The organism is Azospirillum sp. UENF 312511 (assembly GCF_058780635.1).
Window position 1 is genome coordinate 1 of the sequence record NZ_JBSNCG010000001.1, and the last position, 45000, is coordinate 45000.

Here is a 45000-nt window from a genome sequence, read left to right on the forward strand (position 1 = left end):
GGCGCTGAGCAACAGCGCGACGCCGACCCTGACCGGCACGGCGGAAGCGGACAGCACGGTGACCGTCACGGTGGGTGGGGCGACCTACACCACGACGGCGACCAACGGCACCTGGAGCCTCAACCTCGCCACGGCGACGCCGACCTCCGGATCGCTGAACCTCAACGCCAACGGCACGAACGCCGTCTCGGCCACCGCCACCGACGCGGCGGGCAACGTCTCCTCGGCCGGCACCCAGACGCTGACCATCGACACCACCGCGCCCAACGCGCCGGCGGTCACCAGCGCCGCGCTGACCAAGAACGCCACGCCAATCCTCACCGGCACCGCCGAGGCCGACAGCACGGTGACCGTCACGGTGGGCGGCGCCACCTACACCACCACCGCCACCAACGGCACGTGGAGCCTCAACCTCGCCACGGCCACGCCAGCCTCCGGCACGTTGAGCCTCAACGCCAACGGCAGCAACGCCGTCTCGGCCACCGCCACCGACGCGGCGGGCAACGTCTCCACGGCTGGCACCCAGACGCTGACCATCGACACCACCGCGCCCAACGCGCCGGCGGTGACCAGCGCCGCACTGAGCAACAGTGCCACCCCGACCATTGGCGGTACGGCCGAGACCGGCAGCACGGTGACCGTCACCATCGGCGGGGCGACCTACACCACAACGGCGACCAACGGCACCTGGAGCCTCAACCTCGCCACGGCCACGCCGGCCTCCGGCTCGTTGAGCCTGAACGCCAACGGCACCAACGCCGTCTCGGCGACGGCAACGGATGCGGCCGGCAACACGTCTACGGCTGGCACCCAGACGCTGACCATCGACACCACTGCGCCCAACGCGCCCACCGTTACGACGGCGCTGAGCAACAGCACGACGCCCACCCTCACCGGCGCGGCCGAGACCGGCAGCACGGTGACTGTCACCATCGGCGGGGCGGCCTACACCACGACGGCGACCAACGGCACCTGGAGCCTCAACCTCGCCACGGCCACCCCGACCTCCGGCTCGCTGAGCCTCAACGCCAACGGCACCAACGCCGTCTCTGCCACCGCCACTGACGCGGCGGGCAACGTCTCCACGGCCGGCACCCAGACGCTGACCATCGACACCACCCTGCCCGATGCTCCAACGGTGACCAGCGCGGCGCTGACCAAAAACGCCACGCCAATCCTTACCGGAACGGCGGAGGCCGACAGCACCGTCATCGTCACGGTGGGTGGGGCGACCTACACCACCACCGCCACCAACGGCAGCTGGAGCGTCAACCTCGCCACGGCGACGCCGACCTCCGGCTCGTTGAGCCTGAACGCCAACGGCACCAACGCCGTCTCGGCGACGGCAACGGATGCGGCCGGCAACACGTCTACGGCTGGCACCCAGACGCTGACCATCGACACCACTGCGCCCAACGCGCCCACCGTTACGACGGCGCTGAGCAACAGCACGACGCCCACCCTCACCGGCGCGGCCGAGACCGGCAGCACGGTGACTGTCACCATCGGCGGCGCCACCTACACCACCACCGCCACCAACGGCAGCTGGAGCCTCAACCTCGCCACGGCGACGCCGACCGCCGGCACGCTGAGCCTCAACCCCAACGGCACCAACGCCGTCTCGGCCACCGCCACCGACGCGGCGGGCAACACCTCCTCGGCCGGCACCCAGACGCTGACCATCGACACCACCCTCCCCGACGCGCCAACGGTGACCAGCGCCGCGCTGAGCAACAGCACGACGCCCACCCTCACCGGCACCGCCGAGGCGAATGCCACGGTGACCGTCACGGTGGGCGGCGCCACCTACACCACCACCGCCTCGGGGACCGGCGCCTGGAGCGTCAACCTCGCCACCGCCACTCCGACCGCCGGCTCGCTGAGCCTGAACCCCAACGGCACGAACGCCGTCTCGGCCACCGCCACCGACGCCTCGGGCAACGTCTCCGCGCCGGGTACCCAGACGCTGACCGTTGACACCACGGCCCCGACCGCCCCGACCGTCTCAACGGCGCTGAGCAACAGCACGACTCCGACCCTCACCGGCGCAGCCGAGACCGGCAGCACGGTGACCGTCACGGTGGGCGGAGCGACCTACACCACGACGGCGACCAACGGGACCTGGAGCGTCAACCTCGCCACGGCGACGCCGACCTCCGGTTCGCTGAGCCTCAACCCCAACGGCAGCAACGCCGTCTCGGCCACCGCCACCGACGCGGCGGGCAACGTCTCCACGGCCGGCACGCAAACGCTGACCATCGACACCACGGCACCCAACGCCCCGGCGGTGACCTCGGCGACGCTGACCAACAGCGCAACGCCCACCCTCACCGGCACGGCGGAAGCGGGCAGCACGGTGACCGTCACGGTGGGCGGCGCCACCTACACCACGACGGCGACCAACGGCAGCTGGTCGATCAACCTCGCCACGGCGACGCCGACCGCTGGATCGTTGAGCCTCAACGCCAACGGCACCAACGCCGTCTCGGCCACCGCCACCGACGCGGCGGGCAACACCTCCTCGGCCGGCACCCAGACGCTGACCATCGACACCACCCTGCCCGACGCCCCGACGGTGACCAGCGCCGCGCTGAGCAACAGCACCACACCCACCCTCACCGGCACCGCCGAGACCGGCAGCACGGTCACCGTCACGGTGGGCGGCGCCACCTACACCACCACCGCCACCAACGGGAGCTGGAGCGTCAACCTCGCCACCGCTACCCCGACCTCCGGGTCGCTGAGCCTGAACCCCAACGGCGCCAACACCGTCGCGGCCACCGCCACCGACGCCTCGGGCAACGTCTCCGCGCCGGGCACCCAGACGCTGACCATCGACACCACCCTGCCCGACGCCCCCACCGTCACCACCGCGCTCACCAACAGCACCACCCCCACCCTCACCGGCACCGCCGAGGCCAACGCCACGGTCACCGTCACGGTGGGCGGCGCCACCTACATCACCACCGCCTCGGGGAGCGGCACCTGGAGCCTCGACCTCGCCACCGCCACCCCGACCGCCGGCTCGCTCAGCCTCGACCCCAACGGCGCCAACCCCGTCGCGGCCACCGCCACCGACGCCGCCGGCAACGTGTCGAGCCCCGCCACCCACACGCTGACCGTCGACACCACCCCGCCGACGGCCAGCGTGCTGTTCGACGACGACAGCATCGACGCCATCGAGCAGTCCAGCACCGCCTTCACCATCAGCGGCGGCGAGGCCGGCGCCGCCTTCACCTGGACGATCACCTCCGCCGGCGGCGGCCAGGTCTCCGGCAGCGGCGTGATGAGCGGCCCGACCGCGCAGGTCGGCGGGCTCGACCTCTCCGGCCTGGGCGACGGCACGCTGACCCTGACGCTCGCCCTGACCGACCCGGCGGGCAACGCCTCGCTGCCCTTCACCGCGACGACGCAGAAGCTCACCGCCACCGTCGACAAGCCCGCCCCCGTCGCCCCGCCGCCGGTCGCCACCGTCGACGGCGCCACCGTCACCGGCGCGGTCACCACCAACGGCGACGGCAGCCGCACCACCACCGTGACCATCGAGGCCAGCACCGGCACCCGCGTCGAGGACACCAGCACCGCCAACCCCGACCTCGCCGACGTCCCGGTGGTGCGCGAGCAGGTGGTCGACGCGCAGACCGGCCAGGTCTCCACCCGGACCACGCTGACGGTCAGCGTCTCCACCGGCGTCGCCGTCACCGCCACCGGCGCCGCCGAGCGGCAGACCGCCGCCCAGGCGCTGACCGGGCTGACCGGGCTGATCGCCGCCATCGAGGCGCGCACCGACGAGGGCACCGCCGCGCGCGGCACCCTGACCGGCGGCGGTTCGGGCTTCCTCTCGGTGCTGTCGGCGCAGGCCCAGCTTCTGGTCCGCGCCATCGACTTCACCGCCCCCGGCGTGGCCGCCGGCCAGGCGGTGCAGACCAAGGTGACCGGCACCACGCTGGGCGGCACCGGCCCGACCAGCACGGCACCGACCGCGGTGGTGCTCAACACCACGGGCCTGGCCGGGCCGGTGACCATCCAGCTCGACAACGTCGAGTTCGCGGCGGTGGTCGGCAACGCCACGCTGATCGGTGGCGACGGCGAGCAGATCGTCTACGGCGACGACCACGAGCAGTACATGCATCTGGGCGAAGGCGACGACCTCCTGCACGGCGGCGGCGGCAACGACACGATCACCAGCGCCGGCGGCAACGACACGCTGTACGGCGACGAGGGCGACGACCTGGTGCACGGCGGCGAGGGCGACGACTGGCTGTTCGGCGGGTCGGGCAACGACCTGATCGGCGGCGGCACGGGCGACGACCGCGGCTTCGGCGGCGAGGGCGACGACGTGCTGTTCGGCGAGGAGGGCGACGACACGCTGACCGGCAATGAGGGCAACGACACGCTGAGCGGCGGGGCGGGCAACGACCTGCTGTTCGGCGAGGAGGGCGACGACCTTCTGTACGGCGACGAGGGCGACGACACGCTGAGCGGCGGGGACGGCAACGACACGGCGCTGGGCGGGTCGGGCAACGACCTGATCGCTCTGGGGTCGGGCAACGACCTGGGGCTGGGCGGCGAGGGCAACGACACGCTGTTTGGCGAGGAGGGCGACGACACGCTGTTCGGCGGGGCGGGCGACGACGTGCTGCACGGCGGGGCCGGCAACGACGTGCTGTTCGCCGACGGCGGGGCGGACACGCTGTGGGGCGGCGAGGGCGCGGACGTCTTCGCCTTCGGGCGCAACTCCGGCGGGTCGGTGGTGATGGACTTCGAGGTGGGGGTGGACCGCCTGGCCTTCTATGAGGCCGGCGTCGACCTCGGCGCGGTGATCCGCTCGGCGCGGGTGGAGGGCGGCAACACCACGCTCGACGTCGGCGGGGGCAACCGCATCACCATCCTCGGCCAGACCGGCAACGTCGCCGCCTGGTTCGGCTGAGCGGCGGCGCCGCAGCGCGCTCCGCAAACGAAAGGCGGGTGCCGGGGCCTTCGGGCTCCGGCACCCGCCTTTTTCTTTGCGGGCGGCCGGCGTGCGCGACCGGGAATGGCGCCATACCATCAAGCGGCGAGCGCGACCGTCCGCCCGCTTACCTTCGCAGGCATGAGCCTGCGGGGCCGCCGTCGCGGCTCCGTTCAGAATGAACCGCGCCGGGTTTCCCGGAGGCCGACTAGCACTACTTTGGCATTTTCTGGGTAACGGAGCGAAGCTGCGCCTGTTCTCGGGCTGAACCGCAAAGTTCGGCTGGAGGCGTTCATGTTGGAGGTGCGAAGCTGGGAAGCCGAGCTTTCGGACTGGCTGGAGCCTTTTCTGGAGGTGTTGGGGCACGCGGCGCGGCGGCGCTGGGCACCGATCTACCTCCGGGGACTGTTCGGGCGGACGGAGCGCAAGAGCATCCAGCCAATGGCGGCCGACCTGACGCCGGACGACTACGACCAGCTCCACAACTTCATCGCCAGCCGCGCCTGGGACAGCGCCGCGCTGGAGACGGTTCTGGCCGCCAAGGCCGATGCCCCGGTCGGCGGCCCGGACGCCGTGCTGATCATCGACGATGTCGCGCTGCCCAAGAAGGGCGAGCGCTCGGTCGGCGTTACCCACCAGTATTGTGGGGCTCTGGGCAAGCAGGCCACCTGCCAAGCGCTGGTTTCCCTGACCCTGGCGCGCGCCGAGGTGCCCGTCCCCGTCGCCTTGCGCCTGTTCCTGCCGGACGACTGGGCGGGCGACGCCCTGCGGTGCCGGCGCGCCGGCGTCCCGGAGGAGTGGGCGTGTACGCGGACCAAGCCGGCCATCGCTTTGACGGAACTGGACCGCCTGGGCGGCTTGGGCGTGCGTTTCGGCACCGTGCTCGCTGATGCCGGCTATGGCAATGGCGCGGCGTTCCGCAAAGGGCGGAGCGACCGTCACATGACCTGGGTCGTCGGCGTGCAAAGCAACCAATCGGTCTACGGCATGGCCGTTCGGGAAACATGGCCGGTGGCGACGCGCGGACGACCGCGCAAGCGCGGCATCGCCAGCGAGAAGCCGGTCGCCGCCCGCAGCTTTCTGAAGACGGCGTCCTGGCAGCGCCTCACGTGGCGCATCGGCACCAAGGGGCCGCTCGCGGCGGAGTTCGCCGCGGTGCGGGTCCGCGTCGCCGACGGGCCGCCGCAGGGCAACCGGACGCCGCTGCCCGGCGACGAGGTGTGGCTGATCGGGGAGCGCCGCGACAACGGGGATGCCAAGTACTACCTGAGCAATTTGCCGCCCGACACGACGCTGCCGGTTCTGGCCGCCCGGATCAAGGCGCGCTGGGTCTGCGAACAAGGGTACCAGCAAATGAAGGAGGAACTCGGGCTCGATCACTTCGAGGGACGGGGCTGGCATAGCCTGCACCACCATGCCGTGCTGGTGACGATCGCCTTGGCCTTCCTTCAGCACCAGCGCCTCGCCTTAGAGCCTGTTTGAGAACTAGCGCAGAACACAACATATAGTAGGTGGTCTGAGGTTATTTCCCTATATGCTGCGGATTTTCCGCATTCTCAAACGGGCTCTTAGCGCTGGAGGGGGGAAAAAGCGAGCCGCGCAGACCGCGGGCCGCCTCCGCAACCGACGCTCCCCGCCGTCCGTCAGGCCATTCTCGCGCAAATCCAGGCCACCGCACCCGTTCGATGTCCGTGCTGTCGGTCTTGGCTCATCCCGCACAGGCGCGAGTAGAACTGCCAAAGTAGTACTAGTACTACAGCCGGGATTATTGTGGGCGGCAGCTGGTGAGTAGTTTGGCATCCTGGAGGCGGGGGCCGACCATGACGACGGTTGCCGAAGCGATGGGTTGGAGCGGTGATCTTGACGCGCTGATGGAGCGCCTTTGTCCGCGGTTCAGCCGGGTGGAAGCGCGCCGACGGGCTCGCTCCTACGTGGCGGGGTTGCTGGCGCCGCTGGAGCGCAAGAACGGATGGCAACTGGCCGAGGCGGCGGGGGACGCCAGTCCGGACAGCGTGCAGGACTTTCTGGCGTGGATGCGCTGGGATGCCGACGCGGTGCGCGACGACCTCCGCACCTACGTGATCGAACACTTGGGGATCCGCAGGCCGTGCTGGTCCTCGACATAGCGCTGTTGGAGCGCGCGCTCGACGCCGGCGTGCCATGCGCGTGGGTCGTCGCCGACAGTGTCTATGGAGCTGACAGCGTTTTGCGCCAAGCCTTGGTCCGGCGCCGGGTCGGGTACGTGCTGGCGGTGACGAGCGGGCAGCGGCTGTTTCCGGGCACTGTGTGCGACTGGGTGGAAGAGGTGCCAGCCGACGGCTGGCACCGGCTCAGCGCCGGGACGGGCAGCAAAGGGCCACGGCTGTACGACCGGGCTCACCTGCCGTTTCGCGGCGCGCCAGAGGGCTGGCAGAAAGGGCTGCTGATCCGACGCCGCTTGGGGGATGGCGACCTGACCTTTTACTTCACCTTCGCCACGGGTGGGACCACGCTGGAGGAGCTGGTCCGGGTGGCCGGCACCCGCTGGATCATCGAGAGCGCCTTTGAGTTGGCCGAGGGCGAGGTCGGGCTCGACCAGTACGAGGTGCGCTCCTGGACCGGCTGGCACCGGCACATTACCCTGGCGATGCCCGCCCTGGCTTTCCTCACCGTCGTGCGCAAGACGGCCATCGCGGGGAGAGGACCCGGCCGGCTGGGGGGCGGATGGCCGCCCGCCGGACGCATCAACCTCGGCACCCATCAACCCGTCGCTCCGAAGAACCGTCGCCTTTCGCCCCTTCCTGACCGGCAAGCATGCGACGCACGACGAAGGCGACGGCAATCAGCATCAGAGCGGCCGTGCCGACGACACCGGTGAAGGCTTGGTCGAAGGCCGCCCGGGCCACGCCGATCACCTGCCCGGCCTGGGATGGTACCAGTCCTTCCGATAGAGCAAGGGCCTCATCAATGCTGTCGCGCACCTCGGGAGCAATCGCAATCCCGGGCGGCACGAGCATGGCCCGTGTGTAAAGCAGCGACATCAGGCTGCCCAGCAGCGCGATGCCGAGCGTTCCTCCCAACTCGTAGGAAACCTCCTCGACCGACGCCGCCATTCCGGCCCGGTCCTCGGGGGCCGAGAGCATGATGGCCGAGGACGCGGCCGTCATCGCGGCACCGCTCCCAAGCCCCATCACCGTGAGGGCCGCGATCCACAGCCCGGCCGAAACCGCCTCCATTCATGTACAAGATTTTGTCGAGCAAGCGAAACCATCAATTGTCCCCGGGCAACGTACCCGGACCAAGTGCCATCCGGTCGTGGAGGGACGATCCATCGATTGTGAAGATTGTGCAGAGACGGGGTTCCCCGGGGTCAAATGGGCGAACCGACCCGGCCTTGATGGAAGCTCCACGAAATCTGCACACAGCGATGGAAGGTTGACCGCCAAGCCGCTGCCTGCGTGGTGCGACGCAGCGGCCTTCCCTCAAGGACTCGATACAGATGACCACTGTTCTTTTGACCGGCGCCACGGGCTTCATCGGCGGCGCCACTCTCACTCACGGCCTCTCCCATGATTCGGATGGGCGTTGGATCTGTCTTGTGCGGGGTTGGCCGACCGTGACGCCGAGGGCGCGCAACGCCGCATATTCCTTCAGCGAGGCGATCACCGCGCCACGCAGGGTCTGGCCCGTCACGCCGACACCGACCAGAAGCGCCAGCAGCATGGAAAAGCCAAAGGAGGTGCCTGCGCCGGATTCTTCGAGCCAGAACAGGGCGGACGTCCTGGTCAAATCTTCCGGCGTCGCCACGCCGTAGGTCTGCATCCCACCGGCGGCCTCAAGCTCGCGCCGCACTTGTTCGACAGCGAAGCGGGGATCGAGCTTCAACAGAAAATACGGGGGCCCGCTGCTCGTCCAGTCCGCGTTGATCCGCCGGAGGGATTCGGGCATGAGATTGCTGCGGAATCCGCGAACGAATCCACCGACCGTTACGCGCTTTCCGGCAATCTCCGCGGTTCCGCCTATCGTTGCCCCCAGCTTGGCCGCGTCGGCCTGGTCCACCAACACCGTCTCGGGATTCGACAGGACCGCCAGCGTGTCTTCCGCAATGCCCTCAAGCCCGCGGAGCGCACCCGGTTGGATGGTGACGCCGACGATCATGACGTTCTGCCTCGCGCCATCCCCGGTCCGCCAGTCGGTGTATCCGAGGCTCATCTCGCGAATCTCCCGAACGGCGGGATGCGACCAGAACAGACCTTCGACACGGGCCGGAACGACGGTCGACTGGTCCCAACTCTGAATGTTCGGGGCGGTGATCCACAAATCCGCCTTGGACCGCGTGAGCGGGAGGGTGAAGGCGTCAAGCTGGCCCAGCAGCAATCCAACCTGGACCAGAATCAGCAGACCGGAGAAGGCCAGCGTCAGGATCGCCACGGCGACCCTCGTAGCTGGCGAGGAAGGCCAGCAGGGCCAAGCCGGTCACCAGGAGTGCGCCCCAAAGCACACGCGCGGATCCGAGCCGCGACAGCGCCGCCCCGGTCAAGCGACCGCTCCTCCGCGTCCGTAAAGGTGAGGCGGATCAGGAAACAGGGCGCTGGAAACGGTGGCCAGGATCAGCCATCGCGTGCCGGGGAACATGGGAAGCGTCCTTGGTGGTTATGGGGAACGAGGTGCTGCGTTGCGTCCGCCGGAGCATCGGATTCCTGGACCACGGGCGGAGGGTTGCGGCCGCAGATCATCGCGGTTCCGCCATAGAGGAAGCGGTGCAGATGCGGCATACGCCGCGCCCGCGCGGCCAGGGCCCTGGTGCCCTCGACATTGACGAGTTGGCAATGCTCCTGCGCACGGAAGGAGGTGTCGGCGGCGAGATGCAGGAGGTGGGTCACGGCGTCCAGACGGCGGTCTTCGAGGCTTGCCGGATCGGTGATGTCGCCGACGACGATCTCGACCCGCTGAATGGCCGCGCGGGCGGCATCGGCGCCCATGAAACGGGTCAGGTTTTCGACAAGCCGGGTGCGGGCTTGCGGTTCCCCCTTACTCCGCGCCATCGTTCTCGAGCAATCCCTCTGGGTCGCCCTCGTCGGCAACCTTTTGATGTTCCTCATCGCCGCCCTTCTCGGCGGGCTCGCCTGGTTCATGGGGATCCCGCTGGTGCTCACCTGGTGGCTCGGCGGCATCACGACCCTGTTCGTCACCGCCATCGCCTGCCTTTCGGGGCTGGTCGCCCTGTCGGTGCTGTACCGAAGCGAACCGGCCGATCTGCTGCGTTAGGAGAAACGCACCACCTGGGACAGTCTGGCCACCGCCTTCGAACGGTGCGACCCTCAAGGCGGCGCCCGTTGCTACAGCCGGTTCGACGACGGAGACTGGAAGACACTGCGGGCGCGTTTCCAAGCGGTCTTCGGCCTCAATCGGCCGATCGAGGTCGCCATGCTGCGGGCGATGCGCGCTTATTACCAGTTCAGCACACTCGGCGTCGTCTTTGCCAACGAGCGGCTGACCGCCGAGGGCTTTGCCTTGCCGCCGACGCTTTCGGACTATCTGGCCGCCTGCCTGTCCGCCCCGGCCAACCTCTCGATCGTCGACCAGTTCGCCGACGATCTCGGCATGTTCGACGAAGCCCCCGCGGTTCAGGAGGATTCGGTTCGGACGAATCCGGTGGCCGCATGACCGCGGCCGGCGCCTATGGGCTTCTTGCCGTCGCGATCCTGGCGGAGATCACCGCCACGATCGCGTTGAAAGCCGCGGATGGGATGACCCGGATCGGCCCGATGGTGATCGTCGCCATCGGCTATGCCCTGTCCTTCTGGCTGTTGTCGATGTCCCTTCAACGTTTCCCCATCTCGCTCGTCTATTCGGTCTGGGCAGGGTTCGGCATGGCCGGTGCCGCCATCGGCGGCTGGTGGCTGTTCGGCGAAGCCCTGGCCCCATCGGCGCTGTTCGGCATCGCCGTCATCGTTCTGGGTGTCTTCATCCTGGCAGGCGCTATGGAACCGCCCGCGGCTTGACCCAAACCCTCTGGTCCCGTGCTCCCCAGCGCCCCAGCTTCCGGCCGTCTTTCGCTACGCTGTCGGGCGCCAACTCCGGTGGACCAAGGACGGCCGGGTCAGCATCCGCTCGACCGTTGCGGTCTTGGTTGATAATGCCGGCGTACAATCATGCCCGCTCTATGGTGCGTCCCCTGACCAAAGAGGACGATATCCTGTTGCAAATCGGAAGGAACACGGGAGCGGCCTTCGGCGTGATGGAAGACGATGTGACCGGCATCGATGCGGACGGCGATGCCAGGCCTTAAGGGCACCGTCGGCTGACAAGTTACCAACAAATTTTCTCTCAAATAAATTCTTTCGAAACCCGGTCGCAAGACAGCCTAGACGATGGAACTTTTCCTTCTATTCGCCGGTTCTTGAATTGGGGAATTCCATTTGGAGGTTTCGTATCTTGAGACGATCGCCTCCTTGCCTCACCTTTCTATGGCTTTTGGCGTTTGAAGCGGCCGTCCCCGCTTTTCCGGCGCTGGGTCAGGAATCACAAACCCTGGCCAAGGCCATTCCCGCTCCGGCGGCCTCGCCGCCCGACGATGGCAATTGGGTGATGGCTGCCAAGAACTACGCCAGCACCCGCTACAGCGAACTGGACGAAATCGACACGAACACCGTTCGCGACCTCCAGGTCTTCTTCACCTTCTCCACCGGTGTCGTGCGCGGGCATGAGGCGGCACCGCTGGTGGTGAACGACACCATGTATGTGGTGACCCCCTATCCCAACAAACTCTACGCTCTCGACCTCACCAAGCCCGGCGCGCCCACCAAATGGACGTTCGAGCCGAAACCGGCCGCCTCCGCGCAGGGAGTCGCCTGCTGCGATTACGTGAACCGTGGGCCTGCCTTCGCCGACGGCCGGATCTTCATCAACACGCTGGACGCCCAGACCGTCGCCGTGGACGCGGAGACGGGTAGTGAAGTGTGGCGCACCAAGCTCGGCGACATCAACAAGGGCGAGACCATGACCATGGCGCCCCTGGTGGTGAAAGGGAAGGTGCTGGTCGGCAACGCGGGTGGGGAGTTCGGGGTGCGCGGCTGGATCACCGCGCTCGATGCCGGGACGGGCAAGATTGTCTGGCGTGCCTACAACACCGGCCCCGATAAGGACGTGTTGATCGGGGACGATTACAAACCCTTCTACGACAAGGAAAAGGGCAAGGACCTCGGCGTCGGCACATGGCCGCCCAACGCCTGGGAGATCGGCGGCGGCACGGTCTGGGGCTGGATCAGCTACGACCCCGAGCTTGACCTGATCTATCACGGCACTGGCAATCCCGGCCCCTGGAATCCGGAGCAGAGGCCCGGCGACAACAAATGGACCGGAGGCATCTTCGCCCGCAACCCCGACACCGGACAGGCCCGCTGGTTCTATCAGGCGGTGCCCCACGATCTGTACGACTACGACGGCATCAACGAGCTGATTTTGCTCGATATGCCCTGGCAGGGACAACCCCGCAAGGTGCTGATCCGGCCGGAGCGCAACGGCTATCTCTACGTCATCGACCGCAGCAGCGGTGAGGTGCTGGCCGCCGACCCCTATTTCCCGGCCAACAGCACCAAGGGCGTGGACCTGAAGACCGGCCTGATCGAATACAACGAGGAGAAGCATCCGCGCGTCGGCAAGGTGGTGCGGGACATCTGCCCGACCGCGCCGGGCGCAAAGGACTGGAACCCGTCCGCCTTCTCGCCGAAAACCGGGATCGTCTACATTCCGCACAACAATCTGTGCATGGATTGGGAAAGCGTCGAGGCGAACTACATTGCCGGCACGCCCTACGTCGGCGCCAACGTCAAGATGTACGCCGGCCCCGGCGGCCACCGCGGCACCTTCACCGCCTGGGACCCCGCCCAACGAAAAAAGGTGTGGGAACTCAAGGAGGACCTGCCGCTGTGGTCCGGTGCGCTGGCGACGGCCGGCGGCCTCGTCTTCTACGGAACCATGGACGGGTGGTTCAAGGCGGTGAACGCCGGCAGCGGGGAGCTGCTGTGGCAGTTCAAAACCGGGTCCGGGATCATCGGGCAGCCGATCAGCTATCGCGGGCCGGACGGGCGGCAATACATCGCGATCCTGTCGGGCGTGGGCGGCTGGGCCGGCGCCATCGTGGCCGGCGATCTCGACCCCCATGACGCCAGCGCCGCCAAGGGTTTCGTCAACGCCGTCTCCGACCTGCCGCAGCGGACCACCAAGGGAGGCATGCTCTATGTCTTCGCTCTCCCGCAACGCCGTTAGCCTCGCCCTGCTCGGCGTCCTGCTGCTCGCCGCCTGCGAGCGGGAGGAGCGCAGCTACCGTGGGGAGCCGGTGGGCGAGATCAAGCCCGGTGCCATCGTGCAGGGCACGCTCTACGCCGGCGCTCCCAGCCCACCTCCCCCGCAGAGGCGGGAATATGAGGACAACGCCTACCACGTCTCGGAAGGCAAGCGCCTGTTCGAATGGTTCAACTGCTCGGGCTGCCACGCGCACGGCGGCGGCGACATCGGACCGCCGCTGATGGACGAGGTGTGGATATACGGCGGGGAGTTGGAGAACATCGCCGCGACCATCGTCGAGGGGCGGCCCAACGGCATGCCGTCCTTCCGCAACAAGATCCCCGACCAGCAATTGTGGCAGATCGCCGCCTATGTCCGCTCCATGCAGCGCGAGGTCCGCAAGGACGTCGCGCCCGGCCGCGACGATCACATGGCCGTCACGCCGGGCGAGCAGAACCAGCCCGTGTCCCCACCGAAGCCGGGCGGCGTGGCCTCTCCGTCGTCGGAAGGACGCGGGCCATGAGAGGGGCGCCCGTTTCCTTGTTGAGACCGGGGAGGGTTGTTCCCTTCCTCGTCCTGACCGCCTGCTCCGGCCCGCAATCCATGCTGGACCCGGCGGGCGGGCAGGCCGCGCGGATCGGCGTGATGGGGTGGATTCTCCTCGCCGGCTGCGCCTTCGTCTACGCCGTCGTCCTGCTCTGGCTGCTGTGGGCGCTGACGCGGCGGCACCGCTGGGTGGAGCCGGGCGGAACCCTGCCGCGTCAGGCCGGGGGCGAGCGGCGGCTGACCAATGGGCTGGTCGCCTGGGTCGCCGGCACGGTGCTGATCCTGTTCGTCTTCGTCACGGCGAGCTACGCCGTGGACAAGAGCCTCACCCACCTCGCCAACCGGGAGGAGGTCGTCGTCGAGGTGGAGGGGAAGCAGTGGTGGTGGACCGTCCGCTATCCCGACGACGACCCCAGCCGCAGCATCACCACGGCCAACGAGATCCACCTGCCGGTCGGCGTGCCGGTGCGGGTCAAGCTGAAGGCGGCGGACGTCATCCACAGCCTGTGGATTCCGAACCTGCACGGCAAGATGGACCTGATCCCCGGCCGCGACAACGAACTGTTCCTGACCGCCGACCGCGAAGGGACCTTCCGCGGCCAGTGCGCGGAGTTCTGCGGGCTTCAGCACGCGCACATGGCGCTGGACGTAATCGTCCACTCCCGCACGGCGTTCGACGCCTGGAAGGAGGCGCAGCTGGCGCCCGCTCCTGCCCCCGCGGACGAGGCGCAGGCGCGTGGGCAGGCCCTGCTCCTCACCTCCGCCTGCACGATGTGCCATGGCATCCGCGGCACGCCGGCCTCGGCCTCCGTGGCGCCGGACCTGACGCATCTGGCAAGCCGGCGGAGCATCGCCGCGGGCGCCCTGCCGTACAACCGGGGCAACCTCGCCGGCTGGATCGCCGACCCGCAGCGCATCAAGCCCGGCAACCACATGCCGCTGGTGGGCGTGCCGCCATCGGACCTGCAGGCGCTCGTCGCCTACCTCGACAGCCTGAAGTGAAGGAGGGGCGTCATGGGTCCCAGGGATGGCGTCTCCTCCTCCGAACTCCGCGACGGCCCCTCCCTCGGTGAGGAGGACACCATGCGCCGGCTGGAGCGGACCTGGGGCACGCCGCCGGGGCTGTGGGGGTGGCTGACCACGGTGGACCACAAGCGGATCGGGCGGCGCTACATCACCACCGGCTTCGTCTTCTTCCTGGTGGGCGGTGTCCTCGCCCTGCTGATGCGGCTGCAACTGGCGCAGCCGGAGAACACGCTGGTCGGGCCGGACCGCTACAACCAGCTCTTCTCCATGCACGGCACGACGATGATGTTCCTGTTCGCCGTGCCGATCATGGAGGCGATGGCGGTCTATCTCGTGCCGCTGATGGTGGGAACGCGCAACATCGCCTTTCCGCGGCTGAACGCCTTTAGCTACTGGGTGTACCTGTTCGGCGGGGTGATGATCGTCGTCGCCTTCCTGATGAACACGGGACCGGAGACCGGCTGGTTCAGCTACGTGCCGCTGGCCGGTCCGGAATATTCGCCCGGCAAGCGCACCGACTTCTGGGCGCAGATGATCACCTTCACCGAAGTGGCGGCCCTGGCCGTCGCCGTGGAGATCATCGTCACCGTCTTCAAGATGCGCGCGCCGGGCATGGGCCTGAACCGCATCCCGCTGTTCGTCTGGTCGATGCTGGTGACCTCCTTCATGGTCATCTTCGCCATGCCCGCGGTGATGCTGGCCAGCAGCTTCCTGATCATGGACCGGCTGGTCAGCACGCAATTCTTCAACCCGGCGGAAGGCGGCGACCCGCTGCTGTGGCAGCACCTGTTCTGGTTCTTCGGCCATCCGGAGGTCTACATCATCTTCCTGCCGGCGCTCGGCATGGTGTCGAGCATCGTCGCCGCCATGGCGCGGCGGCCGGTGTTCGGGCATGTGCCCATGGTGCTGGCGCTGGTCGCCACCGCCTTTCTCGGCTTCGGGCTGTGGGTCCACCACATGTTCGCGACCGGCCTGCCGCACCTCGCCAGCGGCTATTTCACGGCGGCGAGCATGATGATCGCCATCCCCAGCGGCATCCAGATCTTCTGCTGGATCGCCACCCTGTGGGACGGCCGGCCGCAATGGACGGTGCCGCTGCTCTTCATCGTGGGCTTCATCGTCATCTTCGTGCTGGGCGGGCTGACCGGCGTCATGCAGGCCTCCGTCCCCTTCGACCTCCAGGTGCACGACAGCTATTTCGTCGTGGCGCATTTCCATTACGTGCTGATCGGCGGGGCGGTCTTCCCGCTGTTCGGCGCCTTCTATTTCTGGTTTCCCAAGATCACCGGCCGGATGCTGGGAGAGCGGTTGGGGCGGTGGAATTTCTGGCTGTTCTTCGTCGGCTTCAACGTCACCTTCTTCCCCATGCATCTGCTGGGCATGATGGGCATGCCGCGCCGCGTCTACACCTACCCGGCGGAGCTGGGCTGGACGGGCCTGAACCTGACGGCCACGCTCGGCGCACTGCTGATCGCGGCCAGCGTGGCGCTGTTCCTCGTCAACGTGCTGGTCAGCCTGCGCGCCGGCCGCATCGCGGGCCCGAACCCGTGGAACGCCGGCACGCTGGAATGGGCGACCGCCTCGCCGCCGCCCAGCTACAACTTCGCCCATATACCCGTCGTGGAGGGGCTGGAGCCGCTGTGGGACAGGGCCGGACCGCTCGGCATGGTCCACGGCCTGCGGGTGGAGGAGCGCGAGGTGCTGCTGACCACCGTCCTGGACGCGCATCCCGACCTGCGCGAACCCTCGCCGCGTCCGACCATCTGGCCGCTGCTGTCCGCCCTGGCGGTGACGGTGCTGTTCATCGGCTCGATCTTCACGCCATGGGCGCTGGTCTGGGGGGCGGTGCCGCTGGCGGTCGGGCTGGTCGGCTGGTTCTGGCCGAAGCGGCGCCACGCCCCTCCGGAACCGGTGGTGGAATCATGAGCGAGAGGCACTTCGTCCGGGACGTGTCCGACCTGCCCACCCACGGCCATGGGCCGAGCACCCTGACCTGGTGGGGCACGATGGGCTTCATGCTGATCGAGGGCTTCGCCTTCGTGCTGGCCGGCTTCACCTATCTCTACATCATGATGCAGTTCCGGCATTGGCCGCCGGGCATGCCCCCGCCCGATTTGACCTGGGGCACGCTGATGACCGCCGCCCTCCTGCTGAGCCTGATCCCCAACGTCTGGGCCAAGCGGGTGGCTGAGGCGTCGGACCTGCGCGGCACGCGCCGCGCCGTGCTGGCGATGCTGGCGGTCGGTCTCGTCACCCTGGGCATCCGCTGGTTCGAGTTCACGGTGCTGAACGCGCTGTGGGACAGCAACGCCTACGGCTCCATCCTCTGGACGATCCTCGGCCTGCACACCGTTCACCTGCTGACCGACGTGGGCGACACGGCGGTGCTGGCCGTCCTGATGTTCACCAGGCACGGCAAGGACCCCCGGCGCATGGGCGACGTCACCGACAACGCCCTGTATTGGAACTTCGTGGTCGGCGCCTGGGTTCCCATCTACGCACTGCTCTACCTCGTCCCACGGTTCGCGTGAGGAGATGCCATGCCGTCCGCCGAGCACAGCACACGGCGTTTCGGCATCTGGGCCGGGCTTGCCACCGGCCCGGTGGCCGCCTTCCTGCAACAGCAGGGGGGCAGCGCCCTCGTGCCCTGGACCTGCGCGCAGAGCAGCGGCTGGCCGGCGGTGGCGCTGGGACTGCTGCTGGCTGCGGCCACGGCGGTCGCCGGATTCGTCTCCTGGCGCGCCCGCCCGCCTGGGAAAGGGCGGGCTTGGGACTCCGATCCCGGCAACCGCCGTTTCGTCGCGGGGCTCAGCGCCGGAACCGCCGCCTTCTTCATCCTGGTGATTCTGGCGCAGGCGCTCGCGGCCGTGTTCCTGACGGGATGCGAGCGATGATCGCGACCCTCTCCTTGCGTTCCGTCACTGTGGTGTCCGCGCTGCTGGCGCTGAGCGCCGCCGGGATCGCCGCCTATGCCTGGGAGGACCAGCGGTGGGAGCTGGAACGGCGGGCCGCGGACCTCACCGGCGGCTCCCCGTCCGCGGGGCGGGAGGCGGTGCTGCGCTACGGCTGCGGGTCCTGCCACAGCATTCCGGGCGTGCATCGGGCCAACGGCCTCGTCGGTCCGCCGCTCGGCGGCATCGCCAACCGGGTCTATGTGGCGGGGGTGCTTCAGAACACCCCGGACAATCTGGTCCTGTGGCTCCGCGATCCGCAGGGCGTTGACCCGAAAACCGCCATGCCGTCCCTGGACGTGAGCGAGGACGACGCGCGGCACATCGCGGCCTTTCTCTACACCTTGAAATGAGGGGGCTGGGGATGTTCCGGACGGCCCTTGCGCTGTGCCTGCTGCTCACGGGACCCGCCGGCGCGGGCCCCATTGAGGAACTGCGCGTCTGCGCCGATCCGAACAACCTTCCCTTCTCCAACGAGCGCCGCGAGGGGTTCGAGAACAGGATCGTGGAGCTTCTGGCCGCCGACCTCGGCGTTCCGGTCGCCTACACATGGTGGCCGCAGCGGCGCGGCTTCATCCGCAACACGCTGAAGGAAGGGCTGTGCGACCTCATCCCCGGCGTGCCGAGCGGCCTGGAGATGGTGTCCACCACAGCCCCCTATTACCGCTCCGGCTATGTGTTCGTCGCGAGGGCGCAAGGCGGGCCGGTCATAACCTCGTTCGACGATCCGCGCCTGCGGAGCCTGCGCATCGGCGTGCAGATGATCGGCGACGACTTCGCCAACACGCCGCCGGCGCACGCGCTGACGCGGCGGGGCATCATCGACAACGTGCGCGGCTACATGGTTTACGGCGACTACAGCCGTGACGACGGGGCGGCGGGCATCGTGGAGGCGGTGGCCAGCGGGGCCGTAGACGTCGCCATCGTCTGGGGACCGGTCGCCGGTTACCACGCCGGCCGTCAGCCGGTTCCACTGGCCCTCACCCCGGTCGCACCGCCCGCCGAAGGCCCGCTGTTTCCCATGGCCTTCGACATCTCCATGGGGCTGCGGCGCGGTGACCGGGCGTTCCATGACCTTGTCAGCGGTGCGCTGGAGCGGAACCGCGCGGCCATCGACGCCATTCTCGCCGATTTTGGCGTTCCCCGTTTGGAGCCGCCTCGGACCGAGCATTGAGCCGACGCGCGGCTCTGGTGCACGGAGGCGTGAGGGAGGAGCGCTGGCTTGGTTCCTTGATCGTCAGGCGGCGCGGACGGATTCCGGGCGTCCGAGGGCGAGCATGCGGTCGAGGGCGTGGACAGCAATCTGAGTTTCGCCCCGCGGCACCGGGCGGTTCAACGCAGCCGCATGGCAAGCCGTCGTCTGGGCGATCTCACCCAAGCCGTTTTCCGCACGGCGCGCGCCACGCTGCGGCCGCTGAAAGCCCGTCTGTAAAATCTGGGTACCCAGAGCCGCCGCGTGCACCCGCCTGATGGTGTTCAGTGACGGTGAGTGGCGCCGGGTGACGCAGGGAGGCCAAACCTATCGCTCGTGGCACAAGTTGCACCCGATCATGGCTCCCGCCACCGGCGTGCCGACCAGCACGTCCCACTCGCGTTCGGGGTGTGCGGCTTCCACGCCGTCACCTCACGGATCAGGCCGTCGTCGTGCGAAAGCGCTTCCGGTAATCAGCCGGATTGATGCCGAGATTGCGGACAAACGCCCGCCTCATGGAGTTGGCGTCACCAAACCCACAAATATATGCCACCCGCTGGAGCGGCGTGGAGGAATCGACCAGCATCCGGCGTGCCGCGTCGAGCCGCGCCGCTTCCACGAAATCGGCCGGAGGGCGGCCGACATCGCGCTTGAACACCCTGGCAAAATTCCGCGAACTCATGCCGGCCTGGGATGCCAAGGCCTCCACGGACAGATCGGCGGAAAGGTTGTCCAGCACATACTCCTGAATCCTCTGGATTCCGGTACGGCTCGACACCTGGGCGGCGAGATGGGCGCTGAATTGCGACTGCCCGCCCGGCCGCTTCAGAAACATCACCATATAGCGCGCGACCAGCAGCGTCAGCTCCCGCCCGTGATCCTCCTCCAGCAGGGAGAGCGCCAAGTCAATGCCGGAGGTGACGCCGGCGGCGGTGGAGATGTTGCCGTCGCGAATGAAGATCTGGTCCGCATCGACCGTCAGGGTCGGGAACTCCGCGCGAAGCTTGTCGGCGCATTCCCAATGGGTGGTAACACGGCGACCATCGAGCAGCCCGGTGGCCGCCAGCAGGAACACACCCGTGCAGATCGACCCGTAGCGGCGGACTTCGGGCGCGCGGCGCCTGAGCCAGTCGATCACCGCCGGATCGATGGCGCTGAACGAGGGGTCACCGGCAATCAGCAACGTGTCGATCGGTTGATCGGGGTCGTGGATGGTTCGGTCGGCGAGGAACCGCAGGCTGCCGGTCCCGCAAACCGGCCCCTCCGCGGTGCCCATCACTTGCACCTCGTAGGCCTTCGGATCGCCGAGGCGGCGCGCCGCTTCCCAGAACACCTCCGCCGGCCCCACCACATCCAACGCCTGAACCCCGGGAGGGGCGAGAAGCACAATCCGCATGAAAGACGCTCTTCCTGCAATCGGGCAGCCAACGGGCACAGCCGCCCGATTGTATTTGGCATGCCAACTATCAGGCAAGAGCCGGGCTGCGGAGCGTGGTGACGCGAAGCAGCGGATTGCCGGCGTCCAGCCGGCCCAGCGCCCGCAGAAGCCCGCAACTGATCGCCGGTTCGCACAGCACGACCGGCAGATAGGCGGCGGCGAAGACCGCCCAATCCGCGAACGGCGTCGCCCGCTCGCCCAGCATCAGCCAGAAGCCGACCATGGCGACCACGCCGCTGTAATAGACGGCGTCGAAGCGCAGCACCGACGACCAGCGGATCGCGGCCAGTCCACCGGATTCCAGCAGGCGCTTTCCACCCATGGCGTGTGCGGCAACCAGCGGCACCATCAGCGACAGCGAATTCACGGCGAGATGCGCGAGATCCTGCGGCTCGAACAGCAGGGCCTGCAGCGTCAGGCCAATGCCGAACCCGAACAGGGTCGCGGGAAATCCGAAAATGAAATAGATGGCCGAGGCGCCGATGAAGTGCAGTTCCGACGGGCCGACCGGCTGGTGCCAAAACTCCATGAAGACCGAGAAGAAGATGGCCGCCAGGAGCGCCTTGCCCCATTCGAGAGGCCGGCGCAGGAAGGCCGGAGCGTGCGAGGCGACAAGGCTGAGCGCGGCCGCGTTGGCGCCGACGATCTTCGCGGCGGACAGCATGCCGGGTTCAATGTGCATGGACGTCTCCCGATGTTCGGATGGTGGTATCAGGCCGGCCGCGTGTCGGCAGGCGCAGTCGCGGTGACCGTGGCAAGGCGGGCCGACAATTCGTCGGGCGTCGCGAGGCCGGATTGAAGGATGGTCGCTTCCAGGGCGCTCAACCACTGTTCGTAGTAGTTCCAGGAGGGGCCGTCGGGGGCCTGGGTCCGCTCCCAGTCGCCGATGGCGGCGATCAGGTTCTGGCGGAAATCCTCCCACTCGAAATGGCCCTCCCGGGCCAACGCGAGCGCCACCCCGAAGGCCGACCGCTCCCACTCCTCCGCGAAGCAGAGGGTGCCGTTGGCGCGGGGCGGGGAATCCTCGGCCCCGGCCATGCTGGTCAGGGCGAAATGTTCGAAGCGGGTCAGCATGCCCGTTCCTCCTGACGATGTTGTGGGGCCGGTTCGGAGGTCAGGCGGACGCCGCCACCGCCACACCCATCATGGCTTCCGGCGTGACCAGGGCCGCGAGCTCGCCTTCGCTCATGCCCTCGGTTCCGGCAGGGCGCTCGGGAATGACGAACCAGCGGATCTGCGCGCTGCTGTCCCAGACCTTGACCTCGGTGCTTTCGGGCACGGTGAGCCCGAACTCCTTCAGCACGGCGCGCGGCTCGCGGGCGGCGCGGCTGCGGAAGGTCGGGTCCTTGTACCAGTACGGCGGCAGCCCCAGCACCGGCCAGGGATAGCAGGAGCAGAGCATGCAGATGACCAGGTTGTGGACGCCCTCGCCATTCGCCACGGCGCGCATGTGCTCGCCCTCGGCCCCGGCCATGCCTTCCGGCAGATCCGTCAATTCGGCGATGGCGGCCGGCGCATCCTCGATCAGCCGTTGCTTGAAGGCCGGATCGACCCAGGCGCGGGCGACGATCCTGGCACCGTTGAACGGGCCCATCTTCGTTTCGAACACGTTCAGCACCGTGTCCACGGTCTTGCTGGTGATGACGCCCTTTTCGATGAGCAGCGTTTCGAGGGCGCGGACGCGGGCGGCGCTCCGGGCCTCGCGGTCGTCGGGATGGTGGAAACGATCGGTCATTCTGATGGCTCCGGTCAGGCGGCGGGCTTGGTGACGTAGGCGGCGTAGAGATCGGCGTAGAGCGTCACATTCGGCTCCGTGTTGCCGGGCCACAGATCCTTGGCCTCGAAGCGCACGCAATAGACGGGCATCGGCGCGCCGACGCCGTCCGCCCCGGTGTCGGTCAGATAGCCGTAGGCACCCGGGTAGACCGTCTCGACTACGCCACTGTGGTTGCGCAGGAAGCCGGGAAGGCGGGTGTGCTCAAGCGTCGGCACGTTCCTGACCGTCACCGTGTCGCCCTCCCGGAAGTCGGGTTGAATTGCGACGTCACGCTTCGGGGAATCCCCTTCCGCCAGATAGCGTTCGACGCGCTGGTCGATTTCCGGCGCGCCGCCTTGCGGCAGAGGCTTCGCCGGATCGGCGAGATATTCGGCCGTGCGCGCGTCCAACTCCTCTTCCGTGATGTAGCCGTTGTCGATGAAGTAACCGCTGATGCCGCCCAGCCACTTCTCGTAATAGCGGTATTTGAAGTAATCGAAGGGGTTGAGCCCTTCGGCCCCGGTGCGCAGGTGGGCCCAGGTCCAGACGGTGTGGAAGGCGCTCGGCGTGGGTGGAAGCGGCAGTTGCGGGCTGAGCGCCATCATCGCCGTGTGAATGCCGAAGATGCGTTTCTCCCACTCCTCCACGAAGACACGCGTTTCGACGGTGATGGGGCCGAGGCCCTCCAGGCCCCCGAGGTAATGTTGCAGCTTCATTGGGTGCTTCCTGAAATCGGGAACGGAAACAGAAGCGTCAGAGGGCGGCGACGTCCGCCGCGACGGCGCAGCCGCGAAGTCCCTCCAGCAGCCTTTCGGCATCGAGGTCGCGGCCGATGAAGACGAGCTGGTTCAGGCGTTCCTCGCTGGGTTTCCAAGGTCGGCCCGGCCGCCCATCCAGCGTCATGTGGACGCCGTGAAAGACGAAGCGGCGGCCTTGGCCGTCGAGGTCCAGCACGCCCTTGGCGCGCAGCAGGTCGCGCCCCTTGTCCTGGACAAGCTGGTTGAGCCAGCGGTCAACGGCCACCGGGTCGAGCCGCCCGGGCTCGCGAAAGGCCACGCAACCGATGCCGGCGTCGTGTTCGTGCTCATGCTCATCCAGGATATCGGGATCGAGGCGCAGGATGTTCTGCAGGTCAAAGGCGCCGATGCCGAGGATCTCCGAGAGCGGCAGGGCGCACTCCTCGGTGCGGTGGATGCGCGCCAGCGGGTTGAGCCGGCGGATTTCGCGTTCCACAGCATCAAGCGCCGCGGCGGGTTCCAGGTCGATCTTGTTCAGCAGGACAACGTCCGCGAAGGCAACCTGTTCGCGCGCTTCGTCATGACCGAGTTGCAGGGGAAGGTGGCGGGCATCGGCCACGGTGATGATGGCGTCCAGCGCGAAGCGGCCACTCAGCCCTTCGTCCAGCACGAAGGATTGAATGACGGGGGCCGGGTCGGCAAGGCCGCTCGTCTCGATCACCACCCGGTCGAATCCGCGTTCGCCCTCGGCCAGCCTTACCAACGCCTCGATCAGATCACCGCGGACGATGCAGCAGACACAACCATTGTTGAGTTCGACGATCGTCTCGTCCGTCGCCGTCACGAGCAGCCCGTCGATGCCAAGTTCCCCATATTCGTTGACGATGACGGCGGTCCGCCCGCCACCGCGCTCCGCCAGGATGCGGTTGAGCAGGGTGGTCTTGCCGGCCCCGAGAAATCCGGTCAACACGGTCACCGGAATCGGTCGCATGGCGATGCTCCGTTGCTTCAGGTTGCGAAGGGCAGCCTTCACCTGCGGAGATGGCCGAAAAGATCCGGACGTTCCGCTTCAGCGCTGCCGTGGTATACATTGCACCGCATACCATTCGCTGACTCAACAAGCGGCAGAGGGCAATTCCGGACAAAGCGCCTATCAAAATCGGCCAACCGCTTTGTGTGAAGCGGCGTGGGAACACGGGCGCTGATGCAGTTTGAAACGCGCAGGGTTTGCCGGGAGCCATGGGGGTCGCAACAGACCAAAATACCGGTCTTCCCACCAGCCCATAGCGTTGGCGGCGGACCAACCGCTATGCGCTTTCCGCGTCCCGTACGAGTCCTTCTTCCCTGGTGCGGTCGATCAGATGCTTCACTGACGAGCGGCTCCAGCGCAGACCGCCGTGCGGCGTGCGCTGCCCCATGCCCTGCAGTCGGTGCGCGATGCCGTCCAGCGTGATGACGGTTCAAGGCTTTCTCGGTGCGCTACAACCCGGCATCTGCCTGCTGCCGGTCATCACCGACAGGGAATGCGAGGCCCTGACCATCAGGCGCGACCACACCTTGGTGATCCCGGCGAGCGGCCACCTTCCCTTCGTGCCGCGGGGACTGGTGTTCTGAGTGAGCTCGTATACAGGCTGATACAGCAAAAAAACCCCTGGAAGCGTTGCTTCCAGGGGTTTTCTATTTGGTTGCGGAGGCGCGCAATCTCAAGCAGATCCGCCGGTTCCAGCTTCTGGCTGACGAAGGAGTGCAACAGGAGGTCATCGGTGATGAAGGCGTCATGCTTGCCGATGCTCCTGTTCGTGACGGTCGCGGCAAGGCTCATTGCGTCGGGCGCCTGTGAGCTGCCCCCCTGAACCGGCACCGGTCCCTATCCGAGGGCTGGGTAAATCAGGAAGAGGACGGAACGGCCCGTCGGAAACGGCATACGCCGGAACAGATCATCGGCCTGTTGCGCGCCATCGAGGTGGCGGTGGCGCAGGGCCACACGGTCGGCGACTGCCGCGAACAAGCCATCGCGGAGCGGACCTACGAGCCGGCGCGCGGAGTTTGGCGGGTGGAAGCGGGATCAGGCCAAGCGGCTCTGGGAACTGGAGTGCGAGAACCAGCGCCGGCGCAAGGCGGTGGCCGATCCGACGCTGGACAAGCTGATCCTGCAGGAGGCGGCACGGGGACCTTCCGAACCCCACCGGCGCCGCGCCTGTGTCGCGCCGGTCCAGCAGAGCCTTGGCGTCTCCGAGCGCCGGGCCTGCCGGGTGCTCGGCCCCAACTGTGGTTCCGGCCGATGAGGATGCGCTCACCAGCGCCATCTTGCGGCTGGCCGGCCGGTATGGCCATTACGGCTGTCGGCGCACGTCCTTGGATCCTTGGGTGAGATCGGGAGCGGGCCGGACGCGCGCGGATTGCCGTGCCTGTCAACGCCGGGACACCAAACGTTCTTGCGCGCACGATAAACGAAGCAGGTTGAAGAAGACCATCGCGTGGTCGGGAACAATCGGCGGCGGCATACCGTCATCCGGCTTTCGAGGGCGCGGGCCGCCAGCTCGTCCTATGGCGTCGCATCGGCCCGGCGGACACGCTCCAGGATCGCGCGTTCGCGCGCCAGAACGACATACCGGCCGACCGCCGAGAGAACGCGCTGATGGCTGGCGCCGCGGCGCTGAGAACGATGGACCGTCACGCCACGGGCATCGCACGTCGCCAGCCAGCCGTGCAGCGCCGCCCCATTGCCCGCCATCCAGCAGTCGTTGTCGGGCGTAAACAGCGCGATGCCGGAAAGCAGGCGCGCCGCCTCCTGGCAAAGCCCGTCGACGAAGGCAAGCAAACGGCGGTCGTCGCTTTCGTCGGCCGCAGCGTCATAGGCGCCGAGCCCCTTCTGAAGGCACAGGAACAGCACCGGAATGGGCGAACCGGAGCGCGATTCCGGATCGCGTGGATGACAGACAGGAACGCCGGTCACATACTCGGCGAAGCGCCGCATCATCGCGACACTGCACGGCCAGTCGAGTTCGAGCCGCCGCACCGTCGGCATCAGATCCGCCTGCGACAGACGGAACCGGCGCAACGTATCCGCCGGAGCGGCAGCGGCAGCGAGAGAAATGAACGTGCCGGCGACGGGTTCCGGCGGATGCCCCCGATCATGGAGCGGCGCGTCCCAATCCCCGGCATCCCGATCCTCAATGGTCCGTTCTGGAGACAGCATAGGCGTGCACCCTGAATGGGAAGGGCCGGATGCACGCCACCGTAGCGAGGCACCCAGGCAACCGTACAGGGGGCTTGGACGTGTCTTTTTTTCGCCATTCGGCGAATGACGAAAAAAATGCGCGTCTTCCTGACATCGCGGAGCTGCGGCGGCGGAGAGTACACTCGGCCCACTATTTTCCGCTCGATCGCCGCTGCTGGCGAGTGCCGGGCGACGCGGCCGGCTATCCCCGATGTGTGAGGACGATTGATGACCGACCAGAACTCTGTCACGCATGAGCGATCGACTGGACGACTGGCGGCCCGACGACATGGCCTTCTGGGTGGACGGCGGCAAGCCGATCGCGATGCGCAACCTCGCGATCTCGGCCTTCGCATTGCTTCTCGCCTCCTGTGTCTGGATGGTGTGGAGCGCCGTCGTCGTGCACCTTCCAATCGTCGGCTTCTCATATACAACCACACAGCTTCTGTGGCTGACGGCCGCGCCGGGCCTTTCCGGAGCGGTCCTGCGCCTGGTCTATGCCTTCACCGTGCCGATCTTCGGCGGGAGGTTGTGGACGACGATCAGCACGGCGTCCCTGCTCATCCCGGCCCTGGGGATCGGCATCGCCGTGCAGCATCCGGAAACGCCCTACGGCGTGATGCTGGTGCTGGCGCTGCTGTGCGGATTCGGCGGCGGGAACTTCGCCTCCAGCATGGCCAACATCTCCTTCTTCTTCCCCAAGGAACAGAAGGGTTGGGCGTTGGGCGTCAATGCCGGCATGGCCGACCTTGGCGTGGCGGTGGTGCAGTTCGCCGTTCCCCTCGTGATCGGCGGCGCGTTGCTCGGCCCGCTCGGCGGCGGCCCACATGCCGTGGCTGCGCTCGGCGCGCCGTTGGAAACCCATCAGGGCGTGTGGCTGCAGAACGCGGCCTTCATCTGGATCCCTTTCATTCTGCTGGCGACGGCGGCGGCTTGGTTCGGCATGAACGATATCGGCCATTCCCAGGCCTCCTTCGCCGAACAGGCGGTCATCTTCCGTCGCATGCACACCTGGATCAACGGGTGGCTCTACATCGGCAGCTTCGGCACCTTCATCGGCTTCGCGGCCACTTTCCCAATGCTGGTGAAGGCACAATTCCCCGGCATCGACCCGCTTGCCTACGCTTTCCTCGGACCGCTCGTCAGTTCGGCGGCGCGGTCGCTGTCGGGTGGCATGGCCGACCGGCTGGGCGGCGCACGCATCACCCTGTGGGCTTTCGTAATCCTGTTCCTCGCGGTGAGCACGATGACGATCTGCCTGAACAGCGGGGTGTTCTGGATGTTTCTGCTGAGTTCCATGCTGGTGTTCGCCACGGCCGGCGTCGCCTGCGCTTCGACCTATCAGATGGTGCCGATCGTCTTCCTGATCGACCGTATGCATGCCTATGATCTGCAAGGCGATCTCGGCCGCGCGCGTGCGCTGAAGGAAGCGACGCTGGAGGCGGCGACCGCGCTGGGGTTCATCTCCGCGCTGGCGGCATTCGGTGCCTTCTATATTCCGGGCGTCTTCGGGCTGTCGATCAGCCTGACCGGGTCGCCGGTCATGGCGATCCAGCTTTTCCTGATCTTCTATCTGTCCTGCATTGTCGTGACCTGGATGTTCTACTGCCGGGCTGACGCGGGACTTCATTGCTGAGCGGCACTGGCCATGGATGCACGACGCCCGCCGATCCGCCACGCCCTCAAGGCCGACGCGGCGGCCGATAGCCCTGTTCTTCCGCGACCTCCGGCCCGCGTCGGAGTCCGGCGGGCCGGGGCGGATGCCCCGTCCTCTTCCCGCGGCGCGGCGCCTGCAGGGTTGCCCGGCTTCGCGATGTTGAGCGGAATGATCGTCGAGGTCACCGACGAGTGGCTCCGCGTCCACCAGTCCTATCGCTTCGGCGACGCCGCGCCGATGAGCTACAGCTTGCGTTGGCCGATCCCGCCAGTCCGCGTCATCGGCTCCTTGCAGGCGGGACGGCACACGGACTTCCTTGCGCCGGACTGGCTGGTTCGGGACAAGCAGGCGGAAATCCATAAGCTGGCGCGCCACGCCAAGCAACGCCAATCGGTTTCGCCCGACGCCATAGCCTTCCTTTGACCCGTCCCGCCGGCAGCAGCATCCGGTGGCACCCGCCATGGCAACCCGCGACACCGGATCACAACTATTGATCGAATGCGTCGAATTGTCGCCACCGCATTCAGGTTGCGAGTCGACGCATTATGAGTCATAAATCGGGAAAATAAAACTTCGTCTCGGCAGCCGCTATATATTCTTTTCCTATGCACATCGGGAGGGATGCGAGGAACAACGGAATGTTTGAGCGGGAGAGGAACAAAATGGCCCCGAATTCGTGGCGCACGCAGAAAGAACAAAAATACTTCCAAACCTAATCTTTTCTGCCCTGAAGCATTGCCGTTTGAAGGGCGGTGTACATGGTGAACAAGTGTGAGCAGCATCGGAAATTGGCGCTGGCAATACGTTTGATCAAGCGGAATCTCCGAACCTCAATCGTCGCGGTGCACACCAATCTCAGCGCGACACAGCTCCGCACGCTTTATCATGAGATTCATGGGCACGCTTCGGTGTCGGGCATGTTTCCGGAGTCCGACCGGCTCTTCGCGACCCACCAGCGTGCGCTGGAGGCGTCGATCATCCTGACCGCCTATCTGAACTGCGCCGGCGCCGACGCGTTGCGCAGGATCGACATCGAGGCGCTGCTGCGCGCACATGACTTCTATATGGACGTGCGGCAGGAATGCACGGGTCTGAACCAGTCAGCCATCGACCTGACCATGGCCTGGATTCTCGCCCGTGACCTGCGCTCCTGTGTTGTCGACCTGCGGACCTGCCCCTGCGGCATTCGCTTCGCCGTGCATGAACAGCAGCGCATCCAGGCGCATTGCCCGGTTTGCGGGTTGCCGCCGCTCTCCACCGCCAACGCCGCGGCCCACAGCTTCACGCCACCGGTTCCGACCGACGCCGGCCACTTGCCCGACCGCTTCTGCTGACCCGCCCTCCACAAAAGCCTGGCGTCATTCCGGTGCGTCTCCAGGCACCGGAATGACGCCAGTCGATCACTGCTCCAGCCGCAAGTTGCTGAGCTGCGACCCGATGCTCTGGAACACGCTCTTGAGCTGGTCGGGGCTCGGCGTGTCCCAATAGTAGCTGGGCTGTGATGCGCAATTCCGGTAGAGCGCCTGGGTGTTGGCGTTCGTCTGTCCGATGGTGATGGTGTAGATGGTGATGCCGGGCTTTGGTTTGCCGTCGGCATCGAGAACGCCGGGGTTCTTCAGCTTCTCGCACAGGCGGGCCATGCGCTTGTTGATCTCGGAAGTCGATTCGGAAAAGGACTTGGTGCCGAGCCGCCCTTCATCGATGCGGCCATAGGCTGTGTAATCGCCCGTCGGCGGCTTGGAATAGTCGAACCAGCCATTCTCGCCGTCGGTGACCAGAACAATCGCCTTGCTCATTTCCGGAGAACCGTAGTCGAGCGGCATCCCCTTCGGCGTCGGGCCTCCCCACAGCCCCTGCCAGCGCGGCGACACGGTGAACCACCCCGCCTGAAGGCCGAGGTTCGCCATGGTCCCGCCACGGCTCACCGGCTGCAGGGTTGCGATCTTGTCCAGCAGGTCCTTCTTCACGTTGGTCAGCGGCAGGACCGGAAAACCGCAGCCGAGGTTCGGGCCGGTCCGGTCGTTGCTGTTGGTGTAGGTTCCGGTGTCGGTGATCGTCGGCCAATCATTATCGCCGCCGCCCTTGCCGTTGTTCATGCTTTTGGTCGAGGGATAAAGGAACCGCTTGAACCCGGCGACCATGGGCGGGGTGTCATCCTCGTCGTAGGGGCTCGGCCGCGCCTCGACGCAGCCGCGCCAGGTGGACGGCGAATAGGCGCCGGTGGACGGACCGCTCAGCGTCATCCAATCCCCATGGCCGGTGCCAAGATTGACCTCAGCCGAGTAGGGAACGACGGAGATCCACAGCTTCTGGGTGTCGGTCTGGTTGCCGAACAGAATATTCACCAGCGAGGTCGCCGCATCACGCAGCTTGCCGATGCGGTTGTCGGTCGCCATCGATCCGGTGACATCGAGCACGAGAGCCAGTTCCAACCCGCCGGACATCTGGCGCCGCACACGGTTTTCCACCGTGATGGGCAGGGTGTCGATGCCCAGCACCCGGATCAGGGTGGTCGGAACCCGCACGCTGGACTTCACCGATACGGTCTGCCGGTCGGCGCCGATGGTGACCTCGGGGTCCGGAATCGGGGTGTCGAGGTAGGTCGTCGGAATGTTGGCGCGGAAATACTGGATCGCGTCCGCCTGGACGTTGGTCGTGTCGAGCACCCTGCCCGCGGCCAGTGCCCCGGCATCGATGGCCGACGACAAGCGTTGTCGCACGAGATAGCCGCGCCCCATGTCGACCGACAGGCCGATGGCCCCGATCAGCGGAACGACTATCGCGGCGACCATCACGGCGGTGGCGCCACGCCGGTCGTCCAGACAGCCGCGCAACGCGGAGAGCAGGTGCTGGGCGGCCGCACCGGCACGCCGCCTGCGAACAGCGGTCTTCTTCATGTCACGGGTCCAGTATGGTCAGGTCGCCGAAACGGGGGCGGGATACGGCTTGGCTGTAGACCGGCACGCCGGAGGGATCGCCGCCGAACAGGCTGCCGCTCAGCACGGTCGGCTGATAGGTGTGGAAGACCTCGACGAAGACGGCGCTGTCCCCGCTGCGAATCGAGAAGGCGGAGGGCAGGGTGGCCGCTCCGCCGACAGCCGAACCGATGCGGCTGGTCCAGGAGGAACTGCCCGAGCGCTGCTGCCACGCCACCTTGCTGCCGCCGCTTCCCGAATTGGCGACCGAGGTGACGATCACCGCCCCCACCTTGTCGATGTCGAGCGGCTGGGCGACCTGCCGTGCCGCCTCGAACAGCACGCCGACCTCGTCGCCGCGCTGGACCGTCATGCCTTGGCGCAGCCGCTTGAACTGGGTGGCGATCTTCGCCGTCTCGCTGGCGGCGCGCGCGATCTTGCCCACCGCCGAAACATGCTGGCTGAAATCCACCGCGGCGACGAGCAGAAGAACGAATGCCAAAGCGATTCCCGCCACTTCGATGGTGACGAGCCCGCTGCGGTTTCGGGCGAGACGGCCCGGCAGATGGCCCATGCGCCCCTCCTTGCTAGAACGGTTCGTTACGGACGACGACGCGGGATTCGTAGTGGTAGGTCGGGTCGTCGAGCAGGCTGGCGGCGAGGCCGGTCAACGGCTTCCCCGTGTACTGCACCAGATAGGCGACCGTCTGGCCGCTCGTCCCGGCGCCGGCGGCCCCACGGTCTGCATCCCAGATTCCATTCCCGTTGACGTCGGTGAAGGGCTCCCCGGGATCCCACCGTCCGTTGCCGTCGATGTCGCTGTAGGGTTCCGGCTTGCCGACGCTGCCGGCGTCCTGGTAGGCGAGCAGGCTGACGGTGAGTTTCGCCGGGTCGACGAAGCCGAAGGTCGTGTTGACCATGATTTTTCGAAGCTGCTGGTCGCGCGTCGAGCCGGCCGGCGGCGGCGCGCCGGTCAGCCCGGCGCGTGCCGCCTCGCGCGTGCCGATGTCCAACGCCACCCGCACCGCAAGCATGAAGCTCACCTCGATGACGATCACCGCGATCAAAAGGACGATCGGGGCGCCGATGGCGAATTCCACCACGGTGACTCCCCCCGCGTCTTCGGCCAGGGATTTTCTGCGCAGCATGGCGCCACTCCTCAGGTACCGCTCGCGTTTACCGCGCGGGCGATGGCGGCGTGGCCGTCGGCCTGTCTGTCGAGCGACCGCAGCATGGCGTAGTAGGCGAGGTTCTCCTTCACCGCTTCGGGGCTCAGGTCCATCCTCGCGACCTCCGCCGCGGCATCCACCCGACCGGACATACCGAGCGCCAGGGCCAAGTTCTGCCGGATGCGCTCCTGCCCGGCCGAGCGCTCGGCGCTCAGCTCGCGGAACAGGGGGATGGCCTGCTCCTTGTCGCCGGCCAACAGAATGGACAGCGCCAGATTGTTGCGAGCGCCGCGGTTGCCGGGCTGGAGCGCCTGCACCTGCCGGTACATGGCGCGGGCCTCCTCCGGCTTTCCCATCAGGTCGAGCGCGACGCCCTTGCCGTTGAGCGCGGCGGCATGCTGCGGCGCGGCGGCGAGTGCCCTGTCGAAGGCGGCCAGGGCCTCCCCCGGCAGGTTGCGCGCAAGGTCGACGCGGCCGATGCCGACTTGCGCATCGGGATTGCCGGCGTCGAGCCGTAGCGCCGCCTGATAGGCGGCGATCGCCTCGTCGAAGGCACGCCCTTCGTAGAGCGCATCGCCAAGACCGAGCAGCGGCAGCGGCGAGGTCGGGTGGGCGGCGACGATCTGGCGGTAGAGAGTGATCGCCGCCTGATTGTCGCCGCCGTTGCGTGTGGCCTCGGCGATGCGCAGGCCGGTCGCCAGTTCCAGGGACGGCTTCGCCGACGCCATGCCGGCCAACTGGCCGAGGCCGGAGGGGTGAGAGCAGGCGCCCAGCATCAACGGAAGGGCCAGCAGAATGGCGAAGTGCAGGGAGACGGTACGCATGCTCGTCAGAGCCCCTTCATGATGTCGATGAATGCCGGCCCGGCCACGACGATGAGGACGGCCGGCATGATGAGGACCATCAGCGGCAGGCTGATCAGCGCCGGAATGCGTGCAGCCCGCTCCTCCAGCGCCAGGATTCGGGCGCTGCGTTCTTCCCTGGCCAGCGTGCGCAACGCCTGGGTCAACGGTGTTCCATAGCGTTGCGCCTGGAGCAGCGTGACCACGAGGCTGCGGATCGCCGGCACGTTCGTGCGCTCCACCAGATTGTCGAGCGCTTCGCGGCGGTCGGAGAGCAATTGCATCTCGTTCGCCGTCACCGCGAGCTCGTCGGCCAGATCGGGGAAGAAGCGGGCGATTTCGCGCCCCACCCGCTGGATCGAAACGTCCAGGCCATAACCGGCGTTGGCGCAGATGATGAGGAGGTCCAGCGCATCGGGCAGCGCCGCTTCGATGGCGGTGCGCCTTGTCCGGCCCCGCCGCTGGAGCGCGGCCTCCGGCACCAGCCCGCCGACGAAGCCGGAGAAGACCGTCGCGGCCAGCGCCATCATCGGTGCGATCTCTGTTTGCAGGACCAGTTGGGCGCTCCCGGCGAGCAGCGCCCCCACCCCGAAGCCGAGCAGTTTCGCCGCGACGAAGAGCGCCACGCTTTCCTTCCCGCGGATGCCGGCGCGGACGAGCAGCCGGCGGATGTCCTCCTGGTCCTTCTTCCTGACCAACGGCAGGCGGGCGGACAGCAGCATGACCCGCCGCAGCAGTGCGATGCCGGACAAGCGCAGCGGCTTCACCGCCGCAGCCGTACTGTTCCGGCTCGTTGCCCTCTGTTCCGATGCCTGCCGGACGACGCCGAGAAGACGGGCGCGGAAGCGATCCCGTTCGCGGTCGACGACGGCGGCGAGCGCCAGCAGGACCGCCGTTAGGACGAGCCCGCCGGACAGGACCAGACACTGCAATGCGGATGGAGCGGTCATTCCGGACTCCGGGTCATGCGGGCGATGACGAGCAGGCCAAGGCCGAGCGCAACGCTGGCGGCGAGGAGCATCCGGTTGCCGGTCGGGTCGTCGATCAGCTTCCGCGCGTAATTCGGATTCAGGACAAAGAGCCCGAAGCCGGCGACGAACGGGATGGCAGCGACGATCTTGGCGGAAACCCGCCCCTCCGCGGTCAGCGCCCGCTGCTTGCGCCGCAGATCCTTGCGGCGGCGCAGGATGTCGCTGAGGTTCTGCAGTGTCTCGGCCAGTTGACCGCCGGTCTCCCTCTGGATCATCAGGCAGATGACGAAGAAGTCGAAGTCGGGCAGGCGAACGCGCTCTGCCGTGCGGTCCAGCGCCTCCTTCAGGTCGATGCCGATGGCGATGGAGTCGGACAGGCGCTTGAACTCGCCACGCACCGGTTCCTGCACCTCCTGCCCGACCAGCGTCATCGCTGCGGTCACCGGAATGCCGGCGCGCACGCTACGCACGATCAGGTCGATGGCGTCGGGCAGCCCTTCCAGGAACTCCCGGCGGCGTCGGGCGACGAGGCTGTGCACGGTCATCCGCCCGGCGACCGGAGCCGCCGCCGCCGCCAGCGCCAACGCGACCAAAACGGAGATATTGAAAACCTGCGTCAGCAGCAGGAACCCGGCAACCGCCACGCCCAGCGCGACCGCAGCCGCACCAAGCAATGGCCGCTGTCCGCCGGCCGGTGCCATGCGGAACTCAAGACGCTCCGACCAGGGAATGGCCCGTCGCCACCATGGCGCGATCTTCTCGGTCCGCAATTCCTCTCGGGCCGCGCTCAGCGCCTGGCGCTCCCGCCACATCTGCGGCACATCGCCGATGGCCGCCGCCAAGCGCCGCTGCCGCCGCGCCGCCGCACCGCCGCCGGACAGGCCACGCAGCAACAGAAGCGTGACGAGCATGCCCGAGCCCAGCAACAGCAGTCCGATGGCGAAGAGGGGGGAGGACCCGGTCATGGCGTCACCTCATCGCGGCGAGCAGAGTGTCTTCCAGACCGTAATAGGCGGCGCGCACGCTGAATTGCGGGCGCACGCCGCTGGTCTCGAAACGGCCGGTCACCGCCTCGCCACCGCCTTGCACAAAAGTGAAGAGTTCCTGGGTCGTGATGACGTCGCCTTCCATGCCGACCACCTCCACCACCTGCTGGATGCGGCGCACGCCGTCGCGCATGCGCTCCACCTGCACAATCAGGTTTACCGCGCTGGCGATCTGGGCCCGGATCGTCTGGAGCGGCAGGTTGCCGTTGGCCATCATCACCATGCTTTCCAGACGGCTGAGCGCGTCGCGCGGACGGTTCGCGTGGATCGTCGACATCGACCCGTCATGGCCGGTGTTCATCGCCTGGAGCAGGTCGAACGCCTCGCCGCCGCGCACCTCGCCGATGATGATGCGGTCGGGGCGCATGCGCAGCGCGTTCTTGACGAGGTCGCGCTGCGTGATCTCGCCGGTGCCCTCGATGCTGGCCGGGCGGGTCTCCAGGCGGACGACATGCGGCTGCTGGAGTTGCAGCTCCGCCGCGTCCTCAATAGTGACGATTCGTTCGGCGGGATCGATGACGCGGGACAGCGCGTTGAGCAGCGTCGTCTTGCCGCTGCCCGTGCCGCCGGAGACCAGCACGTTCAGCCGGCAAGCGGCAGCGACCTCCAGCATGCGGCCGAGCGGGGCGGACAGGTTCCCTTGCAACACCATGTCGGCGATGGCGACGCGCCGGCGATTGAATTTCCGGATGGAGATGCTGGGACCGTCAAGCGCCAGCGGCGGCAGGATGACGTTGACGCGGCTGCCGTCCTGCAGCCGGGCATCGACCATCGGGCTCGATTCGTCCACGCGCCGCCCCACCGAACTGGCGATGCGCTGAGCGACGTTGATGACGTGGGCGTCGTCGCGGAACCGCAGGCCGGTCAGTTCCAGCTTGCCTCGGCGTTCGACATAGATCTGGTTGCAGCCGTTGACCAGGATGTCGGTCACGCCGTCGTCGGCAAGCAGCGGCTCGATGGGGCCGATGCCGAGCATGTCGTCGAGAAGCATGTCGATCACCCGATCCTGGTCGATGGCACTGATCGGGATGCGCTCCGTGGAGCAGATATCGCCGACCAATCCGGTCAACTCGCGGCGCAGGGAGTCGCGTCCGGCCATGCCGGCGACCGGGTTCTGCAATTTCTCCAGCACGCGCTCACGGATGCGCGGAAGGACGTCGGCGCTGCGGGAGTCCTCCGCCGCGACGCGGCTTCCGGAAATGCGCGCCGGTGCACAGGGAGGGGCACCCGGCGGAATCAGCCCTACCAGCTGATGGGACAGGATATCCGGCACGGCTTCGGCGACCTTGCGTCCGAACATGGGCTCAACTCCAGAACATGCGCTTGAAGGAATTCGGGATCATCGACCGCTTGCCCGACAGGTCGTTGGAGACGTCGAGCAGCATGTCGGTGATCGCGCCATGCTCGGTAGCCAGCGGAATACCGCCATTCTCGGCGGCAAGCGCCTTGCGGTCGAAGGGGATCTCGTAGTCGATGCGCCGGCCGATCGCCTTCTCGAATTCATCGCGCGAGACGATGCCCTTGGCCGGCGGACATCGGTGGTTCAGGATGACCAGCGCGCGTTTGCCGATATCGTCGCGTCCGGTCATCCGCAGGACGCGCACCGTCTCCCGCACCGAAGGCAGCGTGGGGTCGGCGATGATGATGCGGACATGGGCGAGGCTGAGGAAATGCTGATAGAGCGGGCCGTAGCGCCGCGGCACGTCCAGCATGACGTAGTGGAAGCGCTGCGTCAGCAAGGTAGCAATCCGCTGGATCGCGGAGGGGGCGAGCGACGGTTCGTCCTCCAGCTCCTCATGCCCGGTGAGCAGGAACAGCCGGTCGCTGCACTGCTGCATGATGCGGTCGAGGAACAGGTCGTCGACGCGGTCGATGTTCTGCAACGCTTCGGACAGCCCTCCGCCGGGCTCCGCGCCCAGCATCAGGGACAGGCTGCTCGCCTGCAAATCGAGGTCGACCAGCGCCACCTTGCGGCCGGACCGGTGGGAAAGCAGCCAAGCGAGGTTGACCAGAAGGGTTGAGGCCCCCACCCCGCCCCGCGCGCCGGTGACCGCGATCACCTTGCCGGTGCGGCTGCGCGGCTTCACCGCGGCCGGGCCGGACCGCATGGCGATGGTTCGCCGCAACAGCTCCGTGGTGATCGGCTTGGCGACATAGTCGGCCACGCCCGCGTTCATGAGGTCGCGGAACAGGCCGATGTCGTTGCTCTCGCCCAGCACGATGACGGTCACGCTCGGCTCGCAGACATCGGCCAGTGCCTCGATGTCGGACATCGGCATGGCGGAGGCGCTTATGTCGACGATCAGAAGCTTGGGCGACGGTGACGTGCGCAGATGGCCGATGGCGTCCTGGACCGTGCCGCGGCGGACGACCGTGAAGGTCATCACCTCCTCGTCCACCAGATCACGAATGGTCCGTTCGGTGTCCGGCTCGGTGACGAAGGCGACCAGTTCCGGGTTCCGGGAGGCGCCAGTCTCGGCGGATGCGCGGGCGAAGATCGACATCGGCCTCCTCCTACTGCTGTGAAGCGCCGGTGAGCACCGTGCTGGAGGCTTTCAGCGGCGTGACCTTGTTGGCTTTGTAGCGGTCGACCGCAGCTTCCTGCGCCGCCCCGTCGGCCGGCCCCATCCGGCGTGGCGCCGCGAGGTCGCCCGGATCGGCCAGCATGACGGCGAGGTTGTTGGCGTTGGCACAGCCGAAGTTGCTGGACGGCCGGAAGCTGTTGTCGTCCATCACGGTGCGGCGCCAGTCCGGGCAACGCGGCGGAACGGCGGCGTAGAGCTCCGCCGTTACGGCGATGCCGCGGACCGGACCGGCGTCGCCGCCCGGCTGTCGGGCGACGGTAATGTTCGCGGGATCGACACCGAAGCCGGCAAGCGCGCGGACCACCGGAACCGCCTGATGCTGCTCGGCGCCGGCGGGCAGCGCGATGGTCACGCGGGTCCGCGGCGGCTCCCCCAGCTCCTCGATCAGCCTGCGCAGTTGCGCCGTGTCGGCGGGAGCCAGCCGGTTGCGGGTGGCCGGCAACCGGGCGGTGCTCTCGGCACGCTCAACCGTCACTTCGCGGGGCGTGTCGGCCGGCGTCCACAACGCTTCCACCGGTGTGCAGGCGCCGGCCAGCAGCGTCAGCGCCAGAAGGACAGCTTGACGAAGCGGGCGCTGCGGGAAATGGTCGTTCATGGCCCGTCTCCTCAATAGATGAAGCCAGCGGCACCGTTCAGCCGGGCGCCGCCGGGACCGACCGGACCATCCGATCCGGGGGCGGGGGTTTCCTTGGCGAGGCGGCGGGCAAACAGGCGTTCCAGTTCGCTGGTCGGGCGCAGACCGTCGAGCGGGGTTTGCAGCGCGCCGGGCCCCGCCGGATTGACCAGATAGGGGGTGACGATCACCACCAGTTCGCTCTCGTTCTTGCGGAATCGGGTGGAGGAAAACAGCGGGCCGAGCACCGGCAAATCGCCGAGCAGCGGAAATTTGGTGACCGCGTCGCGGATGTTGTTCTGCAACAGGCCGGCGATGGCGAAGCTTTCCCCGCTGCCCAGTTCCACCGTGGTCTCCACCCGGCGCACCGAAAGTCCGGGAATCTGGATGGAGCCGATGGTGACGGCACCGGCTTCCGACAGCTCGCTGACTTCCGGGCGGACGGTCAGGCTGATGCGTTCGGGCGACAGCACCGTCGGCGTGAAGTTGAGCCCGATGCCGAACTGCTTGAAGACGACGGAAACGCGGTTGTTCTCCTCGGCGACCGGAATGGGGAACTCGCCGCCGGCGAGGAAGCTCGCCGTCTGGCCGGACGCCGCGGTGAGGTTCGGCTCGGCCAGGATGGTCACCATGCCCTCGGCGTCCAGTGCGTCGATGACGGCCGTCAGGTTCACGCGGTTGCTGGAATAATTGGAGACCAGGGAGCCCGCGTTCTCCGCCGACCGCTGGAAGACGTCCCGGCCGTAGTTGGTGTCGAACTTCATGAAGTCCCGCCCGGTGATCAGGCGGAAGGCGAAGGCGCCCGGATTGAGCAGGGAATCCCAGTGGATGCCGAACTGGTTGTCCGTGTTGCGCGCCATCTCCGCAACGCGGACGCGCAGATGGACCTGGGTGGGAACCGTGACCTTGAGCTGGTTGACCACCGTCTCGCCCTGTCCGACATAGCCCTTGGCCAGCGCCATGATCGCCTCGGCGTCCTGCGGCGTGGAGACGGCGCCGCCGACGACCAGCCGGCCCGGTGACGAGGTGAGGGAGACGCGGTAGGCGGGGAATTCTGCCCGCAGCTGGTCGGTGAACTGTGCAGTGTTGTGAACCACCACGATGTCGCGCTGCACCAGCAGTTTGTCCCCGGCTCCCAGCGCGTAGAGCGTCGTCCGTCCGGCCTTCTTGGCGACGACGAAAACGCTGCGCTCCGTCGGCGACTGGATGTCGGCGATATCCGGGCTGGCGATGAAGAGGCTCGTGGCGGGTTCGCTAAGACGGATCAGGGTGCCGCTGCCGACCGCCAGTTCCATGGCGCTGTGCGTCGCGCGTTCCGCGGTGTTCCCCTGGGCCGCCGCGATCTGCGGAGCGAGGAGAAAGCCGCCCACAAGAGCGGACAGGCAAAGGAGGAGGAGGAGTTTGGCCGTGCGAACCGGCTCGCACGGAGCTGGCAGGGGCATGGTGGGTTTCCTGGGGCAGCGGGTTGGCGTCAGAAGGATTGCCGGACGAGTTCGGTGCCACGGATGACGGCGAGGCGGGGGCGTTCGTTGGTCTTGCGATCGCCGCTATGGCCGGTGAGCGCGGCCGACACGTCCGACGCCCAGACCGGCTCGGTCGCCGTCGGCGCGACCGCCTCGCTTGCCGGGGCGATGCTGTGCAGGCTGAGCGTGAGGTGACCGAGTTCCGCGGCGACGGCGACCTTTTCGGCCTGCCGGGCGCCGACCTCCAGAGTCACGGTGGTGGCCACCTTGCGAACGTTCCCGGAGTTGTTGTGGTCCTTGGCGGCCTCCTCGACCCGCTGGTCGACGGCGATGACGCGCACCCTCTCCAGGACCGTTTCGCCGACCAGCCGGCGGGCCGGATTGTCCTGTTCGTTGGGCAGGGCCTGCGTCAGGATCAGGTCCACCAAGTCTCCGGGAGAGATCAGGCCGGCGGCACCCGACACCTCGGTTACCGCGACGGAGATCGCGCGCATGCCCGGTGACAAGACGGCGGCCAGGAAGCCGCGCTCGCCGGGAGCGATCAGGCGGGAGCGCATCAACGGCTCCCCGGCGGTGATGCGGTGGCGGACCATGGCGCCGATGCTCGGGTCCTTGTCGCTGCCGAACAGGACATGCTCTTCCAGCACGGCGCTTTGCGGCCAATCCTGCCAGCGCACGTCGGAGTCCTGGATGAAGGTGCCGGGCGCCAGGTCGTGCGCGGCGACCCGCAGCTTCGCCAGCGCCGGCGGAGCGGGTACCGCCGCGGCAGGCGGCGGCTGGGTGCCGGGAAGGGCCAGCAGGATCGCCCCGCTGCCGAGCAGCGCAAGGGCGGCGAGGGAAAGGAGAATGGTGCGCGGAGCCATGCGTCACATCCCGGTGGAGCCGAAGGGGTACAGGACGGACACGCCACCCGCCGCGATGGCGATGCCGTAAGGCAGGCCGGCCTCGCCGAACGGAAGAGCATCGACGTTGCGGGTTCGCAGCAGCGTTTCCAGCCATAGCCTGGCCTTGGCCGTTGCCGAACAGGGGAAGAAGAGGGCCAGGGTGTTGGCGGCTCGCCGTGCCGCGACGCGCGCCAACGCCACGATCGCCAGAACGCCGCCCGCCAGCACCGTGACGAGCAGCAGCGCGGGAAGCTGCTCCCAACCGGACCACAGCGCCGCCGCCGTCAGAAGCTTGACGTCGCCACCGCCCATCTTCCCCCCCGCGAAGAGGATCAACAGGGGAACGAAGACGAGGACGGCGCCGGCCACCGACGACAAGGGCGGGTACGCCGATGGATCGGCGATGGCCGCCGCGGCGAACAGCAGGCCCAGAAAGGCCGGTATCCAGTTCGGAATGATTCGGGTCCGGAAATCGGAGATGGCCGCCGCCATGAACAACATGGTGGCGCCGCCGGAAAGAAGCGTCTTCATCGCTGCTGGCTCCGAACCGATAGTTTCGAGCCTTGCCGAAATCTTCCGCACAGCGGCTGCCAGACACCGGAAGCGCCCGGCAGCCGTCTGAACGGGGAGACGATCTCACCTCATTACGGACTGACGATCGCCGTTCCGGTGAGCTTGGTCGCAATGTCCGCGAATTTCTGGTTGATGGCGCTGCCGAGCGAAGTGAACCCCGCCGTCGCGGCGAAAGCCACCAGTGCAGCCAGCACGCCATACTCGATCGCGGTCACGCCGTCTTCGTTCGCGATCAAAGATGCAAAGAGAGTGCGCATGCCTTTATTCCCCGTATAGGTTTCGGACATCTTCGATGACTTGATCTCCGCATACAGCGGTCGATGTCCATTTGGTTACCGAAATATCATCGGCCACGCAACTGCATGAAAAATGCATCACAATTGATGCAGATCAATTGCGCAAATTTCCGTGAAAGGATTTTCATCCCATGGCCGAAGGCTCGAAACGAGATGACAAGGCGATCATGCCGGGATCACCGCCCGTTACCCCGAATTTGCGGATTATGCGAATAATTGCTTTAACGGTGGATGCCAGGGTGCGACATATTCACATGCCGCAGCTGCCCAGCGCGCTACCATGTCCTAAACACGCGATTTCCGGAAAACGGTCTCGAGCCATACGCGCCCTGGCACCGCGACGCACCGGTAGGGCATTGTCCGCCGGGTGGCTCTCGTCAGTTCGCGGCAGAGAGGCTCCGCTTACGGGCGCGGGTCTCGTTCAGCATCGACTGCACCCGGACCGGCAGGACTCTTGCCATCAGGTCTGGGACCGCCGCGACTTGACCGGTGGGCTTCAACTGGTCCGTCGTGCAATCGACGACGGCGTCGATGAAAGCCAGAAGACGATACCAGTCCTCCTCCTCAAGCACCGCGGCATAGGCCGCGAGCGCTCGCTGACGGCAGAGATCACCCAGCTCGGGGGATGGCATCAGAGGCATCAAACCGGCGAGGACCGAGCCGGCCACCGGCCAGTCCGCCAGAAGCCGTTCCATCAACTCGTCGCTGTCGATCCGGCGGATACCCCACGTGCCGCAGTCGCTGCACATGACGGCTGCACCGTCCACCGGTTCCGGAAGAACTCGGGAGGGAGTAAACGAACGGGCCATGAAAACCACCGACCACCCGAGATGAAACCCGACAGAGATTGGCCGGCAGCTTATTGGAGACTGATATCCCTGTAAAGACAGCCTGATCGTGAACAGCGGCGTAAGGCGGCTATATCTTAAAAACCCATGGCCCTCCCGTCATGGTTACTAGATGGTAAACGTAATTACAATGGCAAATTATATTGAAATGAACTCACACATTCGTCCATTGCGGGATGGATCTTGCGAAGCGGGTTATCTGCGACAATTTGGACGGCACTTTCGGGCGACTGGCTTGTAAGATTTGGGATGGCACGTTAAGAGATGTTGCCACTCCCCAAGACAGGCGGACATTGCGAGCGCGGCGATGGCAATCGATTTCCAGCAAGACATCTACGAACTCAATCTTCATTACCTCATGGTTCTGCAACGGGTTGCGCAGAACGACGTCGCCGAAGCGGCGATGCGGTTCGGGATTGACGCCAAGACGGCCGAAGCCGTATGCGATGCCTCGATTCGGGAGTTGCAGAGCGTCGCATCGGGCGTGGTGGCCATGATTTCGGCGCGGCCGCTGCTCCAGGAACTCACCTCGCGCAACCCGGTGGACCGGGCGGACCGTCTGCGTGCGGGTGCGATTCTGCGTTCGATTTCGACACCGGATCGCTGACAGTGTGATCCTTTTCCGCCGCCCGCCTCGATCACCAGTCTCACGATTTGCGCACCAACGCCTCCGTGAACGGGCTCCTCGCTGCGCATCAGTGTCAATCGGCTTGAGATTGGGACCCTGGATCGGCGCGGAAAAGGGACCCCGTTGAGCTGGTGAGGACTTGTCGTCCAGGTCGTCCATGGAGGGGACCCGCGCGTGCCGCGCAGTGCCCTCATCTGCGACGGAGCGGCACGCGTGGGGAGGCGCTGTGGGCGACCTGGACGACCCGGCGGCCGAGGTCAGGCGCGGTTTTTGAAGCGCCAGCTTTCGTTGCCGGTCTCGAGGATCTCGCAGTGATGGGTGAGCCGGTCGAGCAAGGCGGTGGTCATCTTGGCGTCGCCGAAGACCGACGGCCATTCCCCGAACGCCAAGTTGGTGGTGACGATCACGGAGCTGCGCTCGTACAGCCGGCTGATCAGGTGGAACAGCAGCTGGCCGCCGGATTGGGCGAACGGCAGGTAGCCGAGTTCGTCGAGGACGATGAAATCCATGCGTGCGAGGTGGTCGGCCAAGCGGCCCTGCCGGCCGGCCCGGGTTTCGGCTTCCAGCCGGTTGACGAGGTCGACGACGTTGAAGAAGCGCCCCCGGGAGCCGGCCCGGATGCAGGCCCGGGCGATCGCGACGGCGAGATGGGTCTTGCCGGTCCCGGTACCGCCGACCAGGACGGCGTTGCGCTGCTGGGCCAAGAAGGCGCCGCCGGCGAGATCGCGCACCAGGGTCTCGTTGACCGGCGTGTCGTCGAAGACGAAATCGTCGACGTCCCTGGCGAGCGGCAGCTTGGCGATGGTGATCTGGTACTTGATCGAGCGCGCCTGCTTCTCGGAGATCTCGGCGGCGAGCAGGTCGCCGACGACCCGCTGCGGCTCGTGCTGGCGCTTGACGGCGGTGGCGATGAGTTCGTCGTAGGCGGCCTTCATGCCGTAGAGCTTGAGTTCGCTCATGGTGGCCAGGATCTCGGCACGCTCCATCACAGGGGTCTCCTCAGGCTGCCGTAACGGGCGCAATCGGCGGCCGGCTCGTGCCGAAGCCGCAGGGCGTCGCAGGTCATGATCGTGATCGCCGCCGCCGGTTCCCGGCGCCGGGCCAGGATGTTGAGAATGACGGCGGCGGAATGGACGCCCTCGCGCAAGGCCTCGGTACAGGCCGCCTCGACGGCCGGCAGCCCGTCGCTCAGCACGGCGCCGAGAATGCCCACCATCTGCCGGTCGCCGTCCTCGACGGCGGCGAGCTTGCGCCGGACGCGCTCCAGACCGGCCGGCAGGACCCAGTCCTTGAACGGTGCGCCGTTGCGCAAAGCCCCCGGCTTGCGCGCCAGGACCGGGACATAGTGCCAGGGATCGAACACCGTCCGGTCGCGGCCGAAGCAGTGGGCGTGCTCGCCGACGACCCGCCCATCATGGCGCAGTTCGATCCGCTCGGCGTAGGCGCGGATTTCCACCGGACGGCCCACCGCGCCGGCCGCGACCGAGTACTTGTTGGTGTCGAAGCGGACCAGGCAGGTCTTGGACACCGAGGCCGGCACTGCATGGAAGCCGTCGAAGCGACCGGCATAGGGAACCAGGCTCGGCCGCTCCGCCTCGAACATCTCCCAGACCGTCCGCTCCCGTAATTCGGGATGGCGATGCGCCTTGGCGTGGGCGACGCAGCGGTCCAGGAGCAAGCCGTTGAGTTCGTCGTAGCTCTTCACCCGCAGCCGGGGTGTGAAGAAGCGCTCGCGGACCAACCCGACCTGATTCTCGACCTGCCCCTTTTTCCAACCCGAAGCCGGGGTGCAGGCGACCGGATCGACCAGATAGTGGCTGCACATCTGCAGGAAGCGCCGGTTGTAGACGCGCTCCTTGCCGGCGAAGATCGTATCGACCGCGGTCTTCATGTTGTCGTAGATGCCCCGCGTGCAGGCTCCCTTGAAGAAGGCGAAAGCCCGGTCGTGGGCGTCGAACACCATCTCCTGGCTTTCGCGCGGGTAGGCCTGCACGAACAGCATCCGGCTGTGGCACAGCCGGACATGGGCCACCTTCACCGTGACGGTCGTTCCGTTGATCAGGACGACCTCATGGCTCCAGTCGAACTGGTAGGCCTCGCCCGGGGCGAAGCTCAACGGCACGTAGGCTTGGGCGATGGAGGGCCCCTGCTCCCGCCGCCAAACCCGGGCGTAGCGGCGGACCGCGTCGTAGCCGCCCTCATAGCCGCGGGATCGTAGCATCTCGAACAGGCAGACCAGCGTCAGGCGCTCGCGCAGAGCCTTGCCCTCGTTGGCCAGCAGCAGAGCGTCGAGTTCTTCACGCCAGGGGCCGATCTTCGGCAAGGGCTGATTCGTGCGCGTGTAGCGGAACTCCGTGGCCTCCGACCGGATCACCTTTCGCACGACCTTCCGGGACAGCCCGAACTCCCGGCAGATCACCTTGAT

General features: G+C 67.2%; 43 protein-coding genes and 3 pseudogenes (1 of these 46 only partly in view). 20 read left to right on the forward strand and 26 right to left on the reverse strand.

The window, feature by feature from the left end; genetic code table 11:
* The 3 genes and pseudogenes from ACWPN7_RS00005 to ACWPN7_RS00015 form a co-directional block, all read left to right on the forward strand.
* Positions 1-4930 (forward strand): beta strand repeat-containing protein (locus tag ACWPN7_RS00005; RefSeq protein WP_492273079.1); only part of this gene is annotated, 4930 nt, incomplete at its 5' end.
* 315 nt (positions 4931-5245) lie between these two features.
* Positions 5246-6418 (forward strand): annotated as a pseudogene (locus tag ACWPN7_RS00010) (IS701 family transposase); the annotation flags it as partial.
* Between the two features lie 353 nt (positions 6419-6771).
* Positions 6772-7643, forward strand: a pseudogene (locus ACWPN7_RS00015) (IS701 family transposase); the annotation flags it as partial.
* A gap of 31 nt (positions 7644-7674) precedes the next feature.
* Here ACWPN7_RS00015 and ACWPN7_RS00020 read toward each other — a convergent pair.
* The 3 genes from ACWPN7_RS00020 to ACWPN7_RS00030 form a co-directional block, all read right to left on the reverse strand.
* Entirely contained in the window at positions 7675-8166 is a 492-nt protein-coding gene (locus ACWPN7_RS00020) for an MFS transporter (protein WP_451992974.1), read from the reverse strand.
* A 319-nt stretch (positions 8167-8485) separates the two neighbouring features.
* Complete coding sequence (locus ACWPN7_RS00025) at positions 8486-9361, reverse strand: ABC transporter permease (RefSeq protein WP_459198150.1); 876 nt, start codon at positions 9359-9361, stop codon at positions 8486-8488.
* Between the two features lie 179 nt (positions 9362-9540).
* A complete protein-coding gene (locus tag ACWPN7_RS00030; RefSeq protein ID WP_451992970.1) occupies positions 9541-9975 on the reverse strand; it encodes an SDR family oxidoreductase in 435 nt (144 codons plus the stop codon).
* 46 nt (positions 9976-10021) lie between these two features.
* On the opposite strand from ACWPN7_RS00030, the gene ACWPN7_RS00035 reads away from it, so the two are divergent.
* The 11 genes from ACWPN7_RS00035 to ACWPN7_RS00085 all read left to right on the forward strand — a co-directional run bounded on the left by ACWPN7_RS00035 (position 10022) and on the right by ACWPN7_RS00085 (position 18916).
* On the forward strand, positions 10022-10198 hold the full coding sequence (locus ACWPN7_RS00035; protein WP_451992968.1) for a hypothetical protein: 177 nt from the start codon (positions 10022-10024) through the stop codon (positions 10196-10198).
* Between the two features lie 159 nt (positions 10199-10357).
* Positions 10358-10597 carry a hypothetical protein gene (locus ACWPN7_RS00040; RefSeq protein ID WP_451992966.1) on the forward strand — a complete coding sequence of 80 codons (240 nt, stop codon included), beginning with the start codon at positions 10358-10360 and terminating at the stop codon, positions 10595-10597.
* Positions 10594-10935, forward strand: a complete 342-nt coding sequence (locus ACWPN7_RS00045) for a DMT family transporter (RefSeq protein WP_349621846.1) — start codon at positions 10594-10596, stop codon at positions 10933-10935. Before ACWPN7_RS00040 ends, ACWPN7_RS00045 begins: the two co-directional genes overlap by 4 nt.
* Positions 10936-11407: 472 nt before the next feature.
* On the forward strand, positions 11408-13201 hold the full coding sequence (locus ACWPN7_RS00050) for a methanol/ethanol family PQQ-dependent dehydrogenase (protein ID WP_459198152.1): 1794 nt from the start codon (positions 11408-11410) through the stop codon (positions 13199-13201).
* On the forward strand, positions 13173-13742 hold the full coding sequence (locus ACWPN7_RS00055) for a c-type cytochrome (protein WP_456526639.1): 570 nt from the start codon (positions 13173-13175) through the stop codon (positions 13740-13742). Before ACWPN7_RS00050 ends, ACWPN7_RS00055 begins: the two co-directional genes overlap by 29 nt.
* Positions 13739-14767: a cytochrome c oxidase subunit II gene (coxB, locus tag ACWPN7_RS00060; RefSeq protein ID WP_459198153.1), complete on the forward strand. Its 1029-nt coding sequence runs from the start codon at positions 13739-13741 to the stop codon at positions 14765-14767. Before ACWPN7_RS00055 ends, coxB begins: the two co-directional genes overlap by 4 nt.
* Before the next feature lie 12 nt (positions 14768-14779).
* The gene (gene ctaD / locus ACWPN7_RS00065) at positions 14780-16717 is read left to right on the forward strand and encodes a cytochrome c oxidase subunit I (RefSeq protein WP_459198154.1); all 1938 of its coding nucleotides are present in this window, start codon (positions 14780-14782) and stop codon (positions 16715-16717) included.
* Complete coding sequence (locus ACWPN7_RS00070; RefSeq protein ID WP_103041611.1) at positions 16714-17322, forward strand: cytochrome c oxidase subunit 3; 609 nt, start codon at positions 16714-16716, stop codon at positions 17320-17322. Before ctaD ends, ACWPN7_RS00070 begins: the two co-directional genes overlap by 4 nt.
* Positions 17323-17331: 9 nt before the next feature.
* Positions 17332-17685 (forward strand): hypothetical protein, encoded by a 354-nt coding sequence (locus ACWPN7_RS00075; RefSeq protein ID WP_459198155.1) that lies wholly within the window; start codon positions 17332-17334, stop codon positions 17683-17685.
* Entirely contained in the window at positions 17682-18095 is a 414-nt protein-coding gene (locus ACWPN7_RS00080) for a c-type cytochrome (RefSeq protein ID WP_459198156.1), read from the forward strand. Before ACWPN7_RS00075 ends, ACWPN7_RS00080 begins: the two co-directional genes overlap by 4 nt.
* Positions 18096-18106: 11 nt before the next feature.
* Positions 18107-18916, forward strand: a complete 810-nt coding sequence (locus ACWPN7_RS00085; protein WP_040133785.1) for a substrate-binding domain-containing protein — start codon at positions 18107-18109, stop codon at positions 18914-18916.
* Positions 18917-19373: 457 nt separating this feature from the next.
* Here ACWPN7_RS00085 and ACWPN7_RS00090 read toward each other — a convergent pair whose 3' ends face one another.
* The 6 genes from ACWPN7_RS00090 to ACWPN7_RS00115 form a co-directional block, all read right to left on the reverse strand.
* Positions 19374-20330, reverse strand: coding sequence for a GlxA family transcriptional regulator (locus tag ACWPN7_RS00090; protein WP_459198157.1), 957 nt, complete (start codon positions 20328-20330; stop codon positions 19374-19376).
* Positions 20331-20400: 70 nt separating this feature from the next.
* Entirely contained in the window at positions 20401-21054 is a 654-nt protein-coding gene (locus tag ACWPN7_RS00095) for an energy-coupling factor ABC transporter permease (RefSeq protein WP_349621854.1), read from the reverse strand.
* Positions 21055-21083: 29 nt separating this feature from the next.
* Positions 21084-21446 (reverse strand): nitrile hydratase accessory protein, encoded by a 363-nt coding sequence (locus ACWPN7_RS00100; protein ID WP_200474739.1) that lies wholly within the window; start codon positions 21444-21446, stop codon positions 21084-21086.
* 40 nt (positions 21447-21486) lie between these two features.
* On the reverse strand, positions 21487-22107 hold the full coding sequence (gene nthA / locus ACWPN7_RS00105) for a nitrile hydratase subunit alpha (RefSeq protein ID WP_459198158.1): 621 nt from the start codon (positions 22105-22107) through the stop codon (positions 21487-21489).
* A gap of 14 nt (positions 22108-22121) precedes the next feature.
* The gene (gene nthB / locus ACWPN7_RS00110; RefSeq protein WP_456531776.1) at positions 22122-22844 is read right to left on the reverse strand and encodes a nitrile hydratase subunit beta; all 723 of its coding nucleotides are present in this window, start codon (positions 22842-22844) and stop codon (positions 22122-22124) included.
* Between the two features lie 37 nt (positions 22845-22881).
* Complete coding sequence (locus ACWPN7_RS00115) at positions 22882-23856, reverse strand: CobW family GTP-binding protein (protein ID WP_459198159.1); 975 nt, start codon at positions 23854-23856, stop codon at positions 22882-22884.
* Between the two features lie 446 nt (positions 23857-24302).
* Between ACWPN7_RS00115 and ACWPN7_RS00120 the strand changes: the two genes are divergently transcribed.
* A complete protein-coding gene (locus ACWPN7_RS00120) occupies positions 24303-24479 on the forward strand; it encodes a hypothetical protein (RefSeq protein WP_459198160.1) in 177 nt (58 codons plus the stop codon).
* A 67-nt stretch (positions 24480-24546) separates the two neighbouring features.
* Positions 24547-24705 carry a hypothetical protein gene (locus ACWPN7_RS00125; RefSeq protein WP_451992952.1) on the forward strand — a complete coding sequence of 53 codons (159 nt, stop codon included), beginning with the start codon at positions 24547-24549 and terminating at the stop codon, positions 24703-24705.
* A 705-nt stretch (positions 24706-25410) separates the two neighbouring features.
* Here ACWPN7_RS00125 and ACWPN7_RS00130 read toward each other — a convergent pair.
* On the reverse strand, positions 25411-26064 hold the full coding sequence (locus tag ACWPN7_RS00130; protein WP_459198161.1) for a hypothetical protein: 654 nt from the start codon (positions 26062-26064) through the stop codon (positions 25411-25413).
* Between the two features lie 274 nt (positions 26065-26338).
* On the opposite strand from ACWPN7_RS00130, the gene ACWPN7_RS00135 reads away from it, so the two are divergent.
* From ACWPN7_RS00135 to ACWPN7_RS00145, 3 genes are all read left to right on the forward strand, one after another.
* Positions 26339-27721: an MFS transporter gene (locus ACWPN7_RS00135; RefSeq protein WP_040137307.1), complete on the forward strand. Its 1383-nt coding sequence runs from the start codon at positions 26339-26341 to the stop codon at positions 27719-27721.
* A gap of 189 nt (positions 27722-27910) precedes the next feature.
* A complete protein-coding gene (locus ACWPN7_RS00140; RefSeq protein WP_149650736.1) occupies positions 27911-28165 on the forward strand; it encodes a hypothetical protein in 255 nt (84 codons plus the stop codon).
* A 335-nt stretch (positions 28166-28500) separates the two neighbouring features.
* Entirely contained in the window at positions 28501-29076 is a 576-nt protein-coding gene (locus ACWPN7_RS00145; RefSeq protein WP_081863327.1) for a FlhC family transcriptional regulator, read from the forward strand.
* Positions 29077-29142: 66 nt separating this feature from the next.
* Here the strand turns inward: ACWPN7_RS00145 and ACWPN7_RS00150 are convergent, their stop codons facing one another.
* The 14 genes from ACWPN7_RS00150 to ACWPN7_RS00215 form a co-directional block, all read right to left on the reverse strand.
* A complete protein-coding gene (locus ACWPN7_RS00150) occupies positions 29143-30639 on the reverse strand; it encodes a pilus assembly protein TadG-related protein (protein WP_459198162.1) in 1497 nt (498 codons plus the stop codon).
* Between the two features lies 1 nt (position 30640).
* On the reverse strand, positions 30641-31231 hold the full coding sequence (locus ACWPN7_RS00155) for a TadE/TadG family type IV pilus assembly protein (protein ID WP_051658549.1): 591 nt from the start codon (positions 31229-31231) through the stop codon (positions 30641-30643).
* Between the two features lie 13 nt (positions 31232-31244).
* Positions 31245-31805 (reverse strand): TadE/TadG family type IV pilus assembly protein, encoded by a 561-nt coding sequence (locus ACWPN7_RS00160; RefSeq protein WP_459198163.1) that lies wholly within the window; start codon positions 31803-31805, stop codon positions 31245-31247.
* 11 nt (positions 31806-31816) lie between these two features.
* Positions 31817-32650 carry a tetratricopeptide repeat protein gene (locus ACWPN7_RS00165; protein WP_459198164.1) on the reverse strand — a complete coding sequence of 278 codons (834 nt, stop codon included), beginning with the start codon at positions 32648-32650 and terminating at the stop codon, positions 31817-31819.
* A 5-nt stretch (positions 32651-32655) separates the two neighbouring features.
* Positions 32656-33618 (reverse strand): type II secretion system F family protein, encoded by a 963-nt coding sequence (locus ACWPN7_RS00170; protein ID WP_081863326.1) that lies wholly within the window; start codon positions 33616-33618, stop codon positions 32656-32658.
* Entirely contained in the window at positions 33615-34604 is a 990-nt protein-coding gene (locus ACWPN7_RS00175) for a type II secretion system F family protein (protein WP_407825473.1), read from the reverse strand. Before ACWPN7_RS00175 ends, ACWPN7_RS00170 begins: the two co-directional genes overlap by 4 nt.
* A 4-nt stretch (positions 34605-34608) precedes the next feature.
* Positions 34609-35985: a TadA family conjugal transfer-associated ATPase gene (locus tag ACWPN7_RS00180; RefSeq protein ID WP_051658546.1), complete on the reverse strand. Its 1377-nt coding sequence runs from the start codon at positions 35983-35985 to the stop codon at positions 34609-34611.
* Between the two features lie 4 nt (positions 35986-35989).
* The gene (locus ACWPN7_RS00185; protein ID WP_051658545.1) at positions 35990-37189 is read right to left on the reverse strand and encodes a CpaE/TadZ family protein; all 1200 of its coding nucleotides are present in this window, start codon (positions 37187-37189) and stop codon (positions 35990-35992) included.
* A 10-nt stretch (positions 37190-37199) separates the two neighbouring features.
* Positions 37200-37865 carry a CpaD family pilus assembly lipoprotein gene (locus ACWPN7_RS00190; RefSeq protein ID WP_349621860.1) on the reverse strand — a complete coding sequence of 222 codons (666 nt, stop codon included), beginning with the start codon at positions 37863-37865 and terminating at the stop codon, positions 37200-37202.
* A gap of 11 nt (positions 37866-37876) precedes the next feature.
* Positions 37877-39325 carry a type II and III secretion system protein family protein gene (locus tag ACWPN7_RS00195; RefSeq protein ID WP_459198165.1) on the reverse strand — a complete coding sequence of 483 codons (1449 nt, stop codon included), beginning with the start codon at positions 39323-39325 and terminating at the stop codon, positions 37877-37879.
* A gap of 29 nt (positions 39326-39354) precedes the next feature.
* Positions 39355-40209: a Flp pilus assembly protein CpaB gene (gene cpaB, locus ACWPN7_RS00200; protein WP_201041771.1), complete on the reverse strand. Its 855-nt coding sequence runs from the start codon at positions 40207-40209 to the stop codon at positions 39355-39357.
* Between the two features lie 3 nt (positions 40210-40212).
* A complete protein-coding gene (locus ACWPN7_RS00205) occupies positions 40213-40761 on the reverse strand; it encodes an A24 family peptidase (RefSeq protein WP_459198166.1) in 549 nt (182 codons plus the stop codon).
* A 113-nt stretch (positions 40762-40874) separates the two neighbouring features.
* On the reverse strand, positions 40875-41090 hold the full coding sequence (locus tag ACWPN7_RS00210) for a Flp family type IVb pilin (RefSeq protein WP_200476034.1): 216 nt from the start codon (positions 41088-41090) through the stop codon (positions 40875-40877).
* 386 nt (positions 41091-41476) lie between these two features.
* Positions 41477-41908, reverse strand: coding sequence for a hypothetical protein (locus ACWPN7_RS00215; RefSeq protein ID WP_200476035.1), 432 nt, complete (start codon positions 41906-41908; stop codon positions 41477-41479).
* Between the two features lie 346 nt (positions 41909-42254).
* Here ACWPN7_RS00215 and ACWPN7_RS00220 point away from each other — a divergent pair, with 346 nt between their 5' ends.
* Positions 42255-42554 carry a flagellar transcriptional regulator FlhD gene (locus ACWPN7_RS00220; RefSeq protein ID WP_040136846.1) on the forward strand — a complete coding sequence of 100 codons (300 nt, stop codon included), beginning with the start codon at positions 42255-42257 and terminating at the stop codon, positions 42552-42554.
* 278 nt (positions 42555-42832) lie between these two features.
* Here the strand turns inward: ACWPN7_RS00220 and istB are convergent, their stop codons facing one another.
* Together istB and istA are read right to left on the reverse strand one after the other, a co-directional pair.
* Complete coding sequence (gene istB, locus ACWPN7_RS00225; RefSeq protein ID WP_349622040.1) at positions 42833-43561, reverse strand: IS21-like element helper ATPase IstB; 729 nt, start codon at positions 43559-43561, stop codon at positions 42833-42835.
* Between the two features lie 8 nt (positions 43562-43569).
* Positions 43570-45000 (reverse strand): annotated as a pseudogene (istA, locus tag ACWPN7_RS00230) (IS21 family transposase) (its annotated part continues 60 nt past the right edge of the window); the annotation flags it as partial.

Excerpts from the sequence above, each read along its gene's own strand:
- nthB (WP_456531776.1), bottom strand. The coding sequence starts at position 22,844 with ATGAAGCTGCAACATTACCTCGGGGGCCTGGAGGGCCTCGGCCCCATC.
- ACWPN7_RS00145 (WP_081863327.1), top strand. The coding sequence starts at position 28,501 with ATGGTGAACAAGTGTGAGCAGCATCGGAAATTGGCGCTGGCAATACGT.
- ACWPN7_RS00210 (WP_200476034.1), bottom strand. The coding sequence starts at position 41,090 with ATGTCCGAAACCTATACGGGGAATAAAGGCATGCGCACTCTCTTTGCA.
- ACWPN7_RS00080 (WP_459198156.1), top strand. The coding sequence starts at position 17,682 with ATGATCGCGACCCTCTCCTTGCGTTCCGTCACTGTGGTGTCCGCGCTG.
- ACWPN7_RS00140 (WP_149650736.1), top strand. The coding sequence starts at position 27,911 with ATGATCGTCGAGGTCACCGACGAGTGGCTCCGCGTCCACCAGTCCTAT.
- ACWPN7_RS00190 (WP_349621860.1), bottom strand. The coding sequence starts at position 37,865 with ATGAACGACCATTTCCCGCAGCGCCCGCTTCGTCAAGCTGTCCTTCTG.
- ACWPN7_RS00155 (WP_051658549.1), bottom strand. The coding sequence starts at position 31,231 with ATGGGCCATCTGCCGGGCCGTCTCGCCCGAAACCGCAGCGGGCTCGTC.
- ACWPN7_RS00170 (WP_081863326.1), bottom strand. The coding sequence starts at position 33,618 with ATGACCGCTCCATCCGCATTGCAGTGTCTGGTCCTGTCCGGCGGGCTC.
- ctaD (WP_459198154.1), top strand. The coding sequence starts at position 14,780 with ATGGGTCCCAGGGATGGCGTCTCCTCCTCCGAACTCCGCGACGGCCCC.
- ACWPN7_RS00150 (WP_459198162.1), bottom strand. The coding sequence starts at position 30,639 with ATGAAGAAGACCGCTGTTCGCAGGCGGCGTGCCGGTGCGGCCGCCCAG.
- ACWPN7_RS00165 (WP_459198164.1), bottom strand. The coding sequence starts at position 32,650 with ATGCGTACCGTCTCCCTGCACTTCGCCATTCTGCTGGCCCTTCCGTTG.
- ACWPN7_RS00205 (WP_459198166.1), bottom strand. The coding sequence starts at position 40,761 with ATGAAGACGCTTCTTTCCGGCGGCGCCACCATGTTGTTCATGGCGGCG.
- ACWPN7_RS00030 (WP_451992970.1), bottom strand. The coding sequence starts at position 9,975 with ATGGCGCGGAGTAAGGGGGAACCGCAAGCCCGCACCCGGCTTGTCGAA.
- ACWPN7_RS00100 (WP_200474739.1), bottom strand. The coding sequence starts at position 21,446 with ATGCTGACCCGCTTCGAACATTTCGCCCTGACCAGCATGGCCGGGGCC.
- ACWPN7_RS00130 (WP_459198161.1), bottom strand. The coding sequence starts at position 26,064 with ATGCTGTCTCCAGAACGGACCATTGAGGATCGGGATGCCGGGGATTGG.
- cpaB (WP_201041771.1), bottom strand. The coding sequence starts at position 40,209 with ATGGCTCCGCGCACCATTCTCCTTTCCCTCGCCGCCCTTGCGCTGCTC.
- coxB (WP_459198153.1), top strand. The coding sequence starts at position 13,739 with ATGAGAGGGGCGCCCGTTTCCTTGTTGAGACCGGGGAGGGTTGTTCCC.
- ACWPN7_RS00195 (WP_459198165.1), bottom strand. The coding sequence starts at position 39,325 with ATGCCCCTGCCAGCTCCGTGCGAGCCGGTTCGCACGGCCAAACTCCTC.
- ACWPN7_RS00075 (WP_459198155.1), top strand. The coding sequence starts at position 17,332 with ATGCCGTCCGCCGAGCACAGCACACGGCGTTTCGGCATCTGGGCCGGG.
- ACWPN7_RS00115 (WP_459198159.1), bottom strand. The coding sequence starts at position 23,856 with ATGCGACCGATTCCGGTGACCGTGTTGACCGGATTTCTCGGGGCCGGC.
- nthA (WP_459198158.1), bottom strand. The coding sequence starts at position 22,107 with ATGACCGATCGTTTCCACCATCCCGACGACCGCGAGGCCCGGAGCGCC.
- ACWPN7_RS00035 (WP_451992968.1), top strand. The coding sequence starts at position 10,022 with ATGTTCCTCATCGCCGCCCTTCTCGGCGGGCTCGCCTGGTTCATGGGG.
- ACWPN7_RS00135 (WP_040137307.1), top strand. The coding sequence starts at position 26,339 with ATGAGCGATCGACTGGACGACTGGCGGCCCGACGACATGGCCTTCTGG.
- ACWPN7_RS00180 (WP_051658546.1), bottom strand. The coding sequence starts at position 35,985 with ATGTTCGGACGCAAGGTCGCCGAAGCCGTGCCGGATATCCTGTCCCAT.
- ACWPN7_RS00095 (WP_349621854.1), bottom strand. The coding sequence starts at position 21,054 with ATGCACATTGAACCCGGCATGCTGTCCGCCGCGAAGATCGTCGGCGCC.
- ACWPN7_RS00175 (WP_407825473.1), bottom strand. The coding sequence starts at position 34,604 with ATGACCGGGTCCTCCCCCCTCTTCGCCATCGGACTGCTGTTGCTGGGC.
- ACWPN7_RS00215 (WP_200476035.1), bottom strand. The coding sequence starts at position 41,908 with ATGGCCCGTTCGTTTACTCCCTCCCGAGTTCTTCCGGAACCGGTGGAC.
- ACWPN7_RS00055 (WP_456526639.1), top strand. The coding sequence starts at position 13,173 with ATGTCTTCGCTCTCCCGCAACGCCGTTAGCCTCGCCCTGCTCGGCGTC.
- ACWPN7_RS00070 (WP_103041611.1), top strand. The coding sequence starts at position 16,714 with ATGAGCGAGAGGCACTTCGTCCGGGACGTGTCCGACCTGCCCACCCAC.
- ACWPN7_RS00085 (WP_040133785.1), top strand. The coding sequence starts at position 18,107 with ATGTTCCGGACGGCCCTTGCGCTGTGCCTGCTGCTCACGGGACCCGCC.
- ACWPN7_RS00220 (WP_040136846.1), top strand. The coding sequence starts at position 42,255 with ATGGCAATCGATTTCCAGCAAGACATCTACGAACTCAATCTTCATTAC.
- ACWPN7_RS00185 (WP_051658545.1), bottom strand. The coding sequence starts at position 37,189 with ATGTCGATCTTCGCCCGCGCATCCGCCGAGACTGGCGCCTCCCGGAAC.
- ACWPN7_RS00090 (WP_459198157.1), bottom strand. The coding sequence starts at position 20,330 with ATGCGGATTGTGCTTCTCGCCCCTCCCGGGGTTCAGGCGTTGGATGTG.
- ACWPN7_RS00020 (WP_451992974.1), bottom strand. The coding sequence starts at position 8,166 with ATGGAGGCGGTTTCGGCCGGGCTGTGGATCGCGGCCCTCACGGTGATG.
- ACWPN7_RS00040 (WP_451992966.1), top strand. The coding sequence starts at position 10,358 with ATGCTGCGGGCGATGCGCGCTTATTACCAGTTCAGCACACTCGGCGTC.
- istB (WP_349622040.1), bottom strand. The coding sequence starts at position 43,561 with ATGGAGCGTGCCGAGATCCTGGCCACCATGAGCGAACTCAAGCTCTAC.
- ACWPN7_RS00160 (WP_459198163.1), bottom strand. The coding sequence starts at position 31,805 with ATGCTGCGCAGAAAATCCCTGGCCGAAGACGCGGGGGGAGTCACCGTG.
- ACWPN7_RS00045 (WP_349621846.1), top strand. The coding sequence starts at position 10,594 with ATGACCGCGGCCGGCGCCTATGGGCTTCTTGCCGTCGCGATCCTGGCG.
- ACWPN7_RS00120 (WP_459198160.1), top strand. The coding sequence starts at position 24,303 with ATGCCGTCCAGCGTGATGACGGTTCAAGGCTTTCTCGGTGCGCTACAA.